This window comes from Erwinia sp. AnSW2-5, from assembly GCF_045107195.1.
GTDB lineage: Bacteria > Pseudomonadota > Gammaproteobacteria > Enterobacterales > Enterobacteriaceae > Erwinia.
The window spans coordinates 1-57,671 of sequence record NZ_JBJGXA010000003.1; the positions used below are offsets into that span (position 1 = coordinate 1).

Consider the following 57,671-nt stretch of genomic DNA (forward strand, 5'->3'; position numbering starts at 1 on the left):
GCCAAATTCAGTAAACCACTTCATTCCTTACTGTGAAGGCTGCCTGTTGGCGTGATCCGCTGTAGACTGTGTGCCAGGCGATTATTGACAGATAAAGGAACCCTATTCTCATGGCAGACAACACCGCAAAAAACACGTTAACCATGTACGGCATTAAAATATATGGTACTTAACACTAACTAATATCGATACTACTAACCTACTGATACTGATACTGATACTGATACTGATACTGATACTGATACTGATACTGATACTGATACTGATACTGATAAAGTAAGTTACTATTTATTTTATATTTAGTTCAAAGAACCAAAATGCTTAGCCTTACAGTTAAAACTACTAAATTTAGTAGTCCCGTTGTTCATCCGTAATGTTAGGATAGTTCTCAACTAAGGACGCTAAACACTCAGGAATACCATGTACAAACTTACCCTTTTAGTCCTGCCTTTCATGCTGGCAGGTTGTGCTCAAGTGCAGTATAACGATGGCGAAAAAGTAAGCATTCAATCTGATGCATGGTATGGGTTAGATAGCCTACAAAAGACTGCTAATGCAGCATGTGCTCAGTACGGCAAGAGCAAGGCGACTTACCATCATAGTGCAAACATGAACCCGCACTTACCCACCGGACAAGGTGTACAAAACACTATCTGGAAGTGTGAGTAGTACTAAATCAGGGAATGGCTATGAAAATAAAAAAATTAATCATTAATATGATAGAAAGTCTTAGGCTATCTCATCTAATCTGCCTTGCGACAGGAATCATGATACCAATTTATGCCGATACTATCTTTTTATTGAAGATCGACAGTAGCTTAATATCTGCAATTATGGATACTGTAACGGCTGTTGTTGCTGTAATGGCAGCAATTAGTGTCAAAGACTGGTTAAGTGAAAAAGTAAAATCAAAAGCAGTTGATCATGCAACTTTATGCTTGAGAAAAACAGCAGAAATAAAATGTAGCTTAAATATCTTAGTTTCTTATACAACAGCAGCTTATTCTAGTGATATTACAGAAAAAAACCTTTTAAACAAACTATCTGAAGAACTTACAAAAAATTTCATACTTAACATGAACTCATTCTTTAATATAACAATCGAATTTGACGCATTGAAGCAGTGGAATTTATCAATTAGAAAAACCCAAGAAGACAATTTCAGGTCGTACCTGAAAAATATAAAAGAAATCCTTGATATCACCAATACTCTAATAAAGGATTTCTCTAATTTAGACATAACCAATCGAAATAAACTATGGAGCGAAAACAACAAATCACTTCATGAAAAATATCAAGACTTGAAAGACTGTCATGACAAGATGACCATTCCCTTCGATGATTTCTTCGAATACGTTGATAAATGACAGCAAGTTAACGAAAAACAATGCACATAATTCTTAAGCACTATTAAATGTAATAGGCGAAATAAAATGACAGATGATGAATTCAAAGAGCAATATCCACCATCTCAGTTCGATTATGTTCGCACTGGTAAACGAACAAAAGGACATATGGGACAAACTGAGATCGAATATTACAACATCATTGATAAATCCACTGGAAAAATAGTACGAAATGCAACATACACTGAACATACGAATGTTCGAGGACTAGATTCTTCAGAGTATTGGGACTGAACTTTACCCTAACTAAACACCTGGTTTATCAGGTGTTTGGCTTTACTCATTTCAATGGCATGATCAAATCTATTAATCTACCGTTCCGATCAGTCAACAACCTCAATGAATTAATGAATAATCCCCTAGTTGAGATCATATTATCAAGAGTTCTTTTAAAATCCGATAATCTTTCCTTAGAAGAAAAGAAATCATTTAATATAGCCTTCACATCAGCAATATCAGCAGCATCAGATTTATATCTTACCGTTGGAAACTCCCTATCACCTTTAAAATATATGTCTTTAGATGTAAAAAAGTCGTTCATTAAATTATCAAGCTGAAACCTAAAAACATAGAGTTCATCGACCAAATGATTAATATTATCAAATTCAACCAACTTATCATCACAGAAATCCCACCCCAGGAAACGAATTCTTTCTATGGCATCATGAATATCATAGACGGAATCTCTTACGTTATCGATGTCTCTATTGAAGCGATGGTAACTCAAAAAGAAATCAATTGTATCTTTATCATTAAAGAAGTCATCTGAAGCCTTAGACGGTAATTGAAACTCAAATATCATAGGAAGGAATTTGAATATGGATTCATTGCATTTATCAAGAGTATCAAACTTCAATTTATGTCCTTCCTCTGGGATTTTCCCATCAGTCAAAGCCTTCTTCCAATCCCTAGCAATATTAACACCCTTAATTGCAGCATAAGCAATTAGGATGTTAATAAAAACAGAAACCCAATCGGTAATCTTCACTTCTTTATGTGAGCTTGGAAATGTGGCAGATATTGAAAATAAAAAAATCAGTACAACTGATAAGACACTAATACAGTCTATAAATTTAAATTTCACGTTAACCCTTGTTTTATTAGTTTCCACCAATCAAGATTATCAGTACTTTCCATATATCGGCAAGCGGAATTGGCGGTAGTACTGTAAGTACACCCGTTTTAGTTCCACGCACTTTTTGAGATTTCCGGGTTTTCAGTTATCAGCCGGTATTCTTCCGGCGTAAGGTTATTCAGGGATTCATGAGGGCGCTCGCTGTTATATTCATTCAGCCAGCGTTCTGTGATTTCCCGTGCTTCATTCAGCGTTCTGAACAGATAAAAATCCAGTATTTCGGTCCGGTACGTTCGGTTAAACCGTTCGATAAAGGCATTCTGCGTGGGCTTGCCGGGCCTGATAAATTCCAGCATCACACCATGTTCTTCGGCCCATTGCGCCAGAGCCAGGGATATCAGTTCCGGTCCGTTATCCATCCGCATCTTCAGCGGATATCCACGGTTTGCCACTATCCTGTCCAGCACCCGGACGACACGCTGCGCCGGGATATTCAGGTCAATTTCGATAGCCAGTGCTTCACGGTTAAAATCATCAACGACGTTGAAAGTCCTGAAGCGCCTGCCGCACACCAGCGCATCGTGTATAAAATCGATGGACCAGCTCTGGTTCATCGCCTCTGGCGTCGCCAGCAGAGCCGGATTACGCACCGGCAGGCGCTGTTTTCCCTTACGGCGAAAATTCAGTTTCAGCAGGCAGTAAATACGGTGAACCCTTTTATGGTTCCACCTGTTGCCCTGCCTGCGCAGCACCTGAAAAAGCTTTTTAAATCCGTATCGCGGATAGCGTTCAGCCGCCTCAGTCAGCCTCTGGATCACCGCTTCATCACGTCGCGTATCCGGTTGATAACGAAACACCGTCCTGCTCAGCGATAACGTCCTGCATGCCTGGCGTATGCTCATCGTAAACTGCGTGGTCAGATAGCTAACGAGCTCACGCTTTATCGCTGGTTTTAAAGCTTTTTTTCGATGACGTCTTTCAGCGCCCGGCATTCCAGACTCAGGTCCGAAAACATCTGTTTCAGTCGACGGTTTTCATCCTCAAGATCCTTCATCTTTTTGATATCAGAGGCTTCCATGCCGCCGAACTTCGCTTTCCAGTTGTAGTACGAAGCCTCAGAGATCCCGGCCTCGCGGCAGACATCCTTAACGGTGCGTCCGGCTTCGACGGACTTCAGAACGGCGATGATCTGGTGTTCGGTGAATCGTGCTTTACGCATGGCGATCTCCTCCGGGGATATAATCAGTATGCCGGAAGATCTCTAAAAGTGAATGGGCCGTTTTGGTGGGGTACTTACACTTGTACCGCGTTGATCACTTCCTTCGCGTACTGTGTAAGTACACTGAGTTCAAACAAGACATCCTTGCTCGTATTCAGGTAACTCCAGATGTTGTGTATCTGTACTGTTCGATAATCCCTATCCTCAACTGTGAATGAATTAGTGTCAGTGCTACTGATCCTTACTTCATCTGTGACGTACAAGAAGTAGTACTTATCTTGTGTTTTGTTATATTCGATTCTTAACATGGTAAATCCTCATATGTATCATGAAATATTTATCATAGACCTATGAAATTAAATGGTTTTGTGGTATCAATCTAGTTTTAGGTTAAGGGATAGACCATGAACACAGAACCTGAAGTCATTAATCTCGGTTTATTTTTAAACGAATTTAACAAAGAATCTGATCGTGGTACTGTTCTACTTGCAGCTTCAATACTCGATGAATGGTTATATGACATCTTAAATACATATCTTATTGATGGTAAAAGCAAGGAATCATTACTTAAAGGATTTGCATCGCCTTTAGGAACCTTTTCTGCACGTGCTTCTATGGCTCATTCTCTTGGCTTGTTAATGGATCATGAACTCGAAGAAATCAGCATATTACGAAAAATTCGTAATGAGTTTGGTCATAGTTGGGTCGGAGTTTCCTTTGAAAGTCCAAAAGTAAGTTCCTTAATGGATAAGCTTCCTTGGCTCGGGCCTGATGAAGTACCACAAACGGCTAAAAGTAAATTTTCATTTTTTGTTGCCATATTTTTGTGTGATCTTCTGTATAGAAAACGCCTTGTATCCTCGGTTAAGTTACAGACACGAAGCTGGGGTAACACAGCACGAAATAAAATAATCGGCAAAAATCAAAATTAAAGGTCAAGAAATGATACTTAAGATATATAATGCCTTCTTAAAAATCTCAATATCAATCCTGTTAGTACTTTCATTATGGCTCGTTGTTAATGGTGCATTAAAAAAATCCAAAGGGCATTTTGAATTCGGAAACCTGATGGACTTTTTCAATACATTAGGAACATTAGGGACACTGTATGTGGCATTTCTTGTGTATAAAAATGCACCTAACTGGTTTCATCAAAAGATGGATGAACATGCATTTACTTTAGCTAAAGAACTGATAACAGACTTACATCCAAAACTATTCATGAGTAACAGAAAATTCAACTCAATATTAGAAGACCACACTACTTATTATTATCATAGCAATTATGATGACGCTTATAATTATTTCACTTCAACCCTTAATGAAAAAAAACTATCTTATCAACAAAATCATGATTTAATGTTTAAGATAAAAACCACCATTGATTCATTAGAAAAGCTAGGTTGGAAACTAAAATCACCCTCCCAAACTTATCATAAAAAATTCCTTAGAGATTTAATCCATTTTATTAGTACCCTGAAACAAATTGACAATGCGATAAAGAAAATAGATGAATTAATCTCACATTCCTCTTCTGATGAGGATTTTAATAAAATAGAGTCGAAAAAAAGAGAGTTTTTTGAAATGTTGAAAACACTTGTTACGTTTGATGAATGCGAAAAGTCATATAAAAGTTTTATTGGCTCAGCAAATCTAGTTCCTGATTACTTTGATATAACAAATATCAAAACCTGATCTTTGAATTAGTAGTACTCAAGCATCCTTGGGTACTTCTACATTATCTGACCTGCCCCCAGGATTAGATACAACACTCAGTTAGTAATGTCGGATCCTTCACTCTCAGAATTACCCTTTCTCCAGGCCGCCGCAAATTCAGACGGCGTCTGATAATTCAGCGCGGAGTGCGGACGGCACTCATTATAATCCTGACGCCATTCACTGATAGTTTTCCTGGCATGACTGACGTCACTGAACCAGTGTTCATTCAGGCACTCATCGCGAAAGCGTCCGTTAAAACTCTCAATAAATCCGTTCTGTGTCGGCTTGCCGGGCTGGATAAGCCGCAGCTCCACGCCATACTCAAAGGCCCATTGATCGAGCGCGCGGCAGGTAAATTCCGAGCCCTGATCAGTTCTTATCGTCGCCGGATAGCCGCGAAACAGCGCAATGCTGTCCAGAATACGCGTGACCTGCACGCCTGAAATCCCAAAGGCAACAGTGACAGTCAGGCATTCCTTTGTGCAGCCATCGACGCAGGTAAGGCACTTGATCCTGCGACCGGTGGCCAGTGCATCCATGACGAAATCCATCGACCAGGTCAGATTGTGCGCCACCGGGCGAGCAGCGGCAGACGCTCTGTTGCTAGCCCTTTACGACGTCGTCTGCGTTTTACACCCAGCCCGCTCAGATGATAAAGGCGGTACACGCGCTTGTTATTAACATGAAGCCCTTCACGGCGCAGTAACTGCCAGATGCGGCGATAGCCAAAACGCCTGCGCTCCAGTGCCAGCTCAGTGATGCGCCCTGATAAATGTGCATCAGCAGCTGGGCGCTGAGCGTCATAGCGGCAGGTCGACAGGGACAAACCTGTGAGCCTGCAGGCACGACATTGCGACAGACCGGTCGTATCACACATTAACACCACGGCTTTCCGCTTCTGGTCTGTCGTCAGTACTTTCGGCCCAGAGCCACCTGAAGTGCCTCCTTATCCAGCATGGCTTCGGCAGCAGCTTCTTGAGTCTGGCGTTCTCTTCCTCAAGCGACTTCTGGCGTTTAACCTCGGGCACTTCCATGCCTCCATACTTCTTACGCCAGGTATAAAACGTGGCATCAGAAATGGCATGCTTGCGGCAAAGTTCACGGGGGGATACCCCGGCTTCAGCTTCGCGGAGAATACTGATGATCTGTTGGTCGGAAAAACGCTTCTTCACGGGGATATCCTCATGTGGCTTATGAAGACATTACTGACATCGGGGTGTACTAATCAACGGGGAGAATGTCATAGACTTTAGACAAGACTCTTCGTAAGAACGTTCGGCGGTCATGGTCGCAAAAGTTAGGCTATTAGAGTGCTTGCGGCTAATGATAAGCCGCTTCTCAACATCATGTAGTTCGATTTGAGCACGATCTAATTTAGAAATGTACTCGACACACTTGAAAGGGTTTTCGAGAGAGCACCAATCGAGACTTTCAACGATGAGTACCGATCCTTTCGCTATGTCACCATCATTAACACGCTTGAGAAATCGTCCTAACCCCGCACTTTCATGCAAATATTCAGCTTTGAATGCTGAACGCCCTTCATCGATAGCTAGCTCATAGTCTGGATCGAAATCCTCTACTGGGGCATTATCTCCAAAATATTTAGTGAGCAATGCTTCCTTACGGTTGAGCCTCTCGCAAGGTATCTGTTGCTCTGAACTTACCCTTTAAAGAGGTAACTTTTTTTATGTCTGACAACACCGCAAAAAAACCGCTGACCATGTACGGCATCAAAAACTGCGACACCATCAAAAAAGCCCGTAAATACCTGGAAAGCCAGGGCGTGAACTACCAGTTTCACGATTACCGTGCAGACGGGCTGGATGAAGCGTTACTCCAGCGCTTTATCGATACGCTCGGCTGGCAGGCGCTGCTCAATACCCGTGGCACCACCTGGCGTAAACTGGAAGAGTCAGAGCGTAATGCGGTGGATAATCCAGCAACTGCGCTGACGTTGATGCTGGCACAGCCCGCAATCATCAAACGCCCGTTGCTCTGTGCGCCAGACGGCTCTATGCTGCTGGGCTTTAGTGAAGCCACCTATATGCCGTTTATCCAGGAGAAGTCATAATCATGCACTGTCCGGTCATTGAGCTGACGCAGCAGCTTATTCGTCGCCCTTCCCTCAGCCCTGACGATGCGGGTTGCCAGGCGATTCTGATTGCCCGTCTCCAGGCGCTGGGTTTCACTATCGAACCGATGAATATGGGCGACACGCTGAACTTTTGGGCATGGCGCGGCGAAGGCGAAACGCTGGCGTTTGCCGGCCACACTGACGTGGTGCCGACTGGCGATGCCAACCTTTGGATTAACCCCCCGTTTGAACCGACGATCCGCGACGGTATGCTGTTTGGCCGTGGCGCAGCCGATATGAAAGGTTCGCTGGCTGCGATGACCGTTGCCGCTGAACGCTTTGTAACAGCACACCCGAATCACAAAGGGCGTCTGGCTTTCCTGATCACCTCCGATGAAGAGGCCAGCGGGACTCATGGCACCGTTAAGGTGGTGGAAGCGCTGATGGCGCGCAACGAACGCATGGACTACTGCCTGGTGGGTGAACCCTCCAGTACCGAAGTGGTGGGCGATGTGGTTAAAAACGGTCGTCGCGGCTCGATTACCGCCAATCTGACGATTCACGGCGTTCAGGGCCATGTGGCCTATCCGCACCTGGCCGATAACCCGATACATCGGGCGATGCCTGCGCTGAACGAGCTGGTTGCTACCGAGTGGGATCGCGGTAATGAATTCTTCCCGCCGACCAGCATGCAGATTGCCAACGTTCAGGCCGGCACCGGCAGCAACAATGTCATCCCCGGTGACTGTTTTGTGCAGTTCAATTTCCGTTTCAGTACCGAACTGACCGATGTGATGATTCAGCAGAAAGTGCAGGAACTGCTCGATCGTCACCAGCTGCGTTACAGCATTGAGTGGAAACTCTCTGGACAGCCGTTCCTGACCTCACGCGGTAAGCTGGTTGATGCGGTGGTCAACGCGGTTGAGCACTATAATGAAATCAGGCCGGAACTGTTAACCACTGGCGGCACCTCTGACGGACGCTTTATTGCCCGTATGGGCGCACAGGTTGTGGAACTCGGCCCGGTGAATGCCACCATTCATAAAATCAATGAGTGCGTTAAAGCCGCCGACCTGCAGCTCCTTAGCCGCATGTACCAGCGGATCATGGAACAGCTGATCGCATAAAGGTGAAATGATGGAATTTATAAAGCACTACTGGTGGATCCTGGTGATCCTGCTGATGATTGGTATTCTGATGAACGTCTACAAAGACCTGAAGCGTATCGATCACAAAAAGTTTCTCGATAACAAACCCGAGCTGCCTCCGCATCGTGATTTCAACGATAAGTGGGATGACGAAGACGACTGGCCGAAAAAGAAATAACGCCATTAAAAAACAGGGGCCGATCAAAACAGATGATCGGCCCCTGGGGCGTTAATTCCAGAGGCGATCCTTCTTTTCCGGTCCGCCCAGCCCCACCTGTCACATCAATGCCACAACATCTTCATCGCCCGGTTTACTGCCGCTAAACGCTTCATCAAAGTAGCGGCGCGGCACGGTAAACTGCAGGCGATCGAGCGCAAACTGCATCGCGCGGTCATCAATGGCATGGGGAAGATCGGGGGCAATATCCAGTGTGACATCGCCCCCGATCGCCGATAACCGCTCCTCAGCATCCAGCGCATGGGTCAATGGCAGCACAGTATCATTATCGCCGTGGATCAGATGGATAGTGGTGCGTGTGCCCGCCTGCTGCGGCAGCGTGGCATAGCGGCCGCTAAACGCCACCACCCGCCCTGCCAGCCCGCTCTGCGCCTTCACCGCTTCCAGCACCATCGTCGCACCCTGAGAAAAGCCAATCAGCGCCGTTGCGTCTGCTTTAACGCCGCTTTGCTGCTGCCAGTGGCGAACGCTGGCGATAAATCCGTCCATCGCCTCCGTTACAGCCAGCTGTAGATCGGCCGCAGACGGATCAAACCACTGAAATCCACCCTGCGTATCCTGCTCCGGCCCGCCGATGCTCACCACCAGCGCGCGGGGAAATGCCCCGCTAAACCAGCGGCCAATTTCACTCATGGCAACCGGATTGTCGCCCGCAGCGTGATACAGCAAAAACAGTTGGGTCGCAGGTAACGACGGGTTCTGGACGACAACATGGTCATATTTCATCATGATCTCCTTAGTACAATAAGACGATCATACGCCCCTCAGTGATAATGAAAACGGCGTATTTTTGACAATGATGTTGGATTTATTGCAATGAGTTGACCCACTGCTCGTGCTGTTGTGCCCGTGAGGCATCCAGCCCGATCAACGCCTGCTGCACTTCCTGCCGCCACGCCACCAGCAAGGCTTTGCGCCCACCAAGAACGAATCGGGTGCAAATATCGGACGCGGATTGCCCCTCCAGCAGGGCAGCATGCAGAAGCGGCAGCGTGCCTGTATACTGGCCGACCAAACGCCCCAGCGCAGCAAAGCTGGCCTCAAAGGGCCGTTGTGCCCAGGCGAAACCGGACAACTCCTGCCAGTCATCATCCGTCAGCGTCAGATCCCTCTGGTCTGTCAGCGGTAGCTCCTGCGCATCGACCTGCTGGCGCAGCCAGTAACCGTCGCGTGCCAGCCGCTGTGTCAGACAGGCGGTCAACTGCCGCCCCGCAGAACTGATCGGCAGTACAGCCATCGCCGCGTAACAGCCGCTGCTGGCTTCACGCTGGCTGCCGATGCGCACCAGCTGGAAACCACAGCGCTGCCAGAAACGCCACAACGGTTCGGTAAAACCAAAGCTGACGGAGAGATAGTCCAGTTCTTGTGTCTGCTCAAGCGCATGGGCGATCAGCTGCTGACCAATGCCGCGCCCACGCAGCAGCGGTGATACAGCAATGCGGCTGATACGCCGTGAACGCAGCTGCGGCGCAACCAGAGAACCGCCGTGGGCCGCCAGCGACTGAGCAACCAGATTACCGCGCGGACGGCGTTTGCCTGCCCACACCGCCGCTGCCAGCTCCGCAGATAGTCCACCTTCATCGACCAGCCACAGCGCGCCCTGCACGCTCTCCGCCTGCGTGGCCACCAGAAAATGCATGCCCGGTGCATCCATCATGCGGCGCAGATCCAGCGGCGAGGTGCGATAGTGTGCGCTGGTCAGCAGTTGATAGATCGTCGCCATACGTTCAGGCTGCCGCAGCCAGTCATCCTGCTCCAACGCGCTGTAATGTACTGCGCCCTGCAGCGGCTCAGCGATACCCTCCTCGAACAGCAGCATCCCGGCGACAATCTGCTCCAGAGGATCGTTAGCCGCCCAGCGCAGAGGCTCTGCAAGCTGGTAGTGCGTCACCGCAGGCAGCGAGGCGCAGAACTTCAGCATAAAGCCACGTCCGGTGCCTTCGTAACCCTGCACGGTGGTGGTCAGCAACACCCGGGGAAATAACGCCACCAGCCGCTGCAACAGCGGTGCCGGAATGGCGGCCGCCTCATCGATCAACAGCCAGTCAATGCCAGGCGCAAGCTGTTCTGCTTCTGCCAGTAACCGGTCCGGTGCCACAAACTGGAAGTGATCTCCGGCAAACTGCGCCAGCACGTCCGTGGACACCCGGCCGGGGGCGGTCACCAGACAACGCCCCGGCCAGCGGGCCGCCAGCATCCCCGCCAGTGCGGATTTGCCGCGCCCACGGGCGGCGGTCAGGGCATAAATACCGGGGGTGGCATTGAGAAGCTGCGTGAGGATGTCCTGCTGTGCGCGGTTATCCGTCTGCCAGTCGGGCTGGAGTGCAACAGAAGAAAGCGTTCGGGGGAAATGCTGGCGCCACAGCTGCACGCGCGGATCGGCCAGTAACGACCGTTGAACATGATGAACAAAACGCGTGCTGGCGCAGGGGCTGTCTCCTTCACTCCAGCGCAGTGAATCGGCATCCGGGCGCTGCGCCCAGCGTTCCCATTCGGGCACCAGCAGCAGCAGCCAGCTACCGGCACGCAGTGTGCCCGCCAGCGCGGCAAAAGCCTCGGCATGGAAACCGTCGCGGGCATCAAACACGGCGTGGCGGAACTCGCGCCCCAGCAGCGTGCGGATAGCCTGCGGCTCACAGCTCAGCCTGGGGTTCTCGGGTTTCCCCACCCACAACCCGTCGCCGGACAACTGAAGCATCACATCCGCAGCCTGCTGTGCGCACCACGCAGCTTCACCGCTGATCACCAGCAGACGACGCCAACCCTGTCGTTCAATCTGAGCCGTTGCCGTTATCAGGTCATGCACCTGCGTTAACCCGCAAAGGTATTACACTGGCCAGGATTGCCGCTGTCGAAACCTTTCTTAAACCAGGTATAACGCTGCTGCGAAGTGCCGTGTGTGAAGCTGTCCGGCACCACCCGGCCCTGGCTGCGCTGTTGCAGACGGTCGTCACCAATGGCCTGAGCAGCATTGAGCGCCGACTCAAGGTCACCGGTTTCCAGTATATTTTCCTGCTGCATATAGTGGCCCCAGACGCCGGCAAAGCAGTCAGCCTGCAGCTCCATTTTCACGGACAGCTGGTTCACTTCGGCCCGGCTGACATTCTGTTGCAGCTGACGCACATTTTTATCGATGCCCAGCAGGTGCTGAACATGGTGACCCACCTCATGAGCAATAACATAGCCCTGGGCAAATTCGCCACCCGCTCCCAGCTTATGGGTCATTTCGTCATAGAAAGAGAGGTCGATATACACTTTACTGTCTGCCGGGCAGTAGAACGGCCCCATTGCCGACTGTCCGCTGCCGCAGGCGGTTGACGTCTGGCCGCGGTACATCACCAGCGTGGGCGGCTGCCAGGTTTTATTCATTCGCTGGAACAGTTTCTGCCAGGTGTCTTCCGTCAGGGCGAAAACGGTACGGGTAAACTGTGCCGCTTCATCTTCTTTCGGCGTCACCCGACGCTGTTGCTGCTGAGTGGCCTGTGACATGGCGCTGCCATCCCCGGTCAGCAATGGGGTCAGGTCGTAGCCGTAGTAGCTGGCGATTGCCACCAGGATCAGCAGAGCGATGCCCCCTTTGCCACGGGGAATACGGATACGCCCGCCACCAACAGTCCCGGATTCGTTACGGCGATCTTCCACATTGTCGCTTTCGCGACGCCCTTGCCAGCGCATAAATTCTCCCTCGTGATAATCACAACAATATATCAGTCGATTTTAGTCTGACGCAGCGGGGAACACCAGAAAACGCGGGAAGCAGAAAAAACATATACCCTAAATAATTCGAGCTGAAGGAAGGCGGCAGGGAAGGAATCCCGATGAGCTTACACTTGTTAAGTGATTCGGGTGACTGAGTGCAGCCAACGCACCTGCAGCTTGAAGTATGACGAGTATAACGAAAAAGGCCAGGCAAGCCTGACCTTTTAATCACGGGGCGGATAAACCGCGCCGGGCAATCAGTCCAGCTTAACGCCCAGACGATTCGCCACTTCTTCGTAAGCTTCGATCAACCCGCCCAGGCTCTGGCGGTAGCGATCTTTGTCCATCTTGTTCAGGGTTTCTTTATCCCAGAGGCGCGCACCGTCCGGGGAGAACTCATCACCCAGTACCACTTCGCCGTTGAACAGACCAAACTCCAGCTTGAAGTCGACGAGGATCAAACCCGCATCCGAGAACAATTTTGTCAGGACGTCGTTCGCTTTGTAGGTCAGCTCACGCATACGGTCCAGGTTCTCTTTGTTGACCCAGCCGAAGGTCTCACAGTAAGACTCGTTGACCATCGGGTCATGCTTGGCATCGTCTTTCAGGAACAGGTCAAACAACGGTGGATTGAGCACCAGGCCCTCTTCCACGCCCAGACGTTTCACCAGAGATCCGGCCGCACGGTTACGGATGACGCACTCCACCGGCACCATATCCAGCTTTTTCACCAGCGCTTCGTTATCAGAGAGCAGGGCTTCCATCTGTGTTGGGATCCCAGCTTCCTGCAGTTTTGTCATAATGAAATAATTGAACTTGTTGTTAATCATTCCTTTACGGTCAAACTGTTCGATACGCTCACCGTCCAGCGCTGACGTATCGTTACGGAATTCGAGTACCAACAGATCCGGGTTTTCGGTGCTGTAAACGGTTTTCGCTTTGCCGCGATACAACTCAGCTTTTTTCTGCATCTTGTTTAACTCCAAACGATATAAGTGACACTGTCAGGGCGGCGGTGCCGTCCCGTTAAAATTTTGCCTGGCGGAATTATATGTTCCACGGGTAAAAAACCGAAGCAATCGTTTACGTAATACCAAATAAAAAAGGCCAGAGAGTCTCTGGCCTTTCTGGCTTACTTGCTGAATGCGGCCTGGAACACCGCCACCAGCGCATCATTCTGCGACTGGGTCAGTGGGTGCCCCTTCGGATCAAGGAACTGCAGGCTACTACGGTTATCGAGGTCACCGACCTGAAGTTTGTAGTCACCGTTTTTCAGTTCAGGATCTTTGGCACCCAGTTCATCGAAGGTGCTGCTGCCTGGCGCTTTGTACGTCACGTTCAGGCTACCCTGTGAACGGTTGTTATCCGTGACTTCCATCCCCATACGGTTCAGAGTCGCTGGCAGACGCTGCCAGACAACATTGAATGGCGCACGCAGGATCAGGTTAGGCAGGCCGGTATCATCCGCACCACTCTGCACATCAATCTGCGTTGGGCTACGGCTGGCGGCTGCATCTTCACGGCCGGTTTCAATCTTATCCAGACCGGTGCTGATTTCATTCAACATCTGCGCGGTGTAACGCTGGATCTGCACCGGGGACGTGACCACTTTGTCCTGCTGCTGCAATTCCAGCAGTTTCACCGTCAGCGCCTGCTGACCGCCCTGCTGCTGAACACTTAACTGATAACGACCACGGTACTGGTTGTCTTCATCAGCACGGCTCCACTGTACCCAATCAGTTGTCAGTGACTGACGCGCATCCTGACGGTCGGCAATCGGGAACTTCGCGGCCTGCACCACATCAACCACCTGCGGCCAGAGCGCACCACGGGTATCGACCAGCAACGTACCGGTATTACCGGCAAACTGGCTACGCGTACCGTTCATCAGCGCCAGCGTCTGAGCAGGTGGACGAATATCTAACTGCTTACCCACCTGCCCTTTGCTGCTGACGTTTGGTATTTCAAAATCGCCATTTTGCAGCGGTAGGATCATGCCAGCAGGTGCGCGCAGATCGCTAAGATCGGCTGCCTGCAGGTAGGATTCGTCACCGCTCACCTGACGCTTGTAACGCTGGTCGTTAGAACATGCTGCAAGCAGCATCACCAACGACAGTCCCACCACTTTCGCTACCGTGGACTTTTGTACTGAGTAAGCCATTAATTCTCCCTAGATTTAAAGCAGGCCCGCGTTTTTCAGTGCCTGCTCAACAACCGGACGACCGGCATCGGTCAGCGGCGTCATAGGCAGACGCAGCGTATCGGTTGCTATTAATCCTAATTGTTTCGCAGCCCATTTCACCGGGATAGGATTCGGTTCAACAAACAGTTTCTGATGCAGATGCATCAGGCGCTGGTTCAGAAGACGTGCTTCAGCAAAGTTGCCCTGCTGTGCCAGAGCACAGAGTTCAACCATTTCGCGCGCGGCAATGTTTGCCGTGACGGAAATAACGCCGTGCCCGCCCAGGTGCATAAAGTCCAGCGAGGTGGCGTCATCGCCGCTCACCAGCACAAAATCTTCATTTACCCGCTCTTGGATCTGACTTACCCGCGATAAGTTCCCGGTGGCCTCTTTGATTCCGATAATATTTTTAATTTTGGCCAGACGACCGACGGTTTCCGGCAGCAAATCGGTGCCAGTACGTGACGGTACGTTATACAGCATCTGCGGAAGCGCGGTGCTTTCTGCGATGGTTTTAAAATGCTGATACAACCCTTCCTGAGTAGGACGGTTGTAATAAGGGGTGACGGTCAGGCAGCCGACAACGCCGGAATTCTCGAAGCGTTTGGTCAGTGACACGCCTTCAGCCGTAGCGTTTGCACCGGTTCCGGCAATAATCGGAATACGGCCATCTGCCAGCTCGAGCGTTAGCATCACCACATCACCATGTTCTTCATGGCTGAGGGTGGCGGATTCGCCTGTCGTTCCTACAGAAACAATTGCCGCGGTGCCGCTGGCAATATGGTAATCAATCAGTTTTTTCAGACTCGCACGGCAGACATTACCTTTGTCATCCATCGGCGTAACGAGTGCAACAATACTTCCCGTGAACATTAGCCATCCCCTCGACAAACAAGTGCTTCATGGTACGTTTGTACGAGCAGTAAAAGCAAGCGCATAGGGCGGCTCAAGCGCTTGTCAGCAGTTTTTTTTATGTTTACCTTATAGTTATTAGTTTTTGGACAGGAAGCTTGATTTTGCCACAGTCATCGCAACACCATTTGGTTATCACCGCCCTTGGGGTAGACCGCCCAGGGATCGTCAATGCCATCACCCGTCATGTCAGCAGCTGCGGATGTAACATTGAAGATAGCCGTCTTGCTATGCTGGGCGACGAGTTCACCTTTATCATGCTGTTATCCGGTAGCTGGAATGCGATCACCCTGATTGAATCGACCCTGCCACTAAAAGGAGCCGAACTGGAGCTGCTGATCGTGATGAAACGCACCAGCGCCAGCACGCGCCCTCCGATGCCGGTTACGGTGTGGGTGCAGGTGGATGTGACCGACTCTCCGCACATCATTGAACGCTTTACCGACCTGTTTGATTCGCATCAGATGAATATCGCAGAGTTAGTCTCGCGGACGCAGCCAGCAGATGAAAATCAGCCTCCACTGCTCTATATTCAGATAACCGCACACAGTCCGGACAATCAGGATGCTTCATTTATTGAGCAAGCGTTTAACCGACTCTGTACAGAACTCAATGCTCAAGGCACTATTAAGGTGGTTTCTCATCACGGAGCATAAAGCTGGCTAACCGCGAGTAGAGAAAGTGCGCAAATTTACCCCTAGCATGATGATAAAAAACGGAGAGTTGTGATGAATCCACTGAAAGCCGGTGATACCGCACCGAAATTTAGCTTGCCCGATCAGGATGGCGAACAAGTAAATTTGGCCGACTTCCAGGGACAGCGCGTTCTGGTTTATTTCTACCCGAAAGCGATGACACCAGGCTGCACCGTTCAGGCATGCGGTCTGCGTGACAGCATGGATGAGCTGAAAAGTGCCGGAGTCGACGTTTTAGGTATTAGCACCGATAAGCCGGAAAAACTGTCGCGCTTCGTTGAAAAAGAGCTGCTGAACTTCACCCTGCTCTCTGATGAAGACCACCAGGTTTCTGAACAGTTTGGCATCTGGGGCGAGAAAACCTTTATGGGGAAAACCTACGATGGGATTCACCGCACCAGCTTCCTGATCGGCGCAGATGGTAAAGTCGAGAAAGTCTTTGATGATTTCAAAACCAGCAACCACCACGATATCGTGATGGATTACCTGAAGTCAGCATGATGTGAACGTACGGGCCGACCTTTTCCGGTCGGCCCGTTACGATTTCAGCCGTTATTTCGCCAGTTCATCCGGCCAGGCATGCACGACAGCTTTGACCAGCGTCGCCAGCGGGATCGCAAAGAACACGCCCCAGAATCCCCACATCCCACCAAAAATAACCACCGACAGGATAATCACCAACGGATGCAGGTTCACTGCTTCTGAGAACAGCACGGGCACCAGAATATTGCCATCCAGCGCCTGAATCACCAGATACACAATCATCATGGTCCAGAAATCACCGGACAATCCCCACTGCCCCAAACCGACGCCCACGACCGGAATGGTCACGACCATTGCACCGATATAGGGGATCAGCACTGAAACGCCGACCAGCACCGCCAGTAACAGCGCATAGTTCATGCCAATCGCGAGGAAACCCAGCCAGCTGACCACCCCGACCACCACCATTTCCAGCACTTTGCCGCGAATGTAGTTGGACACCTGCTGGTTCATCTCAACCCATACCTGGCCGGCCAGGCCACGGTTACGCGGCAGTACGCGGCGGATGGCATTCAGCATCTGCTCTTTGTCCTTCAGCAGGAAGAACACCATCAACGGCACCAGCACCAGGTAGATCGCCAGCGTCATCAATCCCACCAACGAGGCAAGAGAATATTTCACCAGCTGGTCACCCAGCCCGCTAAGACGGCTGCGTAGATTTTCCACCACGATATCGATAATTCCCACATCCATCAGCGTCGGGAAACGCTCCGGCAGGCGCATGGCAAACTGATAGAGCCGGGTGAGCATGGTGGGCAGCTCATGGGTCAAATTAATGCCCTGCTGCCATGCTACCGGGGCCACCACCAGCATCAGAACCAGCAGCAGCGTGGCAAAGACGATCAGCACCAGCGTTACCGCCCAGGTACGTGAACAGCCAAGCCGCTCCAGCCGCACCGTTGGCCACTCCAGCAGGTAAGCCAGCACCAGCGCCACTAAGAGCGGGGCCAGCAGGCCATTAAAGAAAAACAGAATGCAAAATGCAGCGATTAAAATTACCAGCAACGCAATCGCCTGGGGATCGCTGAAACGGCGGCGATACCATTGCGTAAGAAGTTCCAGCATGGGAGTCCTTGCCTGAAGAAGAGTAGAGAAGAGTAGAGAAGAGTGTACCTGATACGACCCGCTCTTGTGAGGGCAAGAGCGGGCGTTAAAACTACTGCGGCAACACCTGCACGGCGGCAGGCGCTTCATTGCTATTTTTCGCGACAATCACCCGGTTACGTCCGGCATTTTTTGCCTGGTAAAGGGCATCATCAGCCTGTTTAAAGGCCTGTTCCATGGTATTACCACTTTTCGGTGACCAGAACGCCACGCCCACTGAAATCGTAATGTGCCCGACAGGATCCAGCGACAGCGCTTCAATGCGTTTACGCACCCGTTCAGCAATCATCATCGCCACATCGCGGTCAGCGCCCGGCAGGATCATAAGGAACTCTTCACCGCCATTACGGCAGATCACATCGGTCTGCCTGGCGCTTTGCTCCAGCTGACGCGCCACGGTTTTGATCACCGTGTCACCGGCATCATGGCCGAACGTATCATTCACCCGTTTGAAGTAGTCGATATCCAATGCCAGCACGGCAAAAGGCTGACTGGTCGCCAGAAAATAGTCCAGCACCGCATTCAGGCCACGACGGTTGAGCAGGCTGGTCATCGGATCCGTCTGCACTTCACTTTTCAGGCGGCCAATTTTATCCTGCATCAGTGAAATCCCGGCCAGCATCGCGCGCTTGATTTGCGAAGCCTCGTAGTACCAGGAACGGATGTTGTTGATCTCTTTCGAGACATTCTGCGTGTCCATCTGGCTGGCTTTTCGCGCCAGTTGCCACAGCGGCAACGCAATGCGTTGAGCAAGGATCAGCGCAATAATCAGCGTCAGCAGAGCAAACGGCACCGAATGTTTTAGCACTTTCAGCAACAGGCTGTTCAGCGGGGCCAGGGTTGCCTCGGTGGGCTTGAGTGCAACGATGGTCCAGCCCGCTGTCGGCACATTGGCGTAACCCGCCAGCATCAGCTCACCGTTTTCGGCGGTCACCTGCTGGTGGCCATTGCTGGATTTTTTACGCTGTTCGTTAGCGATCAATGGGTCGATGGTTTTCCCAATCAGCTGGCGATCCTGGTGGTACAGCACCTGGTTCTGTCCATCGATAACATACAACGACGAACCATCCCGATAGAACTGCTCGCCCAGAAGAATATTAAGAATACTCTTTTTCTTCAGATAGATAGAGCCACCCACGTAGCCAAGGTAGCTGCCGGTTTTCGACCAGATAGGCCAGGAGATAAACACCAGCAGATTATTGGCCGCAGACATCGTTGGCGGGCTGACCAGAGGCTTACGCTCCGTGAGCGCCTGTTTTGCCGCGTTGGAGGTGAGGTGCATCCCTTTCAGCATCAACGATTCAGGCGAGATCGCACGTACCCAGCCGTTGGCATCAACAATCACCACGGAGTTAAAACTGTTGGTTTGTTCACGCAGGCGATCGACTTCATCCTGCAGGGTGACGTCGTTATCCAGGCCATTACCCAGCACTTTAGCGCTGTAGGAGAGCTGTGACTCAGCCAGCTGGAAAAACACCTCGGTAGTGGAAGCCAGCTTACTGGCATAAACCCGGTTTGATTCCAGAGTGTTACCGATCAGCACATCGCGCTGCACACGCCAGCTGGCGTAAAGAGAATTAGCAAGAGTGATCACGATACTGGCAACAGCCAGCAACGTAATAAGAGTTCGCAAGTCCGCTTTTGGCCGCAATAGCCTCAACATGGACTCACCTTCGTGAGAAAAATCATCTTTTGCGCCTTATCTTCAATTATGCGCGGTAATACCCCGTTGGCTTCATACGCCTGGCGTGAAAAATGCGGAGTATGTCTTTAAGTGCGAGTTGTGCCCTGGTAAAGCACCTGCCAATTGTACACCTCTCTGCCGATTTGGGAATATTCCGAAGCGTACAGAGCCAATAAATATTTTACTTAAGGCGAGATATTTGTGGGGTGCAGCAGAGCGAAGAATGGCAAGGATAACGGGGTCATGCGGGCCGATGGCCCGCACGGAACAGCAGTTTACATCGACAGGAAAGCATATCCTTGATTTTCAAGGGTCGATACGGTGGTCGGGCTAGACAGTGCATGGGTGACCGACGGGTCAATCCAGTTGCTCTGGAAATGATGGAAGGCCACAGACTGATCGCACACGGACACGTCCACCCCTTTGGCCCGCAGGGCGCCAATCAGTTTCAGGTTAGGATTATCGATGCCATAAATCCGGTGATATTGCTCATTGTTCAGCATGGCGGGCGTGCCCTCACCCGTTACTGACACCACAAACTTCAGTTTTTCAGCCGGAACGCCGGAAGCCACATACAAATTCACCACACGCGCCACGCGTTCCAGCCCCAGGTTCGGGTCCTGCGGTGCATTTTCGGCACGGGTAATCTGGAAAACAATTTTGTTACTGTCATTGATATTGGGTTTGTAGGCAACATCCGACTCGTAGTGCATTTTCCCATAGCCTTCAATGGCTGGCGTTGACCAGAATCCTTCAGGATCGCTGATCGGTGCGACACGATTGCTGATCTTATCAATAAGCTCAGGCGCTTTGGTAAAGCTGGCCCCGACAAAACCCGCGACAGCCGCAATCAGAACATAAGACACCACAGAACGCATAAGAAACTCTCCGCAAAACACCGTTGTGACTGAGATATAACACAGCCTCACCACAAACTCTTACCGGCGTTTTGCATCATGCCGGTTGGATAGTTCCCCTCTAAAACAGTGTCACATCATCACTGTACAGCGACAGCTAACAATACCCGGACACAGCCGTCATCGGGTAGATCCACACCAAACCACAGTCCCCGACTCAGGTCACTGTAATACCATAACTGGCTGACTGACTTTATACTTTCTACTGGATCGCCATTGTTCATCCGGCACCCTGCACAATGAAAGTTTTACTGATGTCGTCTTACGCCGCCCTCTTGCCCGGCAGGCGATTTTTAGGATTTAACCTGGTCAATTAGCATGCCACTATCAATAAAACTGATTAAATTTACCTAACTTTAAATTATAAACTAACCTGGTGCGCCCAGGATGACGTTATTTTCACGCCCTGTCGGGGAGCGTTCCCACGCAGTCCTGTTCAGTTTTTTACCGCAATATCCTGTGCATAACCGACCCGCACGACAGCCGTCACTATTTTAGCCATTTCATTCGCACCGGGCTGTGGTTTAAGATGTGGAATTAGCGCTTCTTTTTCTACGTACATGCAGAATATTTCGGCACGTTGCCGGTTAAAAACTGGACTTCCTTGTTAGGGTTTACGTATGTTCATCCGATTAAAGAAAAGCCTGCTGGCTTCCCTGGTCGTCACACTGCTAACCGGCAGCCTGCTGCCGGCCCATGCAGACATCAGCGATAATTTGCCGGATATTGGCACCACGGCGGGCGGTACGCTGTCGATTAATCAGGAACTGGCGATGGGCGACTTTTACGTGCGCCAGCTGCGTGCCAGTGCTCCGATCATTAATGACCCGCTGCTCAACCAATATATTAATCTGTTAGGGCAACGCCTGGTGAGCCATGCCTGGTCGGTAAAAACCCCGTTCCATTTCTATCTCATCCGTAACGATGAAATTAACGCCTTTGCCTTCTTTGGCGGCAACGTCGTTCTGCATTCCGCCCTGTTCCGCTACAGCGATAACGAGAGCCAGCTGGCCTCCGTCATGGCCCATGAGATTTCCCACGTGACGCAGCGTCACCTGGCACGTGCGATGGAAGAACAGCAACGTAACGCACCGCTGACCTGGGTGGGCGCGCTAGGCTCTATTCTGCTAGCCATGGCTAGCCCGCAGGCGGGAATGGCGGCATTAAGCGGCACGCTGGCGGGTGCTCAGCAAGGCATCATCAGTTTTACTCAGCAAAACGAACAGGAAGCAGACCGGATTGGCATTCAGGTGCTGCAACGCGCCGGTTTTGACCCCGAAGCGATGCCCAACTTCTTACAGAAGCTGGCGGACGCTTCCCGTTTTGCCTCAAAACCACCGGAAATGCTGCTGACGCACCCACTGCCTGACAGCCGCCTGGCCGATGCGCGCAACCGCGCCAATCAGATGAAACCTGTGGTGGTGCAGTCCTCACAGGATTACTACATGGCCAAAGTCAGGGCGCTGGGGATGTTCTCGACCGGGCAAAACCAGTTGAGCAGCGATCTGATGACGACGCTGACGCACGGAAACAGTCGTGAGCAGGCCGCTGCGCTGTACGGTCAAGCGGTTCTGTTGCTTGGGGAAAGTAAGTTTACGGAGGCGCGCGCGATCATTGTGCCGCTGCTGGCGAAGCAGCCGGACAACCTCTGGTATCTCGATATCATGACCGACATTGATATCGGACTGAAGCAGCCTCAACAGGCGATTAACCGTTTGCTGGCCGTCAAAGCGGTGAACAGTAATCCGGTCTTGCAGATTAACCTGGCCAACGCCTATGTGGAGGCCAAACAACCGGCCAATGCCAGCAAAGTGCTCTACCGCTATACCTGGGCAAACAAAGACGATCCCAACGGCTGGGACTTGCTGGCTCAGGCCTCGGCAGCTCAGGGGCTGACGGATGAAGAACAGGCCGCGCGCGCTGAAGGCCTGGCGATAACCGGCCAGCTCGACCAGGCAATACGCAGCCTGAGCAGCGCCAGCGCCGCCGTAAAACTGGGCAGCCTGAAGCAGGCTCGCTATGACGCACGCATCGATCAGCTGCGCCATTTGCAGGAGCGTTTCCGTCAGTACCAGAAATCATAACCACTCTAAGGATAGCCATGTCAGAGGTACAGATTTACCACAACCCGCGCTGCTCCAAGAGCCGCGAAACCCTCGCGCTGCTGACCAGCCGGGGCATGAAACCTGAGGTCATCCTTTATCTGGAGACCCCGCCAGATGTTGCCACGCTGAAAAACCTGTTACAGCAGTTGGGATTCACCAGCGCGCGCCAGTTGATGCGTACTAAAGAAGCACAGTACAAAGCCGCGGGTCTGGATGATTTAACGTTAACTGAAGCGCAGTTACTGGCCGCACTGGTCGCTGAGCCGAAGCTGATTGAACGCCCGATTGTTAGCAATGGGGGCAAGGCACGCATCGGCAGGCCGCCGGAGCAGGTGCTGGAGATCCTTTAAAGAAACGCCTGGCGCAGCGGTACTACAGCGCCAGCGTCTCTTTCACGAAGGGGATGGTCAGTTTACGCTGGGCGCTGATGGATGCCTGGTCAAGCTGATCCAACGTCACAAACAGCGTACGCATTTCACGATCGAGCCGTTTCAGCAGGAAGCGGCCCACATCTTCCGGCAGCTCAAAACCACGCAATTTTGCACGCAGCTGTAAGGCCTGCAATTTATCTTCATCGGAGAGTGGTTGCAGCTTATAAATCTGCCCCCAGTCGAGACGCGAGGCCAGATCTGCCAGTTTCAGGTTGAGCTGACGCGGTGGGCGATCGCCGGTGATCAGCAGTCGCGTTTTTCCGGTTTCCAGAATGCGATTGTAGAGATCGAAGATCGCCATTTCCCAGGGCTCATCCCCGGCAATGCACTCGATATTGTCAATGCAGATCAACGCGAGTTGTTCCATGCCATCAAGCACTTCGGGCACAAACCAGGTGCGTTTATCGAGAGGAACATAACCCACCGCTTCACCTTTGGCCGACAGTTCGGCACAGGCGGCATGCAACAGGTGGCTGCGCCCTCCGCCCTCGCGGGACCAGAAGTAGAAGTAACTACCGTGTTGCTGATGCAGTGCGCCCTGAAGCGCAGCCAACAGCGACGGATTTTCCCCCGGCCAGAAGCTGGCAAAGGTTTCGTCGTCGGGCAGGTAAAGTGGCAGTGAGAGCTGTGCCGGCGTGTTCAGATTCACCTCAGGGTTTGAGCAGGCAGAAAACGGGAAAATTCTACCACAAGTCGTTCAGGATCATGAAACGCTAAGGGCGGGAGATGCATCGGGAGAGGGGCAACCGAAGCTGCCCCCTACGATTTACTGTGCGTCGCGACGCTCGTCCGGCACCTCAATCACCTCTTCTTCTTTGTTCAGCAGGCTGATTGCTTTGAAGATCAGGCTGAGCACCACACCCACCACGGTGGCTAATGCCATGCCTTTCAGCTCAGCGGCACCAATGTGGACTTTCGCCCCGCTGACGCCGATGATCAGGATCACGGAGGTCAGGATCAGGTTCTGCGCTTTGTTGTAATCCACTTTCGATTCAATCAGTACGCGAATACCCGATGCCGCAATCACACCGTACAGCAGCAGCGATACGCCGCCCATGACCGGAACCGGAACGGCCTGAATTGCCGCAGCCAGTTTACCGACGCAGGAAAGCATGATCGCCAGAATTGCCGCGCCGCCAATCACCCAGGTGCTGTACACGCGGGTAATCGCCATCACGCCAATGTTTTCGCCGTAGGTGGTATTTGGCGTTGAGCCAAAGAAGCCGGAGAAAATGGTCGAGATGCCATTGGCAAACATTGAGCGATGCAAACCCGGGTCTTTCAACAGGTCTTTCTTCACAATATTTGCCGTGACCACCAGGTGGCCAATATGTTCTGCAATCACCACCAGTGCCGCAGGCAGAATGGTGAAGATGGCATACCACTCAAAACGCGGCGTGTAGAAGGTCGGCAGCGCAAACCAGTGGGCTTTCGCGACCGGCGTCCAGTCGACAATCCCCATGCAATAGGACAGTGCGTAGCCCACCAGCACACCAATCAAAATCGGGATAATCGCCAGGAAACCCCGGAACAGCACGGAGCCAAAGACCGTGACGCCCAGCGTGACCATCGAAATAATGATGGTTTTACTGTCAGCCATACTGCCATCGGCAGGCAACAGACCGGACATATTCGCCGCCACGCCCGCCAGTTCCAGACCAATCACCGCCACAATCGCGCCCATCGCCGCAGGCGGGAACATCACGTCCAGCCAGCCGGTTCCGGCTTTTTTGACGATCAACGCCACCAGGCAAAACAGCACGCCACACATAATGAAACCGCCCAGCGCCACTTCATAACCCAGCGGTAACAGCAGCAGTACCGGGGAGATAAAGGCAAAGCTGGACCCCAGATAAGCCGGGATTTTCCCTTTACAGATAAACAGATACAGCAGCGTGCCGATGCCGTTGAACAGCAGCACCGTAGCCGGGTTGATATGGAACAGGATCGGCACCAGCACCGTCGCACCGAACATGGCGAACAGATGCTGGAAGCTGAGTGGAATGGTTTGCAGCAGCGGTGGCCGCTCGTGTACGCCAATTGCGCGACGCGTCATGATTTCATTACCCCTTGAGTTTGCCTGAGCTATAAAAAAACCGACTCTCTGGTCGGTTTGATGCTTAACGGGTCGGGCATGCCCGACCCCCTACGGATTATTCGCTGTTTCAGTGCTTTCCGGGCACTACGGATTGGCCACTGATTTTGTAGGGGCGAGGCATGCCTCGCCCGCTGCGGGCTTATTTGGTACCAAAAATCTTATCGCCTGCATCGCCGAGGCCAGGAATAATATATCCCTTCTCGTTCAGTCCCTGATCGACTGAGGCCGTGTACAGCTCAACGTCCGGGTGCGCTTTTTCCAGCGCGGCAATCCCTTCCGGCGCCGCTACCAGCACCAGCACCTTAATGCTGTTACAGCCCGCTTTTTTCAGCAGGTCGATAGTGGCAATCATTGAACCACCGGTTGCCAGCATCGGGTCAACCACCAGCGCCAGGCGCTCTTCGATGTTGGACACCAGCTTCTGGAAGTACGGCACCGGCTCCAGGGTTTCTTCGTCGCGGTAGACACCCACAACGCTGATACGCGCACTTGGCACATGTTCCAGCACGCCTTCCATCATGCCCAGACCGGCACGCAGAATCGGAACAACGGTAATTTTTTTACCTTTGATTTGCTCGATTTCAACCGGACCGTTCCAGCCTTCAATGGTCACGGTTTCGGTTTCCAGATCGGCAGTGGCTTCATAAGTCAGCAGACTTCCCACTTCTGACGCGAGTTCACGGAAACGTTTGGTGCTTACATCATGTTCCCGCATCAGACCCAGTTTATGTTTGACCAGCGGGTGTTTGACTTCCACGATCTTCATTGTTGTACTCCCGGAGTGTTAAGCTGCAAAAAAAATCGCGAGATTATAGCGCCATTTATCCCCGGCGCCATATGACTTAGTGCAATACTTTGTTTATCCCCTGCAATCTTGATAAGGATTAGCTAAAATCCAGCTATCCGCAATGCGCCTTAAGATGGCACTCGCAAACGTTTGCCTGCACTGTTAGAATTACCGCGTTTTATTTTGACCACCACACCAACCGCAAACCGCGTGGGGATTTCGCAGTGACCGACAAAACCTCTCTCAGCTATAAAGACGCCGGCGTAGATATCGATGCTGGCAATGCTTTAGTCGACCGTATCAAAGGCGTAGTGAAAAAGACTCGTCGCCCGGAAGTGATGGGTGGACTGGGCGGTTTCGGTGCCCTTTGTGCACTGCCGCAAAAATACCGTGAACCTATCCTGGTTTCCGGCACTGACGGCGTCGGCACCAAGCTGCGTCTGGCGATGGACCTGAAACGCCACGATACCATCGGTATCGACCTGGTCGCGATGTGCGTTAACGATCTGGTCGTACAGGGCGCAGAGCCGCTGTTCTTCCTCGATTATTATGCCACTGGCAAGCTGGACGTTGATACGGCCGCCAGTGTGATCACCGGCATCGCTGAAGGCTGTTCACAGTCTGGCTGTGCGCTGGTTGGCGGCGAAACCGCTGAAATGCCAGGTATGTACCACGGTGAAGATTACGACGTGGCAGGCTTCTGTGTCGGCGTGGTTGAGAAATCCGAAATTATCGACGGCAGCAAAGTCGCCGATGGCGACGTTCTGATCGCCCTGGGTTCAAGCGGCCCTCACTCCAACGGCTACTCGCTGGTACGCAAAATTCTGGAAGTCAGCAAAACTGACCCGGAAACCACCCAGCTTGAAGGCAAAACGCTGTCTGACCATTTGCTGGCGCCAACCCGCATCTACGTGAAAAACATCCTCAGCCTGATCGAACAGGTGGATGTCCATGCGATTGCCCACCTGACTGGCGGCGGCTTCTGGGAAAATATTCCGCGCGTACTGCCGGATAACACCCAGGCGGTGCTTGACGAGTCAAGCTGGGAATGGCCAGCCGTCTTTGGCTGGATGCAGCAGGCAGGTAATGTCAGCCGCTTCGAGATGTACCGCACCTTCAACTGTGGTGTCGGCATGGTGATTGCCCTGAGTCCGGCAGAAGCCGACAAAGCGGTACAGCTGATGACGGATGCGGGTGAAAAAGCCTGGAAAATCGGGGTGATCAAAGCCTCTGACTCTGAAGAACGTGTGGTCATTAACGCATGAAACGCATAGTCGTGCTGGTTTCCGGCAATGGAAGCAATTTACAGGCAATCCTGGACGCCTGCCAGCAGGGACGGATTAACGGCAGCGTTGCTGCCGTATTCAGTAATAAAGCAGAGGCCTTTGGTCTGGAACGCGCGCGTGAGGCGAACGTTCCTGCTCATGCGCTGGCTGCCGCGCAGTTTGCCGACCGTGAAGCGTTTGATCGCCAGCTGATGCTGGAAATTGACGCTTACGCCCCCGATCTGGTGGTGCTGGCCGGTTATATGCGCATCCTCAGCCCGGCATTTGTACAGCACTATGCCGGACGGATGCTGAATATCCATCCTTCGCTGTTACCGAAATACCCGGGGTTGCACACGCATCGCCAGGCCATCGAGAACGGTGACGACGAGCACGGCACATCGGTGCATTTTGTCACCGAAGAGCTGGACGGCGGCCCGGTTATCTTGCAGGCAAAAGTGCCGGTATTCAGCGACGACAACGAAGCGGATGTGGCTGCGCGTGTTCAGCACCAGGAACATGCGATTTATCCGCTGGTCGTCGGCTGGTTTGTCGATGGTCGACTGGCCATGCGCGACGATGCGGCATGGCTGGATGGTCAGCTCTTGTCTGCCGAAGGACATGCCCTCGACTGATACCTGACGGGCGGAAGGCGATCTCCTTCCGCCCTTCTTTCATCTCAGCGGTTTTTTTGCCGTCTCACGCGCACACCCCACTGCCACCAGCGTCACGATCAGCGCCAGCACAACATATAACGACACGCCCAGCGTCCCACCGGTTTCACTGTAGAGCGTGGCGATAATCAACGGCGCAAACCCACCCCCGACAATCCCTGCCAGCGTATAAGCCAGCGATGATCCGGCGTAGCGAACATGCCCCGGAAACTGCTCGGTGACAAACGCAGCCTGCGGGCCGAACATCACCGCATGGATCAGTAATCCCACCACCACCGCCAGGCAGATCGCCCAGGGCTGTGCACTGTCCAGCAGGACGAAGAAGACAAATGCCCACAAGATCCCCAGTAACGCGCCCGTCAAATAGACCGGACGTCGGCCATAACGATCTGACAGCAGACCACAAAACGGCACGGCCAGCGCGTTGCCGATGGCACCTAACATGGTGGCACCCAGCGCCAGCGGGCGTGGCAACATCAGCACCGTCGTCACATAGGTCAGGGTGAACACCACCACCAGCGCGTAAAGCACGTCGGAACCGACGCGCGCACCTCCGGCGATCAGCAGCGATTTTCGATGAGCCGTCACAACCTCTTTCAGCGGCATCTGGCTGGTCTGCTTTTTCGCCGCCAGCGCCCGGAACACCGGAGTTTCATCAACACCGTTGCGCAGCCACAGACCAAAGAACATCAACGCGAGGCTTAACAGGAAAGGAATACGCCAGCCCCACTCCTGAAATTGCACAGGGCTGAGCGTCAGACTGATCAGCGCAATGATCCCCGTCCCGAAAAGGGTGCCACAAGAGGGGCCCATCTGAGCGAATGAGGCATTCAGACCACGCCGGTTCTGCTTGCCATGCTCCATCGCTAACAATACCGCTCCCGCCCACTCCCCGCCCAGCGCGATCCCCTGAAGAAAACGCAGCGCCACCAGCAGAATGGGGCTGAGGATCCCCCACTGCGCATAACCAGGCAGCACCCCCATTAATGCCGAGGTTCCTCCCATAATCACCAGCGTGGTGACCAGCACAAAGCGGCGTCCCCGCACATCACCAAGATGGCCGAACAACATTCCCCCCAGCGGACGGGAGATATAGCCCACGGCGTAGGTGGAAAACGCCAGGATCGTCCCAACAATCGGGTCAAACGACGGGAAGAACACATGGTTGAAGACCAACGCCGCCATAATGTTGTAGAGAGTAAAATCATACCATTCCAGCGCGGTGCCGATGGAGCTGGCTGCCGCCAGCCGACCGCTGCGGGAGGAGTCCTGCGCATCTGTTATCGGGGCGGAATTCCCGTGCGGTGGCAAATCAGAGAGGCTCATGATGCTATCTCCTGCGACGTTAACTGCCCGCTAAGGCTGTCACACTCTGCCGTCTGACGGGTAAACGCAGCGTGATAGTCAGCCCTGGCGATAGGGGTCGCCACTAACAGTATTCCCTGATGGTGTTGTTTCATCTTCAGACTCCTGTTGATTGGGTAAGGGGAAGTCATACCTGTCCCCCGCCAGTACGCCGCGCATCAGGCCACCAGCGGCAAGGTCTGGATCTGATACTGATGTTCGATGCTGCGCCCGCGCTTCCCATCCACCAGCGCCATACGGAAATGCGCGCCCGGACGAATACCGCCCAGTGCACTCAGCGTGCCGCAGCACATTCCCAGCCCTTCTGGCAGCGGCTGGCCTCCCAGATAACGCGTCAGCAGATCGTCCGGCGTGCGCAGCTCCGCGAGTTTTCCCTGCTGATAAAGCGTCCACTCGCTTCCTTCACGAACCCAGGATTGCAGCAGCAGATGATCCCAGTCGCTGGCGACCTCACTCAGACGCCAGGCCTCGCGCGCCAGCGGCTTTGCGCAGACCTGTTTTGCCAGCGCAACGCTGTGGCTTTCCAGCTGACGGTCGGTGTGATCGGAAGAGAGCGTTAACCAGCTTTCGCCCTGCCAGCTGAAGATAAACGGCTCCGCCTCCCCGGAGCTTTGTTCACCGACCACTTCGATGCACTCCAGCTGGGTCAGCAGCGTGGCGCTGGCCCGGTAAAACAGCGGTACTGCACCGGGTGCGGGCACGCCCAGCTCCGCCAGCTCGCGGATATGCGCCTGCACGGCAGCCAGATCTCTTCCCGCCCATCCGGCAATAACCAGATGATTAATATCAATATTAATGGTCTCGGTTTTTTCTGATTTCAGTAAAAACTGCAACATTGCGTACTCTCCCTTTTAACTAAAATACCTGTGAAATTTCACTATAATTAAAAAACAGCCATTGTTATGCCAGATTCTGTGTAAAATGTGGGCAAGTTCAAAATGAGGGGATAAATCTTGAAGAGCGACACCGTGCGCACACCGGTTGAAGATCGTGCTATCTCACTGAATGAACTGGCTTATCTCCGTTTTCGCCAGGCATTGATCACCTTGCAGTATAAACCCGGTGATTATCTGAATATGGCGCAGGTCATGGCCGATCTGGAGGTAGGACGCACGCCTGTGAATCAGGCCGTGCACCGTCTTGCCGCAGAGGGACTGTTACAGATATTGCCGCGTAAAGGCGTGATGGTAGCGCCGCTCTCTCTCGATGATGCATTCGAGCTGATTGAGGTGCGCCTGGTTAACGAACTGCTCTGCATCCGTCTGGCCGCTGCACGCATTACCACCGGACAGATCGCACAGCTGCGGGAAGTGAATGCGCGGCTGGCGCAGGCCAGCCAGCAGCGTGATCCGCTGGCGATGATGCAGTGTGATAATCAGTTTCATCATCTGCTGGCGGGCATTGCTGCCAACCGTCGGCTGATGGATATTCTGAATATTATTCATGCCCAGGCCCAGCGATTCTGGGCCACCACGCTTTCCGATGCCGGGCATATGGAAGAAGTTATCGTCGAGCACAATGCAATTATCACCGCGCTCGAAGAGGGCAATCTCAGCGCGGCTGAACAGGCCACGCAGCACCATATTCTGTCGTTCAAACACGCCCTGCTGACCAGCTCCGGGCGATAGCCTGCGCGGCAATGCGCTGCGTCAGCCGTATCGTCCGGTAATATAATCCTCGGTACGGCGCTGACGCGGTGTCGTAAACAACGCATCGGTAATGCCAAACTCCACCACGCTCCCCTGGTGCATAAACGCGGTATAGTCAGACACGCGTGCCGCCTGCTGCATATTGTGCGTGACCAGAATCAGCGTGAAGTGCTGCTTTAGCGAGGTCATCAGCTCTTCTATCACCAGCGTCGAAATCGGGTCCAGTGCCGAGGTTGGCTCATCCAGTAGCAGGATTTCAGGCTCAATGGCGATAGCCCTGGCAATCACCAGGCGCTGCTGCTGGCCGCTCGACAGCGTCAGCGCATTCTGCCAGAGATTATCTTTCACCTCGGCCCACAGCGCCGCCGCACGCAGCGCTCGCTCAACCGCTTCATCCAGCACACGTCTGTCACGCACGCCCATCAACCTCAGCCCATATACCACGTTATCGTAAATGGTTTTCGGGAAGGGATTAGGCCGTTGAAACACCATACCCACGCGGCGACGCAGCGCAGAGAGATCCTGATGATGACCGAGGATGGACTGCTGTTGCAGGCGAATATCGCCTTCAATGCGGCAGCCATCAATCAGATCGTTCATACGGTTAAAACAGCGCAGCAGCGTTGATTTCCCACAGCCTGATGGACCAATCAGCGCCGTAATGCGGTTTTTAGGCACCCGCAGGCTGATGTTGTTCAGCGCCGCTTTATCGCCATACCACAAACAGAGGTTATCAATCTCAAGCGCGGTATCGTTATCATCAAACATCGCAGTCATAACGTAATTCCGTGTTAATGCATCAGCGCACGATAGCGCTCGCGCAGACGGTGGCGAAGCACCATCGCCATCAGATTTAGCCCCAGGATCAGCAACACCAGCAGCAGCGCGGTGGCAAACACCAGCGGGCGGTCGGCTTCGGCATTAGGGCTTTGGAACGCCAGATCGTAAATCTGAAAACCCAGGTGCATAAATTTACGATCCAGATGTAAGTAAGGGAACAGCGAGTCTATCGGCAGCTCCGGCACCATCTTCACCACGCCCACCAGCATCAGCGGGGCGGTTTCTCCGGCGGCGCGTGCCACCGCCAGAATCAGGCCGGTCAGCATCGCCGGTAAGGCCTGCGGCAGCACCACGTGCCACAGCGTTTCTGCCTGCGTCGCGCCCAGCGCCAGCGCCCCCTGGCGCAATGAACCAGGAATGCGCGACAGTCCCTCTTCCGTAGCCACAATCACCACCGGCAATGTCAGTAATGCCAGGGTCAGTGATGCCCAGAGCAGGCCAGGCGTGCCAAAGGTCGGGTTCGGTAACGCGCTGGCGAAAAACAGGCGGTCAAGGCTACCGCCCATCAGCCAGACAAAGAATCCCAGGCCAAATACGCCATACACAATCGAAGGAACACCCGCCAGGTTGACGACCGCAATGCGCACCAGCCGGGTTAACAGATTGCGCCCGGCATACTCATGTAACCAGATAGCGGCAATGACTCCCAGCGGCATCACCACCACCGACATCAGCAGCACCATCAGCACCGTACCGAAAATCGCCGGGAAGACGCCGCCCTCCCCCTGACTTCCGCCGCCAGAATCACTGACAAAGTGCCACAGCTGGCTGCCAAAATGTCGCCACTTCATGCCGGTGGTCATCGCATTGGGCTGCCAGGCGGCAATAATCTGCGCCAGCGAAATTTCATGCTGAGCACCGCTGGCATCCCGTAGCAGCACCACCGTATTGTTGCTTTCCCGCTGAAGCGCGGCGAGCCTGGCGGCCTGGCGGGTGAACTGACGTTGCAGCTCGGCGCGATCGGCCTGATAGACCGACTGGGCCTCAGGGTCGTAGCGCTGTTCATCACGCAAATGCTGCCGCTGTTGTTCCAGCGACTCCATCTGTACGTTCAGCCGCGCCATGTTCTTGCGCCGCAGCTTCTCGGCTTCGTCAATCCGCTGGCGGGTTTGCAGCAAACGCTGCTGTAACGTCTTACCAGGATCTTTGGAGGTGAGCAGATGGCTATCTTCACGCAGCCCCTCAAACCAGCCAGAGGCATTGCCGCCGGAGCGCCGTTGCAACACGATCACCTGCGGAGGTGTTTCCCTGGCGATCACATCGCTGGACAGCACCGTGCGGAAGTCAGGCGCATCGAAATCACGGTTACCGGTTTTAATCAGATAACGTGTCACGCTGTCAGGCAACCCCGCCGCATCACGCTGGCCGCTGGCGACTAATTGCTGACGCGATACCGTCTGCTGCTGGGTCACTTCCCCCAGCACCTGTATCTGGCCTTGCGGGGTATTCAGCGTGAACAGTTCCAGCGGCTGCGGCCAGAAATAACGTAGCCCCTGCCAGGCCAGCAGGGTAATCAACAACAGGAAGGCCAGCAGGCTGATGGCAACAGCACCGCCCGTCAGCCAGCGCCAGCGGTGATTATTCTTTACCGCGTTCATCCCTGCACCTCCTGCTGACTGTAACGCTGCCGCAGTCGCTGACGCACCATTTCGGCCACGGTATTCACCACCAGTGTGAAGATCAGCAGCACCAGCGCCGATAAGAACAGAATGCGGTAATGGGCACTGCCCGCCGCCGCTTCCGGCATTTCTACCGCCACGTTGGCCGCCAGTGAACGCAATCCTTCAAACAGGCTACCGTCAGTCACTGGCGTGTTGCCGGTCGCCATCAGCACAATCATTGTTTCACCAATCGCGCGGCCAAAACCGATCATCAGGGCGGCGAAGATACCGGATGAGGCACCCGGTAGCACCACACGCGTCAGGGTTTGCCACTGTGTTGCGCCCAGCGCCAGCGATCCCTGCCCCAGCGAGGCCGGAACACTGAAAATAGCATCTTCGGACAGGGTGAAAATCAGCGGGACCAGGGCAAAGCCCATCGCCACACCCGCCACCAGCAGATTACGCTGCTGATAGTCAGCGCTAATGCGATCGGCCAGCCCCTGCCCCCAGAGTGCCTGCTCAGCAAGCGGGATTAACCACAGGGAGCCTATCGCTGTCAGTAGCAACAGCGGCAGCAATAGCAGGACCTCACGCCCTTCAGCAAACCCGCGTTTACGCCAGCGAGGGGGCAGTTTTTGCACCATCCAACCGCACAGCAGGAGCACCGCAGCCAGCAATACAGGCAGCAGCAGCACCCCAAGCAGCCGATCGGCAATTTTCGGCGCCAGCCACAGCCCGGCAATCAGCCCGATGACCACGCTGGGTAACGCGCCCATCATTTCAATGGTCGGTTTCACCCAGCGCCGCAGCTGAGGCGTCATAAACCACGCGGTGTACATGGCCGCCGCCAGCGCCAGCGGCGTCGCAAATAACATCGCAAGCCCTGCGGCTTTCAGCGTACCCGCCACCATCGGGATCAGGCTGAATTTACCCTGGTAATAATCATTGGCCGAGGTCGACTGCCAGACGTAAGCGGGCTCCGGGTAGTTTTCATACCAGACTTTCTGCCACAGATTGCGCCAGCTGAGATCGGGCCACGGGTTGGTCAGACGATAATGCTGCCAGCGTCCAGCACGTTCGACCAGTAAGCCATCGCCCTCCTGGGAGAACTGCGCCAGTTCAATACCCGGCGCCAGCTGTCGACTGAGGATCGCGCCCTGCTGTTTACTGGCAAACAGCTTCAGCTCACCCTGCGGGCTGAGCGTGGCGAAAACACGACGGTGCGGTTCGGTAAACATCAGCGGCTGCCACTGCGCCCCCTCAAAACGGCGGATATGGCGCAAATGTGGGCCACTGGAGCTGGCAATATCAAACCATTGAGAAATACCCTGTCCGTCAGCAATCAGTAAGGAATTGCCGCCACTGAGAAGTTTCATGTCTTTCGGCGGCTCGGCCAGCATCAGAGAATCACGCAGCTGTGGCTCACCGTTACCGAGTCGCCAGACGCGCAGTTGTGCGCCAGAGAGGGTAAACAGCAGGCTGCCATCGGGTGATAACAGCAGTTGGTCAACGTCACGCACGTTCAGCCGATAATTCTGTGCAGGCTGTTGAGCATCGAGTTGCCATAAGGTGATGTGGTCGGCAGTCGCCATCGCAACCTGCCAGTGGTTTTCTGCGCTTTGCGCCAGACTGAACTGACGCACGTGATCTTCCCCAGTGGAAAGCGGGAAATCACCCAGCGGGAATGTCCAGCGGGGTTCCTCGCCAGGCGGGAAGTCGGGTTTTACTAACACCATTGAGCCTCTATCTGACAACAGCAGCACGCTGCCATGATCGGCACTGTGAGTTGCCCGGATATCGCCGCGTAACAGGGTTATTGCAGAGGAGGGAGGTTGAGCACTGAGCGGCACAAAGCGCCCGCTGCCCTGGTGATCGATGCGCCAGCCCCACTGTTGGTGTCTGTCCATTCCCATGGCCACCGCAGGACTGCTCTGCCAGAGCTTAATGTCGTTTCCTGCCTGCATCCCAGGGCTGATAAAGAGCGGCACGACCACCCAAATCAGCCAGAAGAACAGCAGTGTCATCACCAGCAGGATAGCCACCCCGCACGCCGTTACCACACGCCGCGTCAGCCGATCAATCATGCGGCGGCGCCCGGCGTTGTCGTGAACAGGGATTGGGCGATCAGTCATATCAGCGTGGTTTTCCATTGTGCTCCGAAGCCGCTATGTTGCCCGTATGTGATTAATAAGACAATCAACATTCACCGGGCATTGGACAATGCTGCCATACTCTCGCCATAATGTTTCAGAACAATGGATACCTTCATCCTGAATCAGCCAAACGGAGTAAAAATGGGTCAGGAAAAGCTGTATATAGAGAAAGAGTTAAGTTGGCTATCCTTTAATGAGCGCGTTTTACAGGAAGCAGCTGACAAAACCAACCCGCTGATCGAGCGTATGCGCTTTCTTGGTATCTATTCCAATAATCTGGAAGAGTTCTATAAAGTTCGTTTTGCCGATCTCAAACGTCGTATTCTGATTGGAGAAGAACAGGGTTCCCCCAGCACGCCACGGCATCTGCTAAAAAAAATTCAGGCCCGGGTGCTGAAAGCCGACCAGGAATTCGACAGCCTGTATAACGATCTGCTGCTGGAAATGGCGCGTAATCAGATCTTCCTGATCAACGAACGCCAGCTTTCTCCCAATCAGCAGAGCTGGCTGCGCCACTACTTTAAACACCATCTTCGCCAGCACATCACGCCGATCCTGATCAATCACGACACCGATCTGATCGAATTCCTGAAAGACGATTACACCTACCTGGCCGTAGAGATTATTCGCGGTGAAGACATTCGCTACGCGCTGCTGGAAATTCCGTCAGATAAAGTGCCGCGTTTCATCAATCTGCCGCCGGAAACCCCGCGCCGCAGAAAGCCGATGATCCTGCTGGATAATATTCTGCGCTATTGCCTGGGCGACATCTTCCGTGGCTTCTTCGACTACGATGCGCTCAATGCCTACTCGATGAAAATGACGCGTGATGCCGAGTACGATCTGGTCACCGAAATGGAATCGAGCCTGCTGGAGTTGATGTCTTCAAGCCTGAAACAGCGCCTGAACGCCGAGCCGGTGCGCTTTGTTTATCAGCGCGATATGCCTGATGCGATGGTTGAACTGCTGCGTAAAAAGCTGAACATTTCCAATTACGACTCCATCGTGCCCGGTGGCCGTTACCATAACTTCAAAGACTTCATCAGTTTCCCGAACGTTGGCAAAGCAAACCTGGTCAACAAGCCGCTGCCGCAACTGCGCCATATCTGGTTTGATCGCTTCCGCAACGGCTTTGATGCGATCCGCAACCGTGACGTGCTGCTCTATTATCCGTATCACACCTTTGAGCACGTACTTGAGCTGCTACGCCAGGCGTCGTTTGACCCGGCGGTGCTGGCCATAAAAATCAATATTTATCGTGTGGCGAAGAATTCGCGCATCATCGATGCGATGATCCATGCTGCCTATAACGGTAAAAAAGTCACCGTGGTGGTCGAACTTCAGGCGCGTTTCGATGAAGAAGCCAACATTCACTGGGCGAAACGCCTGACGGAAGCCGGTGTGCATGTGATTTTCTCCGCTCCCGGACTGAAAATTCACGCCAAACTGTTCCTGATTTCACGCCGTGAAAACGGTGAGATTGCCCGCTATGCGCATATCGGCACCGGTAACTTTAACGAGAAAACCGCGCGTATCTACACCGACTACTCGTTGCTGACCGCCGATGCGCGCATCACCAACGAAGTGCGCCGGGTGTTTAACTTTATCGAGAACCCATATCGCCCGGTCAGCTTTGAGCACCTTATGGTGTCGCCGCAGAACTCGCGCAAAATGCTGTACCAGCTGATTGATGCAGAAATTGCCAATGCGCAAAAGGGAATTTCGGCGGGCATCACCCTGAAGATCAACAACCTGGTCGATAAGGGGCTGGTCGATCGGCTGTATACCGCCTCCAGCGTTGGCGTTAAGGTTAATCTGCTGGTGCGAGGAATGTGCTCTCTGATCCCTAATCTGGAAGGGATTAGCGAAAATATTCGTGTGATCAGTATTGTTGACCGTTATCTGGAGCATGATCGGGTCTATATTTTTGATAACGGTGGTGATAAAAAAGTCTTCCTCTCCTCCGCAGACTGGATGACGCGCAACATCGATTATCGTATCGAAGTGGCTGTCTCCATACTTGACCCTATTCTTAAACAGCGTGTGTTGGATATTATTGCCATCCTGTTAAGTGATACGCTGAAAGCACGTTACGTCGATAAAGAGTTAAGCAACCGATATGTTCCACGCGGTAACCGCCGCAAGGTCCGGGCCCAGCTGGCAATTTACGATTACATTAAATCTCTCGAGCAACCTGATTAATCACTATGCCAATTTCCCATAAAAGTACGCCGAAACCGCAGGAATTTGCTGCCATTGACCTGGGTTCGAACAGTTTTCACATGGTGATTGCCCGCGTAGTTGACGGGGCGATGCAGGTGCTCGGCCGCCTGAAACAGCGCGTGCATCTGGCTGACGGACTGGACAACAATAACGTCTTGAGCGAAGAGGCTATTCAGCGCGGTTTAAGCTGTCTGGCGCTGTTTGCCGAGCGCTTACAGGGTTTCAGCCCGGCCAACGTCACGATTGTGGGTACGCATACTCTGCGCCAGGCGATTAACGCGGAAGATTTTCTCCAGCGTGCCGCCGATGTGATCCCCTACCCGATTGAAGTGATTTCCGGCCATGAAGAAGCCCGTTTGATCTTTATGGGCGTAGAACACACTCAACCGGAGAAAGGCCGCAAGCTGGTGATCGACATCGGTGGCGGTTCGACCGAGCTGGTTATTGGTGAAGACTTCGAACCCAAGCTGGTTGAAAGCCGCCGCATGGGCTGCGTGAGCTTTGCCAATATGTATTTCCCTGGCGGCGTCATCAGTAAAGAGAACTTTAACCGCGCCCGGCTGGCGGCAGTGCAAAAACTGGAAACCCTGGCGTGGCAGTACCGTCTGATGGGCTGGCAGTTTGCGCTGGGCGCCTCTGGCACCATTAAAGCAGCCTGCGAAGTGCTGCTGGCGATGGGAGAGAAAGAAAAACTGATCACCCCAGAGCGCCTTGAAATGCTGTACACCGAGGTGATCAAACACAAATCGTTTGATGCCCTCAGCCTGCCCGGTCTTTCTGACGAGCGTAAAGGCGTGTTTGTTCCTGGCCTTGCCATTCTCTGTGGCGTGTTTGATGCTCTTGCGATCCGCGAACTGCGCCTGTCAGATGGCGCGCTGCGTGAAGGTGTGCTGTATGAAATGGAAGGCCGCTTCCGTCATCAGGATATTCGCAGCCGTACTGCCCAGAGCCTGGCGAACCATTACGCCATCGACAGCGATCAGGCGCGCAGGGTGCTGGAAACCACAGAGTCACTCTACGAACAATGGCGCGAACAGAATACCCGGCAGGCGAACCCGCAGCTTGCCGCACTGTTGAAGTGGGCGGCGCTGCTGCATGAAGTTGGGCTGACGATCAACCACAGCGGTATGCAGCGGCATTCCGCTTATATCCTGCAAAACACCAACCTCCCGGGGTTTAATCAGGATCAACAAACGCTGTTGGCCACGCTGGTACGCTACCACCGCAAAGGCGTGAAGGTGGAAGATATGCCGCGCCTTACGCTGTTTAAACGTAAGCAATTCCTGCCGCTGGTCTTCCTGTTGCGTCTGGGAACATTGCTGAACAATCAACGCCAGGCGACCACCAAGCCGAGCGGTCTTCAATTGCAAACCGACGATGGCAACTGGACCCTGACGTTCCCGGCGGGCTACTTCAGCCAGAACAACCTGGTTCAGCTGGATTTAGAACGTGAGCAGACGTACTGGAAAGATGTCACTGGCTGGCAACTGACCATTCAGGAAGAGAGCTAAGCGTTATCGGGAAAATGGCCACGCTTGCGCATATCATCGCGCAGGCGGCCTTATTGTTGGTCAGCCACTGGCATAACACACTGAAAATGATGAACTGAAAATCATGACTCAACATCCGGAAAGAGATTTCAGCAAGCAATACGGGCTTACCGCGCCTCATTCTGAAGTGGTGGAAGCCTTAGGTTTAATTGACGGCGGTAAAGCGCTGGATGTCGGCTGCGGCAGCGGACGAAATACGCTGTATCTCAACAGCAAAGGCTTTGAGGTGACGGCATGGGATAAAAATCCGGCCAGCCTGGCAAAGCTTGATCAGATTATCGCCGCAGAAAACCTGAGCGGCATTCATACCGCTGAGCAGGACCTCAACCAGCTGCGCTTTAACGGCGCTTACAACCTGGTGCTGTCAACGGTAGTGATGATGTTCCTGCAGCCTGAAACCATCCCGCAGCTGATTGCAGATATGCAGGCCAGCACGGTACGGGACGGTTATAACCTGATCGTGGCCGCGATGGACACCAGTGACTATCCTTGCAACCAGGGTTTTCCTTTCGCCTTTCAGTCAGGTGAACTCAGCAACTATTACCGTAAATGGCATATCGTCAAATACAATGAAGATATCGGCCAGCTGCACAGAACCGATGAAAATGGCCAACGCATTTCCCTGCGTTTTGCCACGCTGCTGGCACAGAAGTCAATGGTTAAGGTCTGACCGATGAGCTGGCCACTGTGTGTACAGAGGCCAGCTCATATAACGGTATCGGCGAACCCACGATATTCCCCTGCAAGTAATCCACACCCAGCTTACGCAGTGCTTCGGCAGTATCTTCTGTATCAACGCACTCAGCCACCACCTGCATTCGCTTCAGCCGCGCGACAGCACAGATCGATTGTATAATCTGATAATCCAGGCTGTTATCCAGCATATTGTTCACAAAGCTGCCATCGATTTTCAGTATATCGGCCTGTATCAGTTTCAGACGCGAATAGCTGGAATACCCTTTACCAAAATCGTCAATCGCTACCCGGCAGCCAAGATGGCGCAGCTGAGCAATAGAACGATTCCCCCAGCTGTGATCGCTAAGAATTGGCGACTCTTCCACTTCCACAATTAGCTGCCACGGCTCGATATCATTCACTTTAAGACGAGACTCAATATCTTCCACGAACTGTGGGCGGCATAACGTTGCAGCAAAAAAATTGACCGCAAAACGAATCCCTGGCACTTTTTCCCGGTGACGATGGATAAATGCCAGTGCCTGGTCAAGCATCATACTGTCCACTTCCCACGTCAGGCCGAACTCGCGCACCACGGACAGAAAATGCATGGGTTTAATGTGTTCACCCTGCGCATTCACCATGAACAGCAGGACTTCATAATAATCGTCGCCACGAATCCCCTTTATCTTTTGCGCCATCAGATGAAAACCACCGTTTTGCAATGCCTGCTGGATATCATGCAGCATCGCCACTTTTTCCGTGATTTGCCTTTGTACCGGCACATTTTGAGTCTGCTGCATATTTTCTGCGTGACCGCTGCGCAATGACATTTGTGCCATCGCACTCATCTCACCCAAAAGTTCGTACAGATGGAGCACTGGCGGAGTAACCGAGCAGTAGCTGATCCCGACATCAGGGTGAATTGGCAGGCCATCCCAGCTCAAATGGTAATCCTTCAGGCGGGCTTCAATCCCTTCGATGCGTGACTGATGCCCTGCATTCTCAAGACGTAAGACTAAATCGAAACCAGGAAGCTGATAAACATCCTCTCCAGGAAGCAGGTAGGGCTGGAGATGGACAGCAAGGCTACGTTTATACTGGATACGCAGTTGAAAACCATAGGTTCGGCTCAGGCGATCCAGATCAGGAATACACAAAAAACAGAGCGCAGAACCGGAACTCACGGCCAGATCCTTGCTTAAAGCACGCAAATTCGGCAAACCAATGACCGGATCGGTGAGCGCCATTTCACGGGCCTTAGCCAGCAGTCGACGCTGCCGGGTACTGATGGCCGACATCAGTAAAATCGTTAACGTGAACACCAGGAGGTTAGCAGAAACCACTGCCAAGTCATGCGGCTCCACCGAGGCGCTCATAAAACGATCGTGATACTGGTACAGCGCCATCAGCAATACCCCCCAACTGAGGGAAGTAAAGAGATAGCCAAAACGCAGAGCGGCCCACAGCATCAGCGGCAATAAAAAAGGCACGCCATACTCAGTAGTCAGCAAATTCTCCGGGCTGGACCTCAACTGCGTCAGCATCATCAGTGACGTCATCAGCATCACCAGCCATATCAACCACTCATGGCGTGTGACCGAGGGAGAACACTGCCGCTTACAGCGATCGATAAAAATGGATAAAAACCGGGGAGTGCGCAAAATGCGAATCAAAAAATAAAACAACTGCGACAGGGCAAGCGAGGCCAGCAGCGTCGATTGATAGTTGAGCAGGGTATGCAATGAAAAAGGGTCAGGGGCAAAAACCGAATTGTTTTTCGGTAAAATTCCCAACGGCATCATCAGCTGATTCAACAAAATAAACACCGTCGGCATAGCAAATGCCAGCCAAAAAAGACGGACCGAGGCCAGATACAGTTCACCAAAACTGATCCCCCAGCGCACCCTCTCCTGACTACGGTACCCCCACCAGCAGAGCATCAACGTGGCAAGGAATATGGAGATAATCAACACGGCTTGCAAACAGGTATAACGGGAAAAATAGTGAACACATAGCGCCATGAAAATGCCGGGCAGAGCAGCCCAGTCAAAAACCATTAACAGGGCAATCATCATCGCCAGAGGCAGGTAGATAAGATAAACATAGCCGCCAGGGATCCACAGCCTGACGGATAGCGAGGACGACAATGGCATGAGCAACAGCGCCAGCATCATGGGTAATCCCCACCAACGGTTGACAAGGCGCTTAAAAAGAGCAATTTTTTTCATTGGGATAGGATGTGTTTTAAGTGGGGTTTTTGCATTTGTATTCAAAAATATCAGCCATCGAAATGCTTATGAACGAAAAGATCTTATGAAATGTTGCAATAATGTAAGAGCAACACTCCATCATAAATTAATCTAGATCAATTTAATGACAATTAATGCGGAAGAAAAGGAGAGCGTATTCGCTACGATGTTAACTAAATGAATCTATTAGCCACATCCCCGTCGTTATCACAATATCTTTATCCCATTGACCTCGGTAGCCCGCTGTGCGTAAATTACACATCGCCCATTTGGGCTAATCACAGGAAATGTTGCGTGAACAGCGCTATGTCATTTAGAAAACGCCAGAAAACCGGACGCATGACCCGGGTCATTTTGCTGGTCAGTTTTATCATTTTGTTAGGACGGCTGATTTATGTCGTTCCCGGTGCTATCGAGCATCACCAGCAGAAAAAAAACGCCCCTGCGATCCCCACGACCGTCGTAAACGATAAGTAGCCACAACCCGGTGGCAATAATAAGCAGATGCTTTTCGGAGCTTTTGCCGATTAGTTATGTCTGAAATCCGCTAGACTGTAACTTCATTTCGTCTTCTTCTTTTTTTAGCCAGACAAAAGGATGTTGTATGTCTGTAGCACCTTCCCATGTTCAGCGACTGGCCGAAATTCGTAGCCGTATTCTTAATCTCCTGCTGAATGACAGCGATCTTGTCGACACGTTACATGAACGCCCGCTGCGTGAATCGCCAGCCGAAGCTGAGGTTCATCGTGAGCAAGTTGACGAGATTAAGCACACCCTTCCCCTGCTGCATGCCGCCGACATTGCAGACCTGCTGGAAGCGCTGCCGGAAGATGAGCGCCTGGCGCTGTGGCGACTGATTGGTAATGACCGCCGTGGTCAGGTGCTTGTTGAGGCATCCGAAAACGTCTGGGAAAGCCTGACGGAGGAGATGAGCGACCGCGACCTGCTGCGCGCTATCGCGCCTCTGGATATTGATGAACAGGCCTATATTGCCAAATATCTGTCGCGCGACTTAACGGGACGCCTGCTGACGTCACTTGACCCGGAACTGCGTTCACGCGTTCTGGATGTGATGCATTTCGACCGCGACCGCGTTGGTCGCATTATGGACTTCAAGCTGGTCACCATGCGCGCCGATGTCACCCTGGCTACCGTGCAACGTTTCCTGCGCCGGAGAAAGTCCATTCCCGATGGCACCGATAAACTGTTTATCACCGATAAAAATAACCGCCTGCTGGGTGAGCTGCCGCTGACGGAAATTCTGCTCAATACGCCTGACAAAAGGGTGCATGAGGTGATGAACGATCGCCCGACCACTTTTCTGATCGACGATAAAGCCGAAGAGGCAGCCGGTTCCTTCGAACGTTATAACCTGATTTCTGCTGCCGTTATTGATGCCAAAGGCAAACTGATGGGGCGCGTCACCATTGAGGATGTGGTCGACCTGGTCAACGAAGAGAACGACAGCCACATTCGTAAAATGGGTGGCGTGAATCCGGGCGAGGAGATCTTCGCCCCGGTGAGAAAATCAGTCCGCACCCGCTGGGCCTGGCTGGCAATCAATCTGTGTACTGCCTTTATTGCATCACGCGTTATTGGCCTGTTTGAGCACACGATTTCGCAACTGGTGGCACTGGCCGCGCTGATGCCGATTGTCGCCGGGATTGGTGGCAACACCGGTAATCAGACCATCACCATGATTGTGCGTGCGCTGGCGCTTCACCAGGTGGAGCCGGGGAACTTTACGTTTCTGATTGGACGTGAACTGTGCGTGGCGCTGATTAACGGCCTGTGCTGGGGCGGGATCATGGGCGGCGTCACCTGGGCGATGTACGGTAACCCGGCGCTTGGCGGCGTAATGATGCTGGCGATGCTGCTTAACCTGCTGCTGGCCGCTTTGATGGGTGTTCTGATCCCACTACTGATGATCAAAATGAAACGCGATCCGGCGGTTGGTTCCAGCGTGCTGATCACCGCGCTGACCGATACCGGCGGCTTCTTTATCTTCCTCGGGCTGGCGACGATCTTCCTGTTGCACTGATGAATAAGACATTACGTATTTTGTTATAAAATGATAACTCATGGTTAATGATGTGATTTATTGCGCAGATTTTCTCCTTCGCTGTCCCTAGTCTAACAAAAAACAACAATCCTTCTGTTCAGTTGCCTCTTCTGGTCACGGGTTTATCCCGTGATAACCGGAGCAGGACAACTGTTGCCTGAAGAAAGGATGTCTCCGCACTCTACGCGACAAAGGAAGTCCTATGAATCCATCAACAGCGGTTCCTGCTCCGCCACAGATTATCAGCGATGCGGAAGAGCAGGCCTGGAAACGTGCCGCCTGGCGCATCCTGCCCATCCTCACCGTCAGCTACATCTTTGCTTATCTCGATCGTATTAACGTCGGCATTGCTAAACTCCAGATGTCGAGCGACCTCGCCTTTTCTGAAACCGTTTACGGACTGGGCGCAGGTATTTTCTTTATCGGTTTCTTCTTCTTTCAGGTGCCGAGCAATATGGCGCTGCATCGGTTTGGTGCGCGTCGACTGCTGGCAATCCTGCTGGTCTCCTGGGCCATCATCGCGCCGCTAACGGCACTGGTCACCACGCCATTTCAGTTTTATGCCGTGCGTTTTCTGCTTGGCCTGGCCGAATCCGGGTTTTACCCCGGGGTGATTCTCTATTTGTCATTGTGGTTCCCTTCGTATCGCCGGGGGAAAATGTTCGCGCTGTTTGCCGCCGCCGTTCCGCTGTCCGGGCTGCTGGGTGGCCCGGTTTCCGGCTGGATTATGGCTTATTTCCATCATGCTCACGGTCTGGCGGGCTGGCAGTGGCTGTTTATTATTCAGGGCGTGCCGTCACTGTTGATTGGGCTACTGGTGCTGTGGCTTTTGCCCGACCGCATGGAACAGGCTCACTGGCTGAGTGCCGAGGAGAAAGCGCTGCTGAAAAGCCGCCTGAAGGAGGATGCGTGCCCGTCCTCGCCGTCAGAGGAACAGGCAACCCTGCACAACGTATTGTGCAACGGCAGGCTGTGGCTGCTGACGTTTATCTACTTCTGCCTGATTGCCGGTTTTTATACCGTCAGCTTCTGGCTGCCTACGCTGGTACACAACGCAGGCGTTGAGGATGTGTTTACCGTCGGTCTGCTGACAACCCTCCCTTATGCCGCCGCCATGATAACCATGATGGTCGCCGCACGCAGCGCCGACAAACATCGCGAGCGCCGCTGGCATCTTGCCGTCATTGCCATCATCGGCGGCGTCGGCATGGTGATTTCGGCGATCTACAGCAACAACCTGTGGATTGCCATGGTTGGTCTGACGCTGGGCGCAGCCGGTGGGTTAAGCACCCTTCCCCTGTTCTGGAGCCTGCCAACGGCCTTTCTTGGCGGCACCATGGCGGCTATCGGCATCGCGCTGATTAACTCTGTTGGTAACCTGGCCGGCTTTGTCGCCCCCTGGCTGATGGGCCTGTTGACCGATCTCACGCACTCCACCCTGACCGGCATGTTGATTATCTCCGGCACGCTGTTCGTGGGCGCAGCGGCGATCTTTTTGATCCCCGGTCGCATCGTCAACCGCTAACCTATACGAGGCACAGTATGAATATTGTCGTTACCGGCGCTGCCGGTTTTCTGGGAAAAAAACTGGTGCAGGCGCTGCTGGCTAAAGGCTGCTTGCATAACGCGCACGGACAACCACAAGCCATTAAACGGCTTACCGCGATTGATATCGCGCCCCTTGAGGGCATCGACGATCCGCGCCTTTCGGTGCAATGCGGTGATATCAGTCAGCCTGGCAGTCTGGAAACGCTGATTGGTGAACAGACCGATTCGGTCTTTCACCTGGCGGCGGTGGTTTCCGGCCAGGCGGAACAGGATTTCGATCTTGGCATGAAAATCAACGTTGATGGCGCGCGCCAGATAATGGAAAGACTGCGCGCACTGCCGCAGTGTGTGCGGCTGGTCACCACCAGCTCCGTCGCGGTGTTCGGCGGTAAACTGCCCGAGAAAGTGCCTGACGACCAGGTGTGGATGCCGCAAAGCTCCTACGGCACTCAGAAAGCGATGAACGACCTGTTGCTGTCTGACTACAGCCGCAAAGGATTTCTCGATGGCCGCAGCCTGCGTATGCCAACTATTGTTGTACGCCCTGGTAAACCCAATACTGCCGCCTCCAGTTTCGCCAGCAGCATCATTCGCGAACCGCTCAACGGGGAGAGCGCGACCTGCCCGGTCAGCCTGGCTACACGCCTGTGGTTGATGTCCCCGGCCAGGGCCGTCCAGGCGCTGATCCTCGGCCATGAACTGAACAGTGATGCGCTGGACAAAGGCAGGGTCATTAACCTGTGCGGCCTGTCCGTTACGGTGGAGGAGATGCTGGCGTCGCTTAGCCGCATCCATAGCGCTGGCGTGCTGTCGCACATACGCTACCAGGCAGACCAGACCATCGCTAACATCGTTAACTCCTGGCCCGGTGACTTCCACGCGAGCTATGCGCGCCAGCTCGGTTTCCAGGCTAATGAATCATTTGATGAAATGGTCAGAGAGTATCTGGCTGAGAGCGGTGCCGCAGAATCTCGTTGCTAAGATTGAGGTTTAACGCAGCGGCTGCCGCTTCCTGAACATTCTCAGGAACGCGGTAGCCGCCCCGGCTTTCCAGCCACGTCAGCACATCAGCAAGATGCCAGATCGTCGCAATCCCTTCGTGGATCGGTGCCGGAAAGGTAAGATAATGCGCCAGCATCAGCTTGCGCATATTTTGCCGGGTAACGCCTATCAGATCAGCGACATCCGTTAACCCGACATAATCGGGTGAGACTTCAAACAGCCGGGCATCCGGCAGCACGCTACGGATCTGTTCCAGTGCGCTCTCCATCGCCTGCTGCGCTGATGATGCTTCACGAATAAACTCCAGCGCGATACGCCCTGGAATGCCCAGACCAATCAGCGCATCGTCACAGCCCGCCTCAGCCAGCCGTTCAACCAGTACATCACTCGTTCCAGCCTGATCGGTTAACTGATATTTCAGTGTGAAGGTGTATTCCATGGCAAGTTATTCCTTCCATTGCGTTCAAATTGTTGGCAGCGATATTTCTGCCAGTATCGAACCTCACACGAAAGTTGTCAATTGACAACTTTCGTGACTCTATTCATTTTGTGGTGGACGGCGGGAATTTGTGGCGACAGGGCGCAATGTCAGGTTTCGGGGCTTTCTTTTTGCAGATTATCGCTGCCCAGGCCACCGATAAAGGGTAAGCGCAGCTGTAAAGGAGAGAACCCCAGCCCCAGATTCAGCCCCAGCACATTGATTTCAAATCCCTCTTCTGCGCCCAGCGTGACGGCAGCGACGCCCAGCACCGACACCTGCAATCCGCGCCCGGAAGGCGGCAACCCGATGGGGTTCAGCAGCGAACGGTAATCTTTGCCAATCGCATTGGCGGGCAGATTAAGCTTTAACGCGGGCACTTCACGGCCAATATGGGCCAGGAAGGTGTTGCTGTTGGGGCCAGGCCAGGCGTGATAGGTTTGCGGCCAGGGATAAGAGGCAATCGCCGCCACGATCCCAGGGATCATCGCTTCAGCTTCTGCCCCACGATGCTCCACCAGCAGGCGAGGACGTGAGCCATACCAGTAAGCATCCGGCAGATTGCGGTTACGCCGCACTTTATCGTCGCTGCCCCAGCTGATCACCTCATAGCGGGTGTAACGCGTCTCCCCGGCACGTTTGTAGATAATCCAGGGATGCACTGCCACCGCCCCTTTCCAGCCGTAGGTGGGGGCCGCATAAACCTGCACAATCGCCATCCTGGCATAGCGCTGCGGATCGGGCGCCTGCCCGGAAGCATCGCGCCGCGCCGTCGCCCATCCCTGAGCGCCCGCGTCATTATGGCGCGTGGCCTGCGCCAGGCTTGCTCCCAGCGACAGCAACGTAATACAAAGCAACACCAGGCTCAGTGCTTTCAGTGAAAACATAGTGGGGAGGATCCTCGCTTGATGTCGAATGGCAGCCTCTTTCTTATCATGCTGCCAGACTCTTTTTTCATGTCATCGCTGCACCGACCCTGATATTCCGGCACATCCGTCTTAAGAAGCATTAATAACATTTCTCAAACAAAAATATCTTTCTAACTCAAACTCCCTGTCAGGACATGCCCCTTTAAAAAAATGACCAATGATATCCACTCCGACTTAAGCAAATGCAAAGCGGAATAGGTTGCCATTCTGCATAGCAAAAACGGATAAGACTTTTTTGCCTGTTTGCTATTTTAACCACAAAGTCCTAGTCTGGCTTTACAGAATTATCTGACAGATTCTCTTATCAAATCCTTCCCAATGCCAGGCGAATGTTTCTTATTTCAATCAGGAGAAATCGTCGTGAATAGTCAGCTCATCTATGCCAGCAGCGCGTTGCAAGATCCGATCGCGGCGGTTGCCGAATTTGCCAATCAGTTAGGCAAGCAAGACATCGACACGCTCATTTTCTTCTGTTCACCTGATTACGACCTCGAGGTGTTGGGGCAAGAAATGAAAAAAGCTTTCTCCTGTCCCTGTGTCGGTTGTACATCATCAGGCCAGATTGGTACGGGGGGGTTCCAACACTCCGGTCTGGTCGGGCTTGGATTGGGAGGAGGGTTTCGAACCCACTCGTTTATGATCCATCCTTTGGCTGAGTACAGTCGGGTGACCGCCGAGATCGCTGAAGCGATCCGTTGTGATACTGAGGCCAGGCCCAATATGCAGCGCTTCGGCTTGTTATTGGTTGACGGCCTGTCGATGGCCGAGGAGCATCTGGTCGCCAACCTCTATCAGCAAATCGGGAACGTACCGATCATTGGTGGCTCCGCTGGCGATGACCTGCGATTCGAAAAAACGCACGTCTATGATGGCAACGGGAATTTTATTTCTAACGCCGCAGTCTTTGCCGTTGTCGAAACCCATTCCCCCGTTGCCACCTTCAAGGTCCAGCATTTCGAACCCAGTGATGTCGAACTGATCATCACCGAGGCTGACCCAGAGAAGCGGCTTATCCTGGAAATAAACGGTGAACCAGCAGCCCAGGTGTATGCAGAAGCTCTCGGGTTAACAGTAGCGGAATTGACGCCGACCGTGTTTTCGCGTAACCCGCTGGTGCTTTCCTTCGGTGACGAACCTTACGTCCGTTCAATCCAGAAAATCAACGAAGATCTCTCCCTGACGTGTTACTGCGCTATTGAAGAAGGTTTGATTGTCGCCATCGGTGAAGCGAAAGATCCCGTGGAGACATTAAGACAGGCCTTTGCCAAAGTTAACGAAACCATTTCCGAACCTGCTGTCATCATCGGCTGCGATTGTATTCTGCGTCGGCTGCAGTTTGAGCAGGAAGGCCTTGAGCAACAGATTGGCGAGGTGATGGTAGAGAATCGTGTCGTCGGGTTTTCAACCTATGGTGAGCAGTACAACGGGTTGCACGTTAACCAGACCTTCACCGGCATAGCCATTGGAGGGAAAAACAATGTCTGAAAACACATTCCCCTCAATGCCTGTCACGCCTCTGTCTACTGAAGACTATCAACGCAAGCTCACCGCGCGCGACAAGACGATTGATGTGCTTAAACGCCGCATAGTCCGGGAGGCAAGGCACAACCACTCCACACCATTTGCGATTTTGGAACAAAACGTCGGCCTTGAGAAAGTGGTCGCCCGCAAGACGCTGGAGCTGGAAAATGAACGCCATGAGCTGGAAAAAGCCCTGATTGAGTTACGCTTTGCCCAGACTCAGCTGCTTCAGGCGCAAAAGATGGAGTCGATAGGCCAGCTCGCTGCGGGCATTGCTCACGAGATCAATACCCCTACCCAGTATGTATCGGACAACGTGGGGTTCGTGAAAAATGCGACGGTGTCGCTGCTCAACCTGCTGGATGCGGCGTTGACGCTGGCTGACACCGCTCGTGTGAAATTGGCTGACGATCCCGCAGTGGCAGAGTTCGATGCCACTCTCAAACGTTCTAAAATGGATTTTCTACGACGCCAAATCCCGGGTGCTCTCGATGAATCCCTGGAAGGGCTGGGGCATATTGCCAAAATCGTCTCCGCCATGAAGGAATTTTCTCATCCTTCTCAAGGTGAGAAAGAACGGGTTGATATCCGTGACGTCATCAACACCACGGTCACCGTTGCCCGCAATGAATGGAAATATATAGCGGAGCTCGAAACACACTTCGAAGATAACCTGCAGCCACTGCCCTGCTTACGCGACATGATTGGCCAGGCTATTCTCAATCTGGTGGTTAATGCTGCACACGCCATTGCGGACACTATTCAGGAAGGAGTCAAAGAAAAAGGCCTGATTACGGTGTCCGCTGCACAACTGGGTGAATCGATGGTGATCCGGGTCACAGATGATGGCTCAGGCATTCCTGCTGCCATTCGCGACCGCATTTTTGATCCCTTCTTCACCACCAAAGCGGTAGGTAAAGGGACGGGGCAAGGGCTGGCGATTGTTTATTCCACCGTAGTGGACAAACATGGCGGGCAGATCCGTTGTGAATCGGAAGTCGGCGTAGGTACCACGTTTATCCTGCAGTTACCTCTTCAGTGCCAGACAGAGGAATAGCCGTAATGCAAGTGATGTTTGTCGATGATGAAAGCCGCGTATTATCAGGTATTGAAAGAGCCCTGGTGATGCAGGATACCGACTGGGAATGCCGCTTTGCCGGCAGCGGCCACGAAGCGCTGAAGTTGCTGGAAGAGATACCGGCTGACGTGGTGGTTTCCGACATGCGCATGCCGTTTATGGATGGTGCAGAATTGCTGAGCCAGGTACGCAGCCGCTGGCCAGGTACGATACGTATCATCCTTTCCGGTTACTCTGACCCCGATGCCACCCTGCGAATGCTTGATGTCGCGCACCGTTTTGTGTCAAAACCCTGCGACAGCTCGGTGCTGCTTACCATGGTAGGCAGTGCACTTTCCCTGCGCGATATGTTTCAGGATCCTGCGGTGATCGAGATCGTAGGCCGTATCAACCGCTTGCCTGCTGCCCCAAAAGTGTTTACCGAAGTGAGTCGTCTGATGGCCAGTCCCAACAGCGATACCCGACACATTGCCGCACTTCTGGGAAGCGATCCGGCCCTGAGTGCCAAAATTATGCAGCTGGCCAATTCCGCTTATTTCGCCAGAGGCAATCATATTCATGACATCGGCAACGCCATCACCCATTTAGGGCTGGAACAAGTGAAATTACTCGTTCTCGCCTCTCAGATCTTTTCTGAAGCCGGGACAGATCCTTATGTCGAACAGCTACAGAGGCATGCTTTGCTCGCCTCCACGCTAGCGGCACGCTTTTCAAACCATCAGGGCGTGGAATCCACGGCAGCACTGCTTGCCCGCATCGCGCTTCTGATCCCTGAAATGAGGGAACCTGCGTATATGATGGCAACCACGTGTGGGAATATTCCGCTGTATGCTGCAGTAGGTGCCTATCTGCTGGCGTTATGGGGCTTGCCCATCGATATCGTGGAGGCCGTAGCCAACCATGTGCAACCTGCGCTTTCCCTGGACCAACACTTCGGCGTAATCGGTACCGTTCACGTCGCGGTCGCTCTTGCTAATAACGTTGTCCCTGATACGGACTATCTCGACCACACTGGTGTGCTGGATCAACTGCCCTTGTGGCAAGAGATGCTCACCCATTCGCAGGAAAATCTCGATGACTGAAACCGCCTTACCCCGGGTGCTGTGCGTAGATGATGAGCCCAATGTCCTTGCCGCAATGGAGCGCAATCTGTTTGGTGAATTCGATGTTGTGGTCGCCCAAAGTGGTGATGCAGGGCTGGACGCCGTAGCCCGGGGCGAACCTTTTGCCGTGATTATGTCAGATATGCGCATGCCCGGTATGGATGGGGCGACCTTCCTCGCTAAAGTGCGTGAAGTCTCCCCTGACAGTGTACGCATCCTCCTGACGGGACAGGCCGACGTGGAGTCCTCCATCGCTGCTATCAACAAGGGGGCCATCTTTCGTTATCTCTGCAAGCCTTGTCCACGCGAGGATCTGTTTTCGGCCCTGAATGATGCCGTCAATCAGTACCGTTTAGTGCGCGCAGAAAAGGAATTACTGGCAACCACCCTGACCGCCTCCGTCAAAACGATGACGGAAGTGCTGGCGATGGTCGCTCCCTGGGCCTTCCAGCGTGCGGCTTTTGCCCAATCTTGTGTTCAACATGCCCTGCCGAAGTTGGGGTGGGCTGACGAATGGATTTACACCATCGCGGCCTCTTTAAGCCAGATCGGCTGTGTGGGCATCCCGGCCGATATTATGCAGGCCGATGCCGCCCAGCGAAAACTCACTGCCGATGAGAAAAAGCTCCTTCAGGAGCACCCGGAGGTCGCCAGTCGTCTGGTCGCGGGTATTCCACGCCTGGAACGGGTCGCCGAGATTATTCGTCATCAGGCGATAGAAGCGCCAATCAGTGCCCCCACGGAGGTGATTCGTGGCGCGCAGCTACTGCGTGCCGCGCTGGAACTGCAACGGCACATCACCCGGGGCGAGAACCTCGATCACCCCTGGGATGTTCTGCGTGCAGCGCGGCCCCCTATCCCCGAGTACATCATTAAATCTTTGTCTGACTTTCGCGCGAACGCGACTGGCGTGCGTTCGGCGCGGATTCGTGATCTGGTACCGGGCTGGGTGGTCGATGAAGATATCCTGACCACAAACGGTTTAATGGTGCTCACCAAGGGACATGAGCTGACTGACACTGCGATTTCCGCGCTGCTACGGTTACTCGCGGCCAATGCCGTCAGAGAGCCTATCCAGGTCCGTGGCCTGCCCGATGCTACGGGAGCTTAGTGATGACGACTGAGCTTATCTTGCCGGAATTTGCCGACGACACGGCAAGACTGAAGTGGTGGCGTGACTGCACACTGGCCTGGCTCGACCAATGGGAAAACCCTTCGCCTCTCACGCCGGTCAAACCAGAAGAGGTCGACGCACTTGAACAGCGCCTGGGCTGCACAATCCCCTCGTTACTGCGCACCTATCATGAGCAGATTGGCACCCTGGACCTGGCAGAAACGCTGTGCAGCGTGGCACCCGCAAAATACGCCACCATCGAACCGCTGCACAGCGCCTATCCCGGCATTACGGATATTCTGGACGGTGCGCCTGATGCCGACGCACAGTGGTCACTGGTCAATAAGCTGGTTGTCTTCGGTGACTATCTGGGCAACGGCAATATGTGGTGCTTCCATAGTGAAACGGGCGAGGTGTGGTACTTCGATCACGACAGCTCGCCGATGCTGACGCAGATGTTTCCCGACGTGGGCCAGTATCTGGATATCCTGATGTTCAAGTGCCTGCTGGAAGTGCATGGCGAAGAGGACAATGAAGAACTGCTGCGTGAACGACTGGGCGATGCCGTGGTGGAGAAATGGATGTATTGAAGCGGGAAGGAAAACACTGCCGGAGTTGGCGACTATAATCAGCCGCCATTTATATAAAATCAACGATCGTATTTAAATTTCACGAATTTGTTAATGTAAGCATTTAAACCATCGCCATTCCTTGCAAGCTTTTTCATATTTTCGACATGAGTAGCACCAGCAACATTATAGCTATATGTATAACTTCTGGCTGTACCAGAGAACCAAACCTCTATAGATTGATCACCGATTTCATATCCAACAACACCAGAATCGTTGTCTATATCTTTATAAGTTTCCATTCCTATCTCCAAAGTGTGGGTTTTTCATAATCATATCTATCAAGAACAGGTTAGTTAAAAACCTGTAGCAATATATAAAACCCCTAAAAATTTCAGATATTGATCAACATCAATTTAATTATAAAAAAAATATAGTGAATACACCAATAAGATTCACATTAAAATTAAATACTAAAAGACAGGGAGAGGGTTTTAAAAAACACACTTAAGGGATATTATGATTATTTTCGGTGGCAACTAAAAAACCTGACACAAAATAACACCACCATAATATCAATAATGTAAAGGTAAAATTTATTTTTCAGAAAAAAATGAGTTATCATCACACTTTGAAGGAATTTTTTACCTATAACGACACTCTTTTTTTCACAATCCTCGATTAAAATCAAACGATTGATACTTCTCAGCCACCAACTTATCTGAGTACTCACCATCAACCGTATTTTTAATGCTTTGCCCATCTAAACCTTGAAGATCATGGATAGTTTCGCCCCAAGATACTCGGTCTTGAGATTGCCCTTTAAAAGGTTCTAAATAGCTGTCCAAATGCCCTTTCAAAGGAGATTCAATCTCAGCGCTTAACGCTTTTAGGTAATCCATTTTATTAGTCAGATGCCAATTGATCGAAAAACCAGCTCGATGACAAAGTTCGCTATGGATAATCAACATAGTGCGCCCATTTCCATCGAGAAATGGATGACCGTACGCAAAAAAACCCATGACGTCTCCAGGACGCTTAAACATAGAATCCTTGTCCTGTCCTATGCGTAATCCTTCATCAACAGCCCGGCGCGCATCCTGAGGGTGACAGAAAACCGTGCCAGCCTTTGATACAGAACAATTAGGTGCTGTAATCTGTCGATCTTGACCAGCCCATGGATAAAACTCCTGAAACAGAATTTTATGAACTTCCAAAAAATCCTGATAACACAGAGTGCCGCGACTCTCCAGGTAAGCTAAAGCATCGTCTAATCCAGCTCGAAACATTGTATGCTCAAGTTCTCGAATAATTTCTGGATCTTTTTCTCCGTAAAGGTTTCGTAGGTAGCCAGATCGCTCAAAGTCATTAAATGGATCAAACACTTTTCTTTCGCTCCCTCAGATAATTGACAGCTAATACAGCAACGTCTTTTTTGGAAATTTTTCCTGCACGTTTCAAAGCGACAAGAAGATCTTCAATTCCATCATGTTTAACTTCGTCACCAGCCAAGCGAGTCACTGCATTAGCCCACTGATCCATCGCATTATAGGAATAAGAAACATTATGATAACGCGCAAGTTCTAACACATAACGGGCAACGTCTTTAGTGGGGAGTATCTCAGCGAGAGGAAAAATATTTTCTCTAACCCGAGGTCTACTGTGGTAACAACGAAACAAAACAGTCTTGCCATTAATGAAAAATTTACGTTTTATTCTCGGCGTTTCAGTCTCAACGACAATTTCATCTGTCAGAGTATTTTCATTAGTGACGAAAAACTTTTTCTGATGGAGCACAAAACCCAATTTTTCGGCCGCTTCACGAATAATAACATTAAGACTTCCTTGTGCTTTTATATTGTTATCAGCCACTTTTTTTGCTTTTGCGTAAACGCCACGAGAAATACGAAGAAGCTCCCCGTTCTTTACGAACAAATTCAACACATGTGTGACTTGAGTCTGGCTTCCTAATGAAGCCACGTCCGATCGAGATAACACAACGCCAGAACGACGATTGATCGACTGACGCATACGAGATTCGAGTTTCATAAAAACCCCCTTTAAAACCACCGTTAATTTTAACAAAAAAACCGAAAAAACTCAATTTTCTCATTAAATTACAGTCAATTAATGAACATTCAAAGACTTACAAATCGACTTTAAGTGTCATAGAGCATTGGGGAATAATGACTAAAAAATTAACGATAAAACTATGTCTTCTGTTGCGAGGCATCTCAAAAATGTCCAACGTCATGTGTTCAGCCTAATCAAGCCATGCAGATTTATCGATCAACAGATTCAGTCTCATTCACGCTCGCTCCATGTCGTACCGACCGTTGCTATGGTGAACTTTCCATTCATTCATCCTTTGCTACTGAAGCAACAGGACAGTGCATTCGGCGGGATCGCCCTCGCGACATACTTCGGCGAGCATCGTTCTTATAACCCTGCATGTGGGGGCGGACCAACTGAAGCGGAATACTAGCATCCCAGCAACCTTGGTTTAACTCTAAAAACCATATTCGGCATCTTAACTGCGGCAGAACAGATATTGCTAAACGATCTCCTCATGGCAGATGCGGTTTTATGTGATCGAGTTCCCCTACATGTTCATGCATCAGACTAAAAAAAACGATCGCCCCGTGATATCATCCCTCAACTCAAGTACTGCATAACTGTGTGGTGAAAGGAGTCAACATGAGCGATCAGGAAGCAAGTAAGTACCCGCATAGCGCAATTTCCACTTGGAGTGGATTTGTCTATCAAGGTAAAGTGGCGCTGTATCATTGCCTAAAGCTAATTAATCAAGGCGATAGTGAATTCCAGCTACAACTAGATAGCACAGACGATTTCGCGATTTACAAAAATGAAAAACTAATTAGTGCCCATCAAGTTAAAGCAAAAATAGGCGACTATCGCAGCAACTACAAAGAGGCTTTAGAAAAATCAGCTAGTATAGAGCTAGATAGAATCGCAGGAATTAAAAGATATTTTCACATATCCCAACCCATAAATGATCATAGTGATTACTTGGCAACCAATCACGAGCGCGTTGAATTCTATGCATATGGTGAATTTCGACATTGCGAACTTGATAAAATAGAAGAACTGACAAAGCAAATTATCAAAGAAATTTATGTCCGCCAGACAATTTTTTTTGATGACAGCATGATAGAAGCAAATTACTGCCTATTATCAGAAAAAATAAGCTCGCAAGCGCTAACTATTCACGCAAGAATACAAAATGAAGGTGATGCTCAGCGTAAAGCAGCTTACGAACACCGAGTGACTGCAGCAAATATTCTTGCAGATATAACGGACGCGAATCCGTATGAAAGAAAAGACTATTTCTCGATTGAGTTGAAGGCACGCCTCCACACTCATCTGGAAGAGAGACTAACTGAATCACTCCCATGTATGTCGGACACTGCCTACAAAAGAGCTAGACGTATATATGAGCTTATAAGGCTCTCTGAGGGCGGCGATTTCAAAACACTCTGTCAACTGATGAAGCCCTCAGAGAAATTCTCACGCATTCAGAATTCAGACATACGTAGATACTCAGATCTCTTACATACGATTGATGCCGAGCCAATCTTAAAAAGACTACCACATTATTTGGATAGCAATAATAAATTCTATGCACCAACAGCATTATATTTACCAGAACCAACAGACAAAAAATACTGCACATCTGAGATTATCGCCGAAATAAAAAATAACGATGATCTAGGAAGGCTTTTATTCGAATTTAACAATCTGATTGCAGCTAAGGCAAACGAGAGTTTCATAATTGATACCAAATATACAAACTGTTTCGATGAAATCTCCATTGATGACCAAGACCGCATCGATAGCAACATCACCAAAAGTTTATGCATCAGCATTTTGACAAAGGACGACGCAGAGGCTCGACTTAAATGATCATTGACATTATTCACCAAGCTCTAGATGCACACGATTTTTCCAAAGTACATGAGA

The 57,671-nt window shown here is 52.2% G+C and carries 54 protein-coding genes and 1 pseudogene (1 of these 55 running past the window's edge); 28 read left to right on the plus strand and 27 right to left on the minus strand.

From position 1 onward, the window contains the following. The first annotated feature begins 420 nt into the window (after positions 1 to 420). Together ACFL9S_RS03885 and ACFL9S_RS03890 are read left to right on the plus strand one after the other, a co-directional pair. Complete coding sequence (locus ACFL9S_RS03885) at positions 421 to 669, plus strand: hypothetical protein (protein WP_405260371.1); 249 nt, start codon at positions 421 to 423, stop codon at positions 667 to 669. 20 nt (positions 670 to 689) lie between these two features. Beyond that, positions 690 to 1,367, plus strand: a complete 678-nt coding sequence (locus ACFL9S_RS03890) for a hypothetical protein (RefSeq protein ID WP_405260372.1) — start codon at positions 690 to 692, stop codon at positions 1,365 to 1,367. 319 nt (positions 1,368 to 1,686) lie between these two features. Here ACFL9S_RS03890 and ACFL9S_RS03895 read toward each other — a convergent pair whose 3' ends face one another. Both ACFL9S_RS03895 and ACFL9S_RS03900 read right to left on the minus strand, forming a co-directional pair. Next, entirely contained in the window at positions 1,687 to 2,490 is an 804-nt protein-coding gene (locus ACFL9S_RS03895) for a hypothetical protein (RefSeq protein WP_405260373.1), read from the minus strand. A gap of 98 nt (positions 2,491 to 2,588) precedes the next feature. Further along, positions 2,589 to 3,700, minus strand: a protein-coding gene (locus ACFL9S_RS03900; protein WP_405260374.1) for an IS3 family transposase whose coding sequence is annotated in 2 segments (ribosomal slippage) — positions 2,589 to 3,439 and positions 3,439 to 3,700 — 1,113 coding nt in all. Because the reading frame shifts where the segments join, the coding sequence is not laid out codon by codon here. Between the two features lie 404 nt (positions 3,701 to 4,104). Between ACFL9S_RS03900 and ACFL9S_RS03905 the strand changes: the two genes are divergently transcribed. After that, the gene (locus ACFL9S_RS03905) at positions 4,105 to 4,632 is read left to right on the plus strand and encodes a hypothetical protein (RefSeq protein WP_405260375.1); all 528 of its coding nucleotides are present in this window, start codon (positions 4,105 to 4,107) and stop codon (positions 4,630 to 4,632) included. A 136-nt stretch (positions 4,633 to 4,768) separates the two neighbouring features. Further along, positions 4,769 to 5,395: a hypothetical protein gene (locus ACFL9S_RS03910; RefSeq protein ID WP_405260376.1), complete on the plus strand. Its 627-nt coding sequence runs from the start codon at positions 4,769 to 4,771 to the stop codon at positions 5,393 to 5,395. A gap of 77 nt (positions 5,396 to 5,472) precedes the next feature. On the opposite strand, the pseudogene ACFL9S_RS03915 reads toward ACFL9S_RS03910, so the two are convergent. Next, positions 5,473 to 6,591, minus strand: a pseudogene (locus ACFL9S_RS03915) (IS3 family transposase). A gap of 518 nt (positions 6,592 to 7,109) precedes the next feature. Between ACFL9S_RS03915 and ACFL9S_RS03920 the strand changes: the two are divergent. The 3 genes from ACFL9S_RS03920 to ACFL9S_RS03930 are packed head-to-tail and all read left to right on the plus strand — an operon-like array spanning position 7,110 to position 8,822. Next, positions 7,110 to 7,493, plus strand: coding sequence for an ArsC family reductase (locus tag ACFL9S_RS03920; protein WP_405260377.1), 384 nt, complete (start codon positions 7,110 to 7,112; stop codon positions 7,491 to 7,493). Positions 7,494 to 7,495: 2 nt separating this feature from the next. Then, a complete protein-coding gene (gene dapE / locus ACFL9S_RS03925; protein WP_405260378.1) occupies positions 7,496 to 8,623 on the plus strand; it encodes a succinyl-diaminopimelate desuccinylase in 1,128 nt (375 codons plus the stop codon). A 10-nt stretch (positions 8,624 to 8,633) separates the two neighbouring features. Beyond that, positions 8,634 to 8,822: a YpfN family protein gene (locus ACFL9S_RS03930; protein ID WP_062744795.1), complete on the plus strand. Its 189-nt coding sequence runs from the start codon at positions 8,634 to 8,636 to the stop codon at positions 8,820 to 8,822. A 99-nt stretch (positions 8,823 to 8,921) separates the two neighbouring features. Here ACFL9S_RS03930 and ypfH read toward each other — a convergent pair whose 3' ends face one another. The 6 genes from ypfH to dapA all read right to left on the minus strand — a co-directional run bounded on the left by ypfH (position 8,922) and on the right by dapA (position 15,636). Beyond that, positions 8,922 to 9,608, minus strand: coding sequence for an esterase (gene ypfH, locus ACFL9S_RS03935; protein ID WP_405260423.1), 687 nt, complete (start codon positions 9,606 to 9,608; stop codon positions 8,922 to 8,924). Between the two features lie 82 nt (positions 9,609 to 9,690). Next, positions 9,691 to 11,688: a tRNA(Met) cytidine acetyltransferase TmcA gene (locus ACFL9S_RS03940; protein ID WP_405260379.1), complete on the minus strand. Its 1,998-nt coding sequence runs from the start codon at positions 11,686 to 11,688 to the stop codon at positions 9,691 to 9,693. A gap of 5 nt (positions 11,689 to 11,693) precedes the next feature. After that, positions 11,694 to 12,557 (minus strand): neutral zinc metallopeptidase, encoded by an 864-nt coding sequence (locus tag ACFL9S_RS03945; protein ID WP_405260380.1) that lies wholly within the window; start codon positions 12,555 to 12,557, stop codon positions 11,694 to 11,696. Positions 12,558 to 12,838: 281 nt separating this feature from the next. Further along, a complete protein-coding gene (gene purC / locus ACFL9S_RS03950) occupies positions 12,839 to 13,552 on the minus strand; it encodes a phosphoribosylaminoimidazolesuccinocarboxamide synthase (RefSeq protein WP_405260381.1) in 714 nt (237 codons plus the stop codon). Between the two features lie 161 nt (positions 13,553 to 13,713). Then, the gene (bamC, locus tag ACFL9S_RS03955) at positions 13,714 to 14,742 is read right to left on the minus strand and encodes an outer membrane protein assembly factor BamC (protein WP_405260382.1); all 1,029 of its coding nucleotides are present in this window, start codon (positions 14,740 to 14,742) and stop codon (positions 13,714 to 13,716) included. 15 nt (positions 14,743 to 14,757) lie between these two features. After that, complete coding sequence (gene dapA, locus ACFL9S_RS03960) at positions 14,758 to 15,636, minus strand: 4-hydroxy-tetrahydrodipicolinate synthase (protein WP_405260383.1); 879 nt, start codon at positions 15,634 to 15,636, stop codon at positions 14,758 to 14,760. A gap of 143 nt (positions 15,637 to 15,779) precedes the next feature. Between dapA and ACFL9S_RS03965 the strand changes: the two genes are divergently transcribed. Together ACFL9S_RS03965 and bcp are read left to right on the plus strand one after the other, a co-directional pair. After that, on the plus strand, positions 15,780 to 16,331 hold the full coding sequence (locus ACFL9S_RS03965) for a glycine cleavage system transcriptional repressor (protein ID WP_405260384.1): 552 nt from the start codon (positions 15,780 to 15,782) through the stop codon (positions 16,329 to 16,331). 72 nt (positions 16,332 to 16,403) lie between these two features. Then, a complete protein-coding gene (gene bcp / locus ACFL9S_RS03970) occupies positions 16,404 to 16,871 on the plus strand; it encodes a thioredoxin-dependent thiol peroxidase (protein ID WP_405260385.1) in 468 nt (155 codons plus the stop codon). A gap of 51 nt (positions 16,872 to 16,922) precedes the next feature. On the opposite strand, the gene ACFL9S_RS03975 is transcribed toward bcp, so the two are convergent. The 3 genes from ACFL9S_RS03975 to ACFL9S_RS03985 all read right to left on the minus strand — a co-directional run bounded on the left by ACFL9S_RS03975 (position 16,923) and on the right by ACFL9S_RS03985 (position 20,579). Then, positions 16,923 to 17,978 (minus strand): AI-2E family transporter, encoded by a 1,056-nt coding sequence (locus ACFL9S_RS03975; RefSeq protein ID WP_405260386.1) that lies wholly within the window; start codon positions 17,976 to 17,978, stop codon positions 16,923 to 16,925. Positions 17,979 to 18,069: 91 nt separating this feature from the next. Next, positions 18,070 to 19,680 carry a diguanylate cyclase gene (locus ACFL9S_RS03980; protein ID WP_405260387.1) on the minus strand — a complete coding sequence of 537 codons (1,611 nt, stop codon included), beginning with the start codon at positions 19,678 to 19,680 and terminating at the stop codon, positions 18,070 to 18,072. A 296-nt stretch (positions 19,681 to 19,976) separates the two neighbouring features. Then, positions 19,977 to 20,579 carry a DsrE family protein gene (locus tag ACFL9S_RS03985; protein WP_405260388.1) on the minus strand — a complete coding sequence of 201 codons (603 nt, stop codon included), beginning with the start codon at positions 20,577 to 20,579 and terminating at the stop codon, positions 19,977 to 19,979. Between the two features lie 659 nt (positions 20,580 to 21,238). On the opposite strand from ACFL9S_RS03985, the gene ACFL9S_RS03990 reads away from it, so the two are divergent. Continuing rightward, entirely contained in the window at positions 21,239 to 22,702 is a 1,464-nt protein-coding gene (locus ACFL9S_RS03990) for a M48 family metalloprotease (protein ID WP_405260389.1), read from the plus strand. Between the two features lie 17 nt (positions 22,703 to 22,719). Further along, on the plus strand, positions 22,720 to 23,073 hold the full coding sequence (gene arsC / locus ACFL9S_RS03995) for an arsenate reductase (glutaredoxin) (RefSeq protein ID WP_405260390.1): 354 nt from the start codon (positions 22,720 to 22,722) through the stop codon (positions 23,071 to 23,073). A gap of 22 nt (positions 23,074 to 23,095) precedes the next feature. On the opposite strand, the gene hda is transcribed toward arsC, so the two are convergent. The 3 genes from hda to upp all read right to left on the minus strand — a co-directional run bounded on the left by hda (position 23,096) and on the right by upp (position 26,018). Then, positions 23,096 to 23,803, minus strand: a complete 708-nt coding sequence (hda, locus tag ACFL9S_RS04000) for a DnaA inactivator Hda (RefSeq protein WP_133845903.1) — start codon at positions 23,801 to 23,803, stop codon at positions 23,096 to 23,098. Between the two features lie 117 nt (positions 23,804 to 23,920). Then, a complete protein-coding gene (uraA, locus tag ACFL9S_RS04005) occupies positions 23,921 to 25,210 on the minus strand; it encodes a uracil permease (RefSeq protein WP_405260391.1) in 1,290 nt (429 codons plus the stop codon). A gap of 181 nt (positions 25,211 to 25,391) precedes the next feature. Beyond that, positions 25,392 to 26,018 carry a uracil phosphoribosyltransferase gene (gene upp, locus ACFL9S_RS04010; RefSeq protein ID WP_133845899.1) on the minus strand — a complete coding sequence of 209 codons (627 nt, stop codon included), beginning with the start codon at positions 26,016 to 26,018 and terminating at the stop codon, positions 25,392 to 25,394. 245 nt (positions 26,019 to 26,263) lie between these two features. Here upp and purM point away from each other — a divergent pair, with 245 nt between their 5' ends. Both purM and purN read left to right on the plus strand, forming a co-directional pair. Further along, entirely contained in the window at positions 26,264 to 27,304 is a 1,041-nt protein-coding gene (gene purM / locus ACFL9S_RS04015; protein ID WP_405260392.1) for a phosphoribosylformylglycinamidine cyclo-ligase, read from the plus strand. Then, positions 27,301 to 27,939: a phosphoribosylglycinamide formyltransferase gene (purN, locus tag ACFL9S_RS04020; RefSeq protein ID WP_405260393.1), complete on the plus strand. Its 639-nt coding sequence runs from the start codon at positions 27,301 to 27,303 to the stop codon at positions 27,937 to 27,939. Before purM ends, purN begins: the two co-directional genes overlap by 4 nt. Positions 27,940 to 27,978: 39 nt before the next feature. On the opposite strand, the gene ACFL9S_RS04025 is transcribed toward purN, so the two are convergent. The 3 genes from ACFL9S_RS04025 to ACFL9S_RS04035 all read right to left on the minus strand — a co-directional run bounded on the left by ACFL9S_RS04025 (position 27,979) and on the right by ACFL9S_RS04035 (position 30,179). After that, positions 27,979 to 29,304, minus strand: coding sequence for an MFS transporter (locus ACFL9S_RS04025; RefSeq protein ID WP_405260394.1), 1,326 nt, complete (start codon positions 29,302 to 29,304; stop codon positions 27,979 to 27,981). Beyond that, entirely contained in the window at positions 29,301 to 29,438 is a 138-nt protein-coding gene (locus ACFL9S_RS04030; RefSeq protein WP_405260395.1) for a hypothetical protein, read from the minus strand. Before ACFL9S_RS04030 ends, ACFL9S_RS04025 begins: the two co-directional genes overlap by 4 nt. A 63-nt stretch (positions 29,439 to 29,501) precedes the next feature. Further along, entirely contained in the window at positions 29,502 to 30,179 is a 678-nt protein-coding gene (locus tag ACFL9S_RS04035) for a DUF2848 domain-containing protein (RefSeq protein WP_405260396.1), read from the minus strand. A 117-nt stretch (positions 30,180 to 30,296) separates the two neighbouring features. Between ACFL9S_RS04035 and ACFL9S_RS04040 the strand changes: the two genes are divergently transcribed. After that, a complete protein-coding gene (locus ACFL9S_RS04040) occupies positions 30,297 to 30,971 on the plus strand; it encodes a GntR family transcriptional regulator (RefSeq protein ID WP_405260397.1) in 675 nt (224 codons plus the stop codon). Between the two features lie 21 nt (positions 30,972 to 30,992). On the opposite strand, the gene pstB is transcribed toward ACFL9S_RS04040, so the two are convergent. Genes pstB through ACFL9S_RS04055 form a run of 3 tightly spaced genes read right to left on the minus strand, consistent with a single transcriptional unit; the run spans position 30,993 to position 35,583 of the window. After that, a complete protein-coding gene (gene pstB, locus ACFL9S_RS04045; RefSeq protein ID WP_405260424.1) occupies positions 30,993 to 31,760 on the minus strand; it encodes a phosphate ABC transporter ATP-binding protein PstB in 768 nt (255 codons plus the stop codon). Positions 31,761 to 31,783: 23 nt separating this feature from the next. Then, positions 31,784 to 33,430, minus strand: a complete 1,647-nt coding sequence (gene pstA, locus ACFL9S_RS04050) for a phosphate ABC transporter permease PstA (protein ID WP_405260398.1) — start codon at positions 33,428 to 33,430, stop codon at positions 31,784 to 31,786. Further along, on the minus strand, positions 33,427 to 35,583 hold the full coding sequence (locus tag ACFL9S_RS04055; RefSeq protein ID WP_405260399.1) for an ABC transporter permease subunit: 2,157 nt from the start codon (positions 35,581 to 35,583) through the stop codon (positions 33,427 to 33,429). The genes pstA and ACFL9S_RS04055 overlap by 4 nt, the downstream gene beginning before the upstream one ends. Positions 35,584 to 35,727: 144 nt before the next feature. On the opposite strand from ACFL9S_RS04055, the gene ppk1 reads away from it, so the two are divergent. The 3 genes from ppk1 (at position 35,728) to tehB (ending at position 40,029) form a co-directional block, all read left to right on the plus strand. Then, positions 35,728 to 37,788, plus strand: coding sequence for a polyphosphate kinase 1 (ppk1, locus tag ACFL9S_RS04060; protein WP_405260400.1), 2,061 nt, complete (start codon positions 35,728 to 35,730; stop codon positions 37,786 to 37,788). Positions 37,789 to 37,793: 5 nt separating this feature from the next. After that, positions 37,794 to 39,320 carry an exopolyphosphatase gene (gene ppx, locus ACFL9S_RS04065; protein ID WP_405260401.1) on the plus strand — a complete coding sequence of 509 codons (1,527 nt, stop codon included), beginning with the start codon at positions 37,794 to 37,796 and terminating at the stop codon, positions 39,318 to 39,320. Positions 39,321 to 39,423: 103 nt separating this feature from the next. Further along, the gene (gene tehB, locus ACFL9S_RS04070) at positions 39,424 to 40,029 is read left to right on the plus strand and encodes a tellurite resistance methyltransferase TehB (protein WP_405260402.1); all 606 of its coding nucleotides are present in this window, start codon (positions 39,424 to 39,426) and stop codon (positions 40,027 to 40,029) included. On the opposite strand, the gene ACFL9S_RS04075 is transcribed toward tehB, so the two are convergent. Beyond that, positions 40,019 to 42,211, minus strand: coding sequence for an EAL domain-containing protein (locus tag ACFL9S_RS04075; RefSeq protein ID WP_405260403.1), 2,193 nt, complete (start codon positions 42,209 to 42,211; stop codon positions 40,019 to 40,021). The two genes, tehB and ACFL9S_RS04075, sit on opposite strands and share 11 nt — an antisense overlap. Before the next feature lie 369 nt (positions 42,212 to 42,580). Here ACFL9S_RS04075 and ACFL9S_RS04080 point away from each other — a divergent pair, with 369 nt between their 5' ends. From ACFL9S_RS04080 to denD, 4 genes are all read left to right on the plus strand, one after another. Beyond that, entirely contained in the window at positions 42,581 to 42,763 is a 183-nt protein-coding gene (locus ACFL9S_RS04080) for a YfgG family protein (RefSeq protein ID WP_133845889.1), read from the plus strand. Between the two features lie 127 nt (positions 42,764 to 42,890). Then, positions 42,891 to 44,327: a magnesium transporter gene (gene mgtE, locus ACFL9S_RS04085; protein ID WP_405260404.1), complete on the plus strand. Its 1,437-nt coding sequence runs from the start codon at positions 42,891 to 42,893 to the stop codon at positions 44,325 to 44,327. Between the two features lie 223 nt (positions 44,328 to 44,550). Then, on the plus strand, positions 44,551 to 45,873 hold the full coding sequence (locus ACFL9S_RS04090) for an MFS transporter (RefSeq protein ID WP_405260405.1): 1,323 nt from the start codon (positions 44,551 to 44,553) through the stop codon (positions 45,871 to 45,873). Between the two features lie 17 nt (positions 45,874 to 45,890). Next, the gene (gene denD / locus ACFL9S_RS04095) at positions 45,891 to 46,877 is read left to right on the plus strand and encodes a D-erythronate dehydrogenase (protein WP_405260406.1); all 987 of its coding nucleotides are present in this window, start codon (positions 45,891 to 45,893) and stop codon (positions 46,875 to 46,877) included. Here denD and ACFL9S_RS04100 read toward each other — a convergent pair. Next, complete coding sequence (locus ACFL9S_RS04100; protein ID WP_405260407.1) at positions 46,831 to 47,337, minus strand: helix-turn-helix transcriptional regulator; 507 nt, start codon at positions 47,335 to 47,337, stop codon at positions 46,831 to 46,833. The two genes, denD and ACFL9S_RS04100, sit on opposite strands and share 47 nt — an antisense overlap. 149 nt (positions 47,338 to 47,486) lie before the next feature. Next, the gene (locus ACFL9S_RS04105; RefSeq protein WP_405260408.1) at positions 47,487 to 48,263 is read right to left on the minus strand and encodes a DUF3750 domain-containing protein; all 777 of its coding nucleotides are present in this window, start codon (positions 48,261 to 48,263) and stop codon (positions 47,487 to 47,489) included. Positions 48,264 to 48,665: 402 nt separating this feature from the next. Here ACFL9S_RS04105 and ACFL9S_RS04110 point away from each other — a divergent pair, with 402 nt between their 5' ends. Genes ACFL9S_RS04110 through ACFL9S_RS04130 form a run of 5 tightly spaced genes read left to right on the plus strand, consistent with a single transcriptional unit; the run spans position 48,666 to position 53,711 of the window. Further along, complete coding sequence (locus ACFL9S_RS04110) at positions 48,666 to 49,790, plus strand: FIST N-terminal domain-containing protein (protein WP_405260409.1); 1,125 nt, start codon at positions 48,666 to 48,668, stop codon at positions 49,788 to 49,790. Further along, on the plus strand, positions 49,783 to 50,883 hold the full coding sequence (locus ACFL9S_RS04115) for a sensor histidine kinase (protein ID WP_405260410.1): 1,101 nt from the start codon (positions 49,783 to 49,785) through the stop codon (positions 50,881 to 50,883). Before ACFL9S_RS04110 ends, ACFL9S_RS04115 begins: the two co-directional genes overlap by 8 nt. Before the next feature lie 5 nt (positions 50,884 to 50,888). Beyond that, positions 50,889 to 51,986 (plus strand): HDOD domain-containing protein, encoded by a 1,098-nt coding sequence (locus tag ACFL9S_RS04120; protein WP_405260411.1) that lies wholly within the window; start codon positions 50,889 to 50,891, stop codon positions 51,984 to 51,986. Then, positions 51,979 to 53,118 carry a response regulator gene (locus tag ACFL9S_RS04125; protein WP_405260412.1) on the plus strand — a complete coding sequence of 380 codons (1,140 nt, stop codon included), beginning with the start codon at positions 51,979 to 51,981 and terminating at the stop codon, positions 53,116 to 53,118. The genes ACFL9S_RS04120 and ACFL9S_RS04125 overlap by 8 nt, the downstream gene beginning before the upstream one ends. Positions 53,119 to 53,120: 2 nt before the next feature. Continuing rightward, positions 53,121 to 53,711 carry an SMI1/KNR4 family protein gene (locus ACFL9S_RS04130; protein WP_405260413.1) on the plus strand — a complete coding sequence of 197 codons (591 nt, stop codon included), beginning with the start codon at positions 53,121 to 53,123 and terminating at the stop codon, positions 53,709 to 53,711. 59 nt (positions 53,712 to 53,770) lie between these two features. Here ACFL9S_RS04130 and ACFL9S_RS04135 read toward each other — a convergent pair whose 3' ends face one another. The 3 genes from ACFL9S_RS04135 to ACFL9S_RS04145 all read right to left on the minus strand — a co-directional run bounded on the left by ACFL9S_RS04135 (position 53,771) and on the right by ACFL9S_RS04145 (position 55,739). Continuing rightward, on the minus strand, positions 53,771 to 53,992 hold the full coding sequence (locus ACFL9S_RS04135) for a hypothetical protein (protein WP_405260414.1): 222 nt from the start codon (positions 53,990 to 53,992) through the stop codon (positions 53,771 to 53,773). A 366-nt stretch (positions 53,993 to 54,358) separates the two neighbouring features. Then, complete coding sequence (locus ACFL9S_RS04140) at positions 54,359 to 55,075, minus strand: Fic/DOC family protein (RefSeq protein WP_405260415.1); 717 nt, start codon at positions 55,073 to 55,075, stop codon at positions 54,359 to 54,361. Beyond that, the gene (locus tag ACFL9S_RS04145; RefSeq protein ID WP_405260416.1) at positions 55,068 to 55,739 is read right to left on the minus strand and encodes a hypothetical protein; all 672 of its coding nucleotides are present in this window, start codon (positions 55,737 to 55,739) and stop codon (positions 55,068 to 55,070) included. Before ACFL9S_RS04145 ends, ACFL9S_RS04140 begins: the two co-directional genes overlap by 8 nt. Positions 55,740 to 56,387: 648 nt before the next feature. On the opposite strand from ACFL9S_RS04145, the gene ACFL9S_RS04150 reads away from it, so the two are divergent. Both ACFL9S_RS04150 and ACFL9S_RS04155 read left to right on the plus strand, forming a co-directional pair. After that, positions 56,388 to 57,614, plus strand: coding sequence for an ABC-three component system protein (locus ACFL9S_RS04150; protein WP_405260417.1), 1,227 nt, complete (start codon positions 56,388 to 56,390; stop codon positions 57,612 to 57,614). Continuing rightward, a protein-coding gene (locus ACFL9S_RS04155) for an ABC-three component system middle component 1 (protein ID WP_405260418.1) crosses the window boundary here: on the plus strand, positions 57,611 to 57,671 show its start. The gene runs 605 nt beyond the window's last position; the window shows 61 of its 666 coding nt (coding positions 1–61); it begins with the start codon at positions 57,611 to 57,613; the stop codon falls past the right edge of the window. The genes ACFL9S_RS04150 and ACFL9S_RS04155 overlap by 4 nt, the downstream gene beginning before the upstream one ends.

Excerpts from the sequence above, each read along its gene's own strand:
- ACFL9S_RS03885 (WP_405260371.1), top strand. The coding sequence starts at position 421 with ATGTACAAACTTACCCTTTTAGTCCTGCCTTTCATGCTGGCAGGTTGT.
- ACFL9S_RS03890 (WP_405260372.1), top strand. The coding sequence starts at position 690 with ATGAAAATAAAAAAATTAATCATTAATATGATAGAAAGTCTTAGGCTA.
- ACFL9S_RS03905 (WP_405260375.1), top strand. The coding sequence starts at position 4,105 with ATGAACACAGAACCTGAAGTCATTAATCTCGGTTTATTTTTAAACGAA.
- ACFL9S_RS03910 (WP_405260376.1), top strand. The coding sequence starts at position 4,769 with ATGGACTTTTTCAATACATTAGGAACATTAGGGACACTGTATGTGGCA.
- ACFL9S_RS03920 (WP_405260377.1), top strand. The coding sequence starts at position 7,110 with ATGTCTGACAACACCGCAAAAAAACCGCTGACCATGTACGGCATCAAA.
- dapE (WP_405260378.1), top strand. The coding sequence starts at position 7,496 with ATGCACTGTCCGGTCATTGAGCTGACGCAGCAGCTTATTCGTCGCCCT.
- ACFL9S_RS03930 (WP_062744795.1), top strand. The coding sequence starts at position 8,634 with ATGGAATTTATAAAGCACTACTGGTGGATCCTGGTGATCCTGCTGATG.
- ypfH (WP_405260423.1), bottom strand. The coding sequence starts at position 9,608 with ATGAAATATGACCATGTTGTCGTCCAGAACCCGTCGTTACCTGCGACC.
- ACFL9S_RS03945 (WP_405260380.1), bottom strand. The coding sequence starts at position 12,557 with ATGCGCTGGCAAGGGCGTCGCGAAAGCGACAATGTGGAAGATCGCCGT.
- purC (WP_405260381.1), bottom strand. The coding sequence starts at position 13,552 with ATGCAGAAAAAAGCTGAGTTGTATCGCGGCAAAGCGAAAACCGTTTAC.
- bamC (WP_405260382.1), bottom strand. The coding sequence starts at position 14,742 with ATGGCTTACTCAGTACAAAAGTCCACGGTAGCGAAAGTGGTGGGACTG.
- dapA (WP_405260383.1), bottom strand. The coding sequence starts at position 15,636 with ATGTTCACGGGAAGTATTGTTGCACTCGTTACGCCGATGGATGACAAA.
- bcp (WP_405260385.1), top strand. The coding sequence starts at position 16,404 with ATGAATCCACTGAAAGCCGGTGATACCGCACCGAAATTTAGCTTGCCC.
- ACFL9S_RS03975 (WP_405260386.1), bottom strand. The coding sequence starts at position 17,978 with ATGCTGGAACTTCTTACGCAATGGTATCGCCGCCGTTTCAGCGATCCC.
- ACFL9S_RS03980 (WP_405260387.1), bottom strand. The coding sequence starts at position 19,680 with ATGTTGAGGCTATTGCGGCCAAAAGCGGACTTGCGAACTCTTATTACG.
- ACFL9S_RS03985 (WP_405260388.1), bottom strand. The coding sequence starts at position 20,579 with ATGCGTTCTGTGGTGTCTTATGTTCTGATTGCGGCTGTCGCGGGTTTT.
- ACFL9S_RS03990 (WP_405260389.1), top strand. The coding sequence starts at position 21,239 with ATGTTCATCCGATTAAAGAAAAGCCTGCTGGCTTCCCTGGTCGTCACA.
- arsC (WP_405260390.1), top strand. The coding sequence starts at position 22,720 with ATGTCAGAGGTACAGATTTACCACAACCCGCGCTGCTCCAAGAGCCGC.
- uraA (WP_405260391.1), bottom strand. The coding sequence starts at position 25,210 with ATGACGCGTCGCGCAATTGGCGTACACGAGCGGCCACCGCTGCTGCAA.
- upp (WP_133845899.1), bottom strand. The coding sequence starts at position 26,018 with ATGAAGATCGTGGAAGTCAAACACCCGCTGGTCAAACATAAACTGGGT.
- purN (WP_405260393.1), top strand. The coding sequence starts at position 27,301 with ATGAAACGCATAGTCGTGCTGGTTTCCGGCAATGGAAGCAATTTACAG.
- ACFL9S_RS04025 (WP_405260394.1), bottom strand. The coding sequence starts at position 29,304 with ATGAGCCTCTCTGATTTGCCACCGCACGGGAATTCCGCCCCGATAACA.
- ACFL9S_RS04030 (WP_405260395.1), bottom strand. The coding sequence starts at position 29,438 with ATGAAACAACACCATCAGGGAATACTGTTAGTGGCGACCCCTATCGCC.
- ACFL9S_RS04035 (WP_405260396.1), bottom strand. The coding sequence starts at position 30,179 with ATGTTGCAGTTTTTACTGAAATCAGAAAAAACCGAGACCATTAATATT.
- pstB (WP_405260424.1), bottom strand. The coding sequence starts at position 31,760 with ATGTTTGATGATAACGATACCGCGCTTGAGATTGATAACCTCTGTTTG.
- pstA (WP_405260398.1), bottom strand. The coding sequence starts at position 33,430 with ATGAACGCGGTAAAGAATAATCACCGCTGGCGCTGGCTGACGGGCGGT.
- ACFL9S_RS04055 (WP_405260399.1), bottom strand. The coding sequence starts at position 35,583 with ATGGAAAACCACGCTGATATGACTGATCGCCCAATCCCTGTTCACGAC.
- ppk1 (WP_405260400.1), top strand. The coding sequence starts at position 35,728 with ATGGGTCAGGAAAAGCTGTATATAGAGAAAGAGTTAAGTTGGCTATCC.
- ppx (WP_405260401.1), top strand. The coding sequence starts at position 37,794 with ATGCCAATTTCCCATAAAAGTACGCCGAAACCGCAGGAATTTGCTGCC.
- tehB (WP_405260402.1), top strand. The coding sequence starts at position 39,424 with ATGACTCAACATCCGGAAAGAGATTTCAGCAAGCAATACGGGCTTACC.
- ACFL9S_RS04075 (WP_405260403.1), bottom strand. The coding sequence starts at position 42,211 with ATGATGCTGGCGCTGTTGCTCATGCCATTGTCGTCCTCGCTATCCGTC.
- mgtE (WP_405260404.1), top strand. The coding sequence starts at position 42,891 with ATGTCTGTAGCACCTTCCCATGTTCAGCGACTGGCCGAAATTCGTAGC.
- ACFL9S_RS04090 (WP_405260405.1), top strand. The coding sequence starts at position 44,551 with ATGAATCCATCAACAGCGGTTCCTGCTCCGCCACAGATTATCAGCGAT.
- denD (WP_405260406.1), top strand. The coding sequence starts at position 45,891 with ATGAATATTGTCGTTACCGGCGCTGCCGGTTTTCTGGGAAAAAAACTG.
- ACFL9S_RS04100 (WP_405260407.1), bottom strand. The coding sequence starts at position 47,337 with ATGGAATACACCTTCACACTGAAATATCAGTTAACCGATCAGGCTGGA.
- ACFL9S_RS04105 (WP_405260408.1), bottom strand. The coding sequence starts at position 48,263 with ATGTTTTCACTGAAAGCACTGAGCCTGGTGTTGCTTTGTATTACGTTG.
- ACFL9S_RS04115 (WP_405260410.1), top strand. The coding sequence starts at position 49,783 with ATGTCTGAAAACACATTCCCCTCAATGCCTGTCACGCCTCTGTCTACT.
- ACFL9S_RS04120 (WP_405260411.1), top strand. The coding sequence starts at position 50,889 with ATGCAAGTGATGTTTGTCGATGATGAAAGCCGCGTATTATCAGGTATT.
- ACFL9S_RS04125 (WP_405260412.1), top strand. The coding sequence starts at position 51,979 with ATGACTGAAACCGCCTTACCCCGGGTGCTGTGCGTAGATGATGAGCCC.
- ACFL9S_RS04130 (WP_405260413.1), top strand. The coding sequence starts at position 53,121 with ATGACGACTGAGCTTATCTTGCCGGAATTTGCCGACGACACGGCAAGA.
- ACFL9S_RS04135 (WP_405260414.1), bottom strand. The coding sequence starts at position 53,992 with ATGGAAACTTATAAAGATATAGACAACGATTCTGGTGTTGTTGGATAT.
- ACFL9S_RS04145 (WP_405260416.1), bottom strand. The coding sequence starts at position 55,739 with ATGAAACTCGAATCTCGTATGCGTCAGTCGATCAATCGTCGTTCTGGC.
- ACFL9S_RS04150 (WP_405260417.1), top strand. The coding sequence starts at position 56,388 with ATGAGCGATCAGGAAGCAAGTAAGTACCCGCATAGCGCAATTTCCACT.